This is a genomic window from Streptomyces sp. 8N616 (genome assembly GCF_052246385.1).
Lineage (GTDB): Bacteria > Actinomycetota > Actinomycetes > Streptomycetales > Streptomycetaceae > Streptomyces.
This window is the reverse complement of record NZ_JBQQBY010000007.1, coordinates 113454-169844: the sequence shown is the minus strand read 5'-3', so window position 1 is coordinate 169844 and position 56391 is coordinate 113454. Positions and strand designations below refer to the sequence as shown.

51 protein-coding genes and 1 pseudogene (2 of these 52 running past the window's edge) are annotated in these 56391 nt (G+C 72.7%); 24 read left to right on the top strand and 28 right to left on the bottom strand.

Going from position 1 to position 56391, the window contains the following annotated elements; genetic code table 11:
* The 4 genes in view from ACTWQC_RS08825 to ACTWQC_RS08810 are tightly spaced (at most 18 nt apart) and all read right to left on the bottom strand, a layout consistent with a single transcriptional unit that may run on beyond the window.
* Positions 1-484 carry the 5' portion of an AAA family ATPase gene (locus tag ACTWQC_RS08825; protein ID WP_443315004.1) on the bottom strand. The gene continues 542 nt to the left of window position 1, outside the view, so 484 of the gene's 1026 nt are visible here — the first part of the coding sequence; it begins with the start codon at positions 482-484; its stop codon lies beyond the left edge, outside the window.
* Positions 485-502: 18 nt separating this feature from the next.
* Positions 503-1360, bottom strand: a complete 858-nt coding sequence (locus tag ACTWQC_RS08820) for an FAD binding domain-containing protein (protein ID WP_443315003.1) — start codon at positions 1358-1360, stop codon at positions 503-505.
* Positions 1357-3741 carry a xanthine dehydrogenase family protein molybdopterin-binding subunit gene (locus ACTWQC_RS08815; RefSeq protein ID WP_443315002.1) on the bottom strand — a complete coding sequence of 795 codons (2385 nt, stop codon included), beginning with the start codon at positions 3739-3741 and terminating at the stop codon, positions 1357-1359. The genes ACTWQC_RS08820 and ACTWQC_RS08815 overlap by 4 nt, the downstream gene beginning before the upstream one ends.
* Positions 3738-4271 (bottom strand): (2Fe-2S)-binding protein, encoded by a 534-nt coding sequence (locus tag ACTWQC_RS08810; protein ID WP_443315001.1) that lies wholly within the window; start codon positions 4269-4271, stop codon positions 3738-3740. Before ACTWQC_RS08810 ends, ACTWQC_RS08815 begins: the two co-directional genes overlap by 4 nt.
* 182 nt (positions 4272-4453) lie before the next feature.
* Between ACTWQC_RS08810 and ACTWQC_RS08805 the strand changes: the two genes are divergently transcribed.
* Complete coding sequence (locus tag ACTWQC_RS08805; protein ID WP_443315000.1) at positions 4454-6595, top strand: SpoIIE family protein phosphatase; 2142 nt, start codon at positions 4454-4456, stop codon at positions 6593-6595.
* 115 nt (positions 6596-6710) lie between these two features.
* On the opposite strand, the gene ACTWQC_RS08800 is transcribed toward ACTWQC_RS08805, so the two are convergent.
* Positions 6711-7073 carry a chaplin gene (locus tag ACTWQC_RS08800; RefSeq protein ID WP_443314999.1) on the bottom strand — a complete coding sequence of 121 codons (363 nt, stop codon included), beginning with the start codon at positions 7071-7073 and terminating at the stop codon, positions 6711-6713.
* A gap of 229 nt (positions 7074-7302) precedes the next feature.
* Between ACTWQC_RS08800 and ACTWQC_RS08795 the strand changes: the two genes are divergently transcribed.
* From ACTWQC_RS08795 to ACTWQC_RS08785, 3 genes are all read left to right on the top strand, one after another.
* A complete protein-coding gene (locus tag ACTWQC_RS08795) occupies positions 7303-9021 on the top strand; it encodes an AlkA N-terminal domain-containing protein (protein ID WP_443314998.1) in 1719 nt (572 codons plus the stop codon).
* Positions 9018-9530: a methylated-DNA--[protein]-cysteine S-methyltransferase gene (locus tag ACTWQC_RS08790; RefSeq protein WP_443314997.1), complete on the top strand. Its 513-nt coding sequence runs from the start codon at positions 9018-9020 to the stop codon at positions 9528-9530. Before ACTWQC_RS08795 ends, ACTWQC_RS08790 begins: the two co-directional genes overlap by 4 nt.
* A 261-nt stretch (positions 9531-9791) precedes the next feature.
* Complete coding sequence (locus tag ACTWQC_RS08785) at positions 9792-10211, top strand: TOBE domain-containing protein (protein ID WP_443314996.1); 420 nt, start codon at positions 9792-9794, stop codon at positions 10209-10211.
* Positions 10212-10236: 25 nt separating this feature from the next.
* Here ACTWQC_RS08785 and ACTWQC_RS08780 read toward each other — a convergent pair whose 3' ends face one another.
* Together ACTWQC_RS08780 and ACTWQC_RS08775 are read right to left on the bottom strand one after the other, a co-directional pair.
* Positions 10237-10839 carry a TIGR03086 family metal-binding protein gene (locus tag ACTWQC_RS08780; RefSeq protein WP_443314995.1) on the bottom strand — a complete coding sequence of 201 codons (603 nt, stop codon included), beginning with the start codon at positions 10837-10839 and terminating at the stop codon, positions 10237-10239.
* A 345-nt stretch (positions 10840-11184) separates the two neighbouring features.
* Positions 11185-12942, bottom strand: coding sequence for a SpoIIE family protein phosphatase (locus ACTWQC_RS08775; protein WP_443314994.1), 1758 nt, complete (start codon positions 12940-12942; stop codon positions 11185-11187).
* Positions 12943-13151: 209 nt separating this feature from the next.
* On the opposite strand from ACTWQC_RS08775, the gene ACTWQC_RS08770 reads away from it, so the two are divergent.
* Positions 13152-15260, top strand: a complete 2109-nt coding sequence (locus tag ACTWQC_RS08770; RefSeq protein WP_443314993.1) for a SpoIIE family protein phosphatase — start codon at positions 13152-13154, stop codon at positions 15258-15260.
* On the opposite strand, the gene ACTWQC_RS08765 is transcribed toward ACTWQC_RS08770, so the two are convergent.
* Positions 15232-15666, bottom strand: coding sequence for a cell wall hydrolase (locus ACTWQC_RS08765; RefSeq protein ID WP_443314992.1), 435 nt, complete (start codon positions 15664-15666; stop codon positions 15232-15234). The genes ACTWQC_RS08770 and ACTWQC_RS08765 overlap by 29 nt on opposite strands.
* A 289-nt stretch (positions 15667-15955) precedes the next feature.
* On the opposite strand from ACTWQC_RS08765, the gene ACTWQC_RS08760 reads away from it, so the two are divergent.
* The 4 genes from ACTWQC_RS08760 to ACTWQC_RS08745 all read left to right on the top strand — a co-directional run bounded on the left by ACTWQC_RS08760 (position 15956) and on the right by ACTWQC_RS08745 (position 20542).
* Positions 15956-16351 (top strand): TOBE domain-containing protein, encoded by a 396-nt coding sequence (locus ACTWQC_RS08760; RefSeq protein ID WP_443314991.1) that lies wholly within the window; start codon positions 15956-15958, stop codon positions 16349-16351.
* 105 nt (positions 16352-16456) lie between these two features.
* Positions 16457-17269, top strand: coding sequence for a molybdate ABC transporter substrate-binding protein (modA, locus tag ACTWQC_RS08755; protein ID WP_443314990.1), 813 nt, complete (start codon positions 16457-16459; stop codon positions 17267-17269).
* Between the two features lie 16 nt (positions 17270-17285).
* Positions 17286-19259, top strand: a complete 1974-nt coding sequence (locus ACTWQC_RS08750; RefSeq protein ID WP_443314989.1) for an ABC transporter permease — start codon at positions 17286-17288, stop codon at positions 19257-19259.
* Between the two features lie 182 nt (positions 19260-19441).
* The gene (locus ACTWQC_RS08745) at positions 19442-20542 is read left to right on the top strand and encodes a magnesium and cobalt transport protein CorA (protein WP_443315100.1); all 1101 of its coding nucleotides are present in this window, start codon (positions 19442-19444) and stop codon (positions 20540-20542) included.
* A gap of 9 nt (positions 20543-20551) precedes the next feature.
* Here ACTWQC_RS08745 and ACTWQC_RS08740 read toward each other — a convergent pair whose 3' ends face one another.
* From ACTWQC_RS08740 to ACTWQC_RS08730, 3 genes are all read right to left on the bottom strand, one after another.
* Complete coding sequence (locus tag ACTWQC_RS08740) at positions 20552-21574, bottom strand: serine hydrolase (protein ID WP_443314988.1); 1023 nt, start codon at positions 21572-21574, stop codon at positions 20552-20554.
* A gap of 89 nt (positions 21575-21663) precedes the next feature.
* Positions 21664-22953 (bottom strand): cellulase-like family protein, encoded by a 1290-nt coding sequence (locus tag ACTWQC_RS08735; RefSeq protein ID WP_443314987.1) that lies wholly within the window; start codon positions 22951-22953, stop codon positions 21664-21666.
* A gap of 320 nt (positions 22954-23273) precedes the next feature.
* The gene (locus ACTWQC_RS08730) at positions 23274-23447 is read right to left on the bottom strand and encodes a hypothetical protein (RefSeq protein ID WP_443314986.1); all 174 of its coding nucleotides are present in this window, start codon (positions 23445-23447) and stop codon (positions 23274-23276) included.
* Between the two features lie 168 nt (positions 23448-23615).
* Between ACTWQC_RS08730 and ACTWQC_RS08725 the strand changes: the two genes are divergently transcribed.
* The 4 genes from ACTWQC_RS08725 (at position 23616) to ACTWQC_RS08710 (ending at position 29502) form a co-directional block, all read left to right on the top strand.
* On the top strand, positions 23616-25502 hold the full coding sequence (locus tag ACTWQC_RS08725) for a DUF2264 domain-containing protein (protein ID WP_443314985.1): 1887 nt from the start codon (positions 23616-23618) through the stop codon (positions 25500-25502).
* 217 nt (positions 25503-25719) lie between these two features.
* Complete coding sequence (locus tag ACTWQC_RS08720; protein ID WP_443314984.1) at positions 25720-26505, top strand: phosphodiesterase; 786 nt, start codon at positions 25720-25722, stop codon at positions 26503-26505.
* 104 nt (positions 26506-26609) lie between these two features.
* Positions 26610-27476, top strand: a complete 867-nt coding sequence (locus ACTWQC_RS08715; RefSeq protein ID WP_443314983.1) for an FG-GAP repeat protein — start codon at positions 26610-26612, stop codon at positions 27474-27476.
* 196 nt (positions 27477-27672) lie between these two features.
* Entirely contained in the window at positions 27673-29502 is a 1830-nt protein-coding gene (locus ACTWQC_RS08710) for an AMP-dependent synthetase/ligase (RefSeq protein WP_443314982.1), read from the top strand.
* Positions 29503-29544: 42 nt separating this feature from the next.
* On the opposite strand, the gene ACTWQC_RS08705 is transcribed toward ACTWQC_RS08710, so the two are convergent.
* Positions 29545-30678 (bottom strand): glutathione-independent formaldehyde dehydrogenase, encoded by a 1134-nt coding sequence (locus ACTWQC_RS08705; RefSeq protein WP_443314981.1) that lies wholly within the window; start codon positions 30676-30678, stop codon positions 29545-29547.
* A 233-nt stretch (positions 30679-30911) separates the two neighbouring features.
* On the opposite strand from ACTWQC_RS08705, the gene ACTWQC_RS08700 reads away from it, so the two are divergent.
* On the top strand, positions 30912-31100 hold the full coding sequence (locus tag ACTWQC_RS08700) for a hypothetical protein (protein WP_443314980.1): 189 nt from the start codon (positions 30912-30914) through the stop codon (positions 31098-31100).
* A 59-nt stretch (positions 31101-31159) separates the two neighbouring features.
* Here the strand turns inward: ACTWQC_RS08700 and ACTWQC_RS08695 are convergent, their stop codons facing one another.
* From ACTWQC_RS08695 to ACTWQC_RS08650, 10 genes and pseudogenes are all read right to left on the bottom strand, one after another.
* A complete protein-coding gene (locus ACTWQC_RS08695; protein ID WP_443314979.1) occupies positions 31160-31774 on the bottom strand; it encodes an MBL fold metallo-hydrolase in 615 nt (204 codons plus the stop codon).
* A gap of 43 nt (positions 31775-31817) precedes the next feature.
* Positions 31818-32606 carry an Fpg/Nei family DNA glycosylase gene (locus ACTWQC_RS08690; RefSeq protein ID WP_443314978.1) on the bottom strand — a complete coding sequence of 263 codons (789 nt, stop codon included), beginning with the start codon at positions 32604-32606 and terminating at the stop codon, positions 31818-31820.
* Positions 32607-32697: 91 nt separating this feature from the next.
* On the bottom strand, positions 32698-33390 hold the full coding sequence (locus ACTWQC_RS08685) for a DUF429 domain-containing protein (protein ID WP_443314977.1): 693 nt from the start codon (positions 33388-33390) through the stop codon (positions 32698-32700).
* Positions 33391-33394: 4 nt separating this feature from the next.
* Positions 33395-34225 carry an HAD-IIA family hydrolase gene (locus ACTWQC_RS08680; RefSeq protein ID WP_443314976.1) on the bottom strand — a complete coding sequence of 277 codons (831 nt, stop codon included), beginning with the start codon at positions 34223-34225 and terminating at the stop codon, positions 33395-33397.
* Positions 34226-34328: 103 nt separating this feature from the next.
* Positions 34329-35139: pseudogene (locus ACTWQC_RS08675) on the bottom strand (cytochrome P450); the annotation flags it as partial.
* A gap of 121 nt (positions 35140-35260) precedes the next feature.
* On the bottom strand, positions 35261-35392 hold the full coding sequence (locus tag ACTWQC_RS08670) for a hypothetical protein (RefSeq protein ID WP_443315105.1): 132 nt from the start codon (positions 35390-35392) through the stop codon (positions 35261-35263).
* Positions 35385-35879 (bottom strand): helix-turn-helix domain-containing protein, encoded by a 495-nt coding sequence (locus tag ACTWQC_RS08665; protein WP_443314975.1) that lies wholly within the window; start codon positions 35877-35879, stop codon positions 35385-35387. Before ACTWQC_RS08665 ends, ACTWQC_RS08670 begins: the two co-directional genes overlap by 8 nt.
* Before the next feature lie 183 nt (positions 35880-36062).
* The gene (locus ACTWQC_RS08660) at positions 36063-37088 is read right to left on the bottom strand and encodes a zinc-dependent alcohol dehydrogenase family protein (protein ID WP_443314974.1); all 1026 of its coding nucleotides are present in this window, start codon (positions 37086-37088) and stop codon (positions 36063-36065) included.
* Positions 37085-38023: a hypothetical protein gene (locus ACTWQC_RS08655; RefSeq protein ID WP_443314973.1), complete on the bottom strand. Its 939-nt coding sequence runs from the start codon at positions 38021-38023 to the stop codon at positions 37085-37087. Before ACTWQC_RS08655 ends, ACTWQC_RS08660 begins: the two co-directional genes overlap by 4 nt.
* Before the next feature lie 60 nt (positions 38024-38083).
* Positions 38084-38482, bottom strand: coding sequence for a MerR family transcriptional regulator (locus tag ACTWQC_RS08650; RefSeq protein ID WP_443314972.1), 399 nt, complete (start codon positions 38480-38482; stop codon positions 38084-38086).
* 121 nt (positions 38483-38603) lie between these two features.
* On the opposite strand from ACTWQC_RS08650, the gene ACTWQC_RS08645 reads away from it, so the two are divergent.
* On the top strand, positions 38604-39407 hold the full coding sequence (locus tag ACTWQC_RS08645) for a cobalt-precorrin-6A reductase (protein WP_443314971.1): 804 nt from the start codon (positions 38604-38606) through the stop codon (positions 39405-39407).
* Between the two features lie 31 nt (positions 39408-39438).
* Here the strand turns inward: ACTWQC_RS08645 and cobF are convergent, their stop codons facing one another.
* The gene (gene cobF, locus ACTWQC_RS08640) at positions 39439-40215 is read right to left on the bottom strand and encodes a precorrin-6A synthase (deacetylating) (protein WP_443315099.1); all 777 of its coding nucleotides are present in this window, start codon (positions 40213-40215) and stop codon (positions 39439-39441) included.
* A 123-nt stretch (positions 40216-40338) separates the two neighbouring features.
* On the opposite strand from cobF, the gene ACTWQC_RS08635 reads away from it, so the two are divergent.
* The 3 genes from ACTWQC_RS08635 to meaB are packed head-to-tail and all read left to right on the top strand — an operon-like array spanning position 40339 to position 45429.
* Positions 40339-42216, top strand: coding sequence for a methylmalonyl-CoA mutase family protein (locus tag ACTWQC_RS08635; RefSeq protein ID WP_443314970.1), 1878 nt, complete (start codon positions 40339-40341; stop codon positions 42214-42216).
* Positions 42216-44441: a methylmalonyl-CoA mutase gene (scpA, locus tag ACTWQC_RS08630; RefSeq protein ID WP_443314969.1), complete on the top strand. Its 2226-nt coding sequence runs from the start codon at positions 42216-42218 to the stop codon at positions 44439-44441. Before ACTWQC_RS08635 ends, scpA begins: the two co-directional genes overlap by 1 nt.
* Positions 44442-44445: 4 nt before the next feature.
* Complete coding sequence (gene meaB / locus ACTWQC_RS08625) at positions 44446-45429, top strand: methylmalonyl Co-A mutase-associated GTPase MeaB (RefSeq protein WP_443314968.1); 984 nt, start codon at positions 44446-44448, stop codon at positions 45427-45429.
* Between the two features lie 320 nt (positions 45430-45749).
* Here meaB and ACTWQC_RS08620 read toward each other — a convergent pair whose 3' ends face one another.
* The 5 genes from ACTWQC_RS08620 to ACTWQC_RS08600 all read right to left on the bottom strand — a co-directional run bounded on the left by ACTWQC_RS08620 (position 45750) and on the right by ACTWQC_RS08600 (position 50147).
* Positions 45750-46478, bottom strand: a complete 729-nt coding sequence (locus ACTWQC_RS08620; protein ID WP_443314967.1) for a zf-HC2 domain-containing protein — start codon at positions 46476-46478, stop codon at positions 45750-45752.
* 103 nt (positions 46479-46581) lie between these two features.
* A complete protein-coding gene (locus ACTWQC_RS08615) occupies positions 46582-47151 on the bottom strand; it encodes a hypothetical protein (RefSeq protein ID WP_443314966.1) in 570 nt (189 codons plus the stop codon).
* A gap of 138 nt (positions 47152-47289) precedes the next feature.
* Positions 47290-48423, bottom strand: coding sequence for an amidohydrolase family protein (locus ACTWQC_RS08610; RefSeq protein ID WP_443315098.1), 1134 nt, complete (start codon positions 48421-48423; stop codon positions 47290-47292).
* 105 nt (positions 48424-48528) lie between these two features.
* Positions 48529-49911 carry a glutamine synthetase gene (locus ACTWQC_RS08605; RefSeq protein WP_443314965.1) on the bottom strand — a complete coding sequence of 461 codons (1383 nt, stop codon included), beginning with the start codon at positions 49909-49911 and terminating at the stop codon, positions 48529-48531.
* On the bottom strand, positions 49908-50147 hold the full coding sequence (locus ACTWQC_RS08600; RefSeq protein WP_443314964.1) for a hypothetical protein: 240 nt from the start codon (positions 50145-50147) through the stop codon (positions 49908-49910). Before ACTWQC_RS08600 ends, ACTWQC_RS08605 begins: the two co-directional genes overlap by 4 nt.
* 394 nt (positions 50148-50541) lie before the next feature.
* Here ACTWQC_RS08600 and ACTWQC_RS08595 point away from each other — a divergent pair, with 394 nt between their 5' ends.
* The 6 genes from ACTWQC_RS08595 to ACTWQC_RS08570 form a co-directional block, all read left to right on the top strand.
* Complete coding sequence (locus ACTWQC_RS08595; RefSeq protein WP_443314963.1) at positions 50542-50967, top strand: HIT family protein; 426 nt, start codon at positions 50542-50544, stop codon at positions 50965-50967.
* A 122-nt stretch (positions 50968-51089) separates the two neighbouring features.
* Positions 51090-52442 (top strand): phosphoribosyltransferase family protein, encoded by a 1353-nt coding sequence (locus ACTWQC_RS08590; protein ID WP_443315097.1) that lies wholly within the window; start codon positions 51090-51092, stop codon positions 52440-52442.
* Between the two features lie 17 nt (positions 52443-52459).
* Positions 52460-52729 carry a DUF1876 domain-containing protein gene (locus tag ACTWQC_RS08585; RefSeq protein ID WP_443314962.1) on the top strand — a complete coding sequence of 90 codons (270 nt, stop codon included), beginning with the start codon at positions 52460-52462 and terminating at the stop codon, positions 52727-52729.
* Between the two features lie 76 nt (positions 52730-52805).
* Positions 52806-54545: a DNA polymerase/3'-5' exonuclease PolX gene (polX, locus tag ACTWQC_RS08580; RefSeq protein ID WP_443314961.1), complete on the top strand. Its 1740-nt coding sequence runs from the start codon at positions 52806-52808 to the stop codon at positions 54543-54545.
* A gap of 39 nt (positions 54546-54584) precedes the next feature.
* Entirely contained in the window at positions 54585-55721 is a 1137-nt protein-coding gene (locus ACTWQC_RS08575) for a baeRF2 domain-containing protein (protein WP_443314960.1), read from the top strand.
* A 15-nt stretch (positions 55722-55736) separates the two neighbouring features.
* Positions 55737-56391 carry the beginning of an aconitate hydratase gene (locus ACTWQC_RS08570; RefSeq protein WP_443314959.1) on the top strand. The gene runs 1415 nt beyond the window's last position, so 655 of the gene's 2070 nt are visible here — the first part of the coding sequence; the start codon lies at positions 55737-55739; its stop codon lies off the right edge, out of view.

The window sequence follows — 56391 nt, the reverse complement described above, 5'->3', positions numbered from 1 at the left end:
GGAAGCGCCTGCTGTAGAGCTCGCTCTCCAGCCGGTCCGCCTCCGTGACCCCCGCGGCCTCGGCGGCCCGCAGATGCAGCAGCTGGCGCGGGAAATCCCAGTCGTAGAGCGCCTGGGCGGCGTCGATGCCCTCGTAGCACTGCAGCCGGATCAGCGGCGCACCGAGGACCTGGGCGAGGGCGGAGGCGAGCGAGGTCTTGCCCGCGCCCGCGTCGCCCTCGCAGAAGAGCGGCCGGTGCAGCTTCAGCGCGAGGAAGCAGGCGATGGCGAGCCCGTCGTCCACGAGATAGCCGGTCTCCTCCAGGCGGGCCCGCAGTGCGGAGGGGCTGCCACCGGACGGATCCCCGGGCGCCGGGTGGACATCCCGCGGGTCCGTGGGTACGGCGCCGGTGTCCCGCGCGGGCGGGTCCGTGGATCCCCCGCCGGTGTCCCGCTGCGCGCCACCGCTCCCCGCCGCCGGGCTCCTTCGCGTACTCGCGCTCATCCGCTCCGCCCGCCGTCCTCACTCCACCCCGGCCGCTGCCAACACCGCGCGGCGGGTCAGCACCCGGGCGAGGTGCTCGCGGTACTCGGGCGACCCGGAGAGGTCGGAAGCCGGCCGGGTGCCCTCCGCCGCCGACTCGGCGGCCCGCGCCACGGCGCCCGGTTCGGCTGCGGCCCCGGCCAGCGCCGACTCGCAGGCGCCCGCCCGCACCGGAGCCGGCCCCATGTTGGTCAGGCCGATACGGGCCTCCGCGATGCGGCCGTCGTCGCGCCGTACCGCCGTGGCCACCCCGACGACCGCCCAGGACTGCGCGACCCGGTGGAACTTCTCGTAGTGGAAACCCCAGTTCTCCATCTTCGGCACCCGGACCTCCACCAGCAGCTCGCCGGGCAGCAGCGCGGTCTGCAGGTAGTCGGTGAAGAACTCGCGCGCCGGGATGGTGCGCCGCCCCTGCGGCCCCGCCGCGACCAGCTCGGCGTCGAGGGCGAGGGCCACCGCCGGGAGGTCGCCCGCGGGGTCGGCGTGGGCGAGCGAACCGCCGAGGGTGCCCCGGTGGCGTACGGCGGGGTCGGCGACGGTCTCGGCCGCCGCTGCCAGCAGCCCGGCGTACCGGCGCACCAACGGGTCGCGGATGACGTCGTGGTGGCTGGTCATCGCGCCGATGACCAGCGTCCCGGCCTCCTCGCGCACCCCCCGCAGCTCCGGCACGCGCCCGACGTCGACCAGCAGATCCGGGAAGGCGAGCCGCAGCCGGAGGATCGGGAGCAGGCTCTGGCCGCCGGCCAGCACCTTCGCCTCCTCGCCACCCCCGGCCAGCGCGCTCACCGCCTCGTCGAGGCTCTGCGGCCGTGCGTAGTCGAATGCGGCGGAAATCATTGCTCACCCTCCTCGACTGCTTCCTCCGCCTGCCTGATGGCCTGCCAGATCCGCTCGGGCGTGCACGGCATGCGGACGTCGTGGACGCCCAGCGGCCGCAGCGCGTCCACGACCGCGTTGACGACCGCCGGGGTCGAGGCGATCGTCCCGGCCTCGCCGACGCCCTTGACGCCCAGTGCGTTGGACGTCGCCGGTGTCTCGGTGCGGTCGGTGACGAAGTCGGGCAGGTCGGGGGCCGAGGGCACGAGGTAGTCGGCCATCGTGCCGGAGACCAGGTTGCCGTCCGCGTCGTACACCGCCTCCTCGTACAGCGCCTGGGCGATGCCCTGTGCCACGCCGCCGTGCACCTGGCCCTCGACGATCATCGGGTTGATCACCCGGCCGACGTCGTCGACGCACACATAAGAGCGGATCCGGATATGGCCCGTCTCGGTGTCGACCTCGACCGCGCACAGGTGGGTGCCGTGCGGGAACGAGAAGTTGTCCGGGTCCATCAGGTGCTCGGCGTTGATCGTCGGCTCCATGCCGTCGGGCAGGTCGTGCGAGGAGAACGCCTCGAACGCCACTTCCTGGATCGTCTTCCGCGCCTCGGGCGAGCCCTTCACCGAGAACGCGCCGCCGGAGAACTCCAGGTCGGCCTCACTCGCCTCGAGCAGGTGTGCGGCGACCTTGCGGGCCTTCTCCACCACCTTCAGCGCTGCGTGGTGGACCGCGACCCCGCCGACCACGAGCGAGCGCGAGCCGTAGGTGTCCATGCCCTGCGGCGTGACCTTGGTGTCGCCGTGCACCACGTCGACGTCCTCGAACGGCACGCCCAGCACGTCCGCGGCGATCTGGCTCCAGCTGGTCACATGGCCCTGCCCGTGCGGGCTCGTGCCGGTGACCACCTGGACCTTGCCGGTGGGCAGCATCCGGATGGCGGCCGCCTCCCAACCGCCCGCGGCGTAGCGGAGGTCGCGCAGCACCCGGCTCGGGGCGAGGCCGCACATCTCGGTGTACGTGGAGACGCCGATGCCGAGGCGGACGCTGTCGCCCATGGCGTTGCGCTGCCGCTGCTCGGCCCTGAGGTCGTCGTAGCCGAAGAGCGCGAGAGCCCGGCTGGTGGCCACCTCGTAGTTGCCGGTGTCGTAGGTGAGCCCGCCGGCCGTGGTGTACGGGAACTCCTCGTGCCGGATCCAGTTGTGGCGGCGCAGCTCGACGGGGTCCGCGCCGAGCTCGGCGGCCAGCTCGTCCATCGTCCGCTCGATGGCGAAGGTCGCCTCGGGCCTGCCGGCGCCGCGGTAGGCGTCCACCGGCGTCATCGTGGTGAACACGCCGGTGCAGGTGAAGCTGTAGGCGTCCATCTTGTAGATGCCCGGGTACATGAAGGAGCCGAGGATCGGGGTGCCGGGGGCGATCAGCATCAGGTACGCGCCCATGTCCGCGAGCAGGTCCACCTTCAGGCCCAGCAGCGTGCCGTCCCGGGTGGCCGCGATCTCGACGTCCTGGATCTGGCCGCGGCCGTGATGGGTCGCCAGGTAGCCCTCGGACCGGGACTCGGTCCACTTCACCGGGCGGTCGAGCCGCCTGGCCACCGCGAGGGCGAGGGCCTCCTCGCCGTACACCTGGAGTTTGGAGCCGAAGCCGCCGCCGACGTCGGGGGCGACCACGCGCAGCCGGTGCTCGGGGATGCCGGTGGTCATGGAGAGCGTCACGCGCGCGATGTGCGGGACCTGGGTCGAGGAGTAGAGGGTGAACTCGTCCGAGCCGGTGGGCGGGGTGGCGACCACGGCCCGCGGCTCCATCGCGTTGGGGATGAGCCGCTGCTGGTGGTAGCGGCGGCGGAGTACGACGTCGGCCCGCGCCCTGGCCTCGTCGTAGTCGCCGGTGGCGAGCGGCCAGGTGTAGCAGCGGTTCGTGCCCTTGCCGGAGTGGACCAGCGGGGCGCCCTCGGCCAGCGCGGCCTCCATGTCGAGCACGGGAGGCAGCGGTTCGTAGTCCACCTCGACGGCCTCGAGCGCGTCGGCCGCCGCGTACCGGTCGCGCGCGACGACGACGGCCACCGGATCGCCGGCGTACCGGACTTCGTCGACGGCGAGCGGCGGGTGGTCCGGCATGACGATGTCCTCGGTCAGCGGCCAGACGCAGGGCAGGGAGCCGAGCTCGTCGGCCAGGTCGCGGCCGCTGAAGGCGGCGATCACGCCGGGCCGTTCGAGGGCGGGCGCGACGTTCACGCGGTCGAGCCGGGCGTGCGCCATCGGGCTGCGGAGGAGTGCCAGGTACAGCAGACCGGGGACGGTGATGTTGTCGGTCCACCTGGTCCTGCCGGTGACCAGCCGGGCGTCCTCCTTGCGGACCCGGGAGCGGCCGAGTTCGCCGCCCGCGAGCGGCTGGGTGGTCATACCGGAGCCCCCCGCCCGGCCGCGGTGGGCGCGGCCTCCTCGGCGCCGGGCGCGGGGGCGCCGCGGCGGCGCATCTCGGCGGCCGCGGCGAGCACGGCACGCACGATGTTCTGGTAGCCGGTGCACCGGCAGAGGTTGCCCTCCAGGGCGTGGCGGACCTCGTCCGGGGTGGGGTCCGGGTTCTCCCGGAGCAGGTCCCGGGCGGCCATGATCATGCCCGGAGTGCAGTAGCCGCACTGCAGGGCGTGCTGCTGGTGGAACGCGGTCTGCAGGGGGTGCCACTCGCCGCCCGGGGCGAGGCCCTGGATCGTCGTCACCCGGCTCCCGTCGGCCTGGACGGCCAGCACCGTGCAGCTCTTCACGCTCTCCCCGTCGAGGTCGACCGTGCAGGTCCCGCAGTTCGTGGTGTCGCATCCGACGGGGGTGCCGGTCAGGCCCAAGCGGTCCCGCACGTAGTGGACGAGCAGCAGGCGGGGCTCCACATCGTCCTCGTACGCAGTGCCGTCCACCGTCACCGAGATACGGGTCATGTGCCCTCCCAATGGTCAGGGCGATGGGCGATATGCGCCATTCCGTCAGATATCCGCCACTGTAGGTTGCGGCGTGGGCGTACGCGACCCGCTTGGATGTTGCGGCGTGGGCGTACGCGACCCGCTTGGATGCGCGGAAGCCCGCCGTGCCAACGCCTTGCCCCGGGCGTAAGGTCCGCACTATGGGCCACGCTGCTCGGACCCCGGGTCCGGAATTCGCACGGCGGCTGCTGGACCGGATCCTGGCCGAGGTCGTGCGCGACACGGGCGCGTACGCGGGCGGGGTCTATCTGTTGGTCCCCGGCCGGCAGATGCTGGGCCTGGAGGCCATGACCGGGGTGCCGCGGGAGTTCGCCACACCGTGGGCGCGCGTGGGCCTGGCCGCTCCGCTGCCCGTGACCGACGCAGTGCACGAAGGGCACCTGGTGTGGGTCGGCGCCCAGGGCGAACTGGCCCGCCGCTATCCGCGCGCCGCCCTCGTCCTCCCGTATCACTTCGCGCTGGCCGCCGCCCCCATCGCCACCGAGACGACCGTGTGGGGCGCGCTGCTGCTGCTCTGGCCCGGTTCGCACCCGGAGCAGCTCAACGCGACCGAACTCGACCGGATCGACGGCGCCTGCGCCCGCCTGGCCGGGCTGCTGCAGCAGGCCGCCGAGTCCGGGCAGCGCATCGAACCCGGGCACGAGCCGCGAGTGCTGCCCCAAGTGCGCCCCGAGCCCCCGGGCCGGGCAGAGGCGCTGGCGGCGGTGGAGTTCGTCGACCGCCTTCCCGGAGGCGGATGCGGACTGGATCTGGAGGGGCGGATCACGTTCATCAGCCGCAAGGCGGCCGACCTGCTCGGCGAGGACACCCGGGGGCTGGTCGGGGCGCGGCTGTGGGAGGCGCTGCCCTGGCTGGCCGACCCGGTCTACGAGGACCGCTACCGCGCCGCCGTCTTCAGCCGCCGGCCGACGTCCTTCACCGCCCGGCGCCCGTCCGGCCAGTGGCTGTTCTTCCAGCTGTACCCGGACGCCTCCGGCATCAGCGTGCGCATCACCCCCACCCGTATCAAGGACCGCCCGCAGGGCCGGCTCCCCCCGGAGGCCGGGCCGGACACGGCCCCCACCCGGGTGGGAGCGATCTACCACCTGATGCTGCTGGCCGGTGCGCTGACGGAGGCCGTCGGCGTGCAGGACGTCGCCGACCTCGTGGCCGACCAGATCCTGCCCGCCTTCGGCGCCCAGGGGCTCGCCCTGCTGGTCGCCGAGGGCGGCAGGCTGCGCGTCATCGGCTTCCGCGGCTACGCGCCCGAGACCGTGGAGAGCTTCGACGGCACCCCGCTCTCCGCGCCCACCCCCGGCGTACGCGCCCTCACCGCGGGCGAACCGTCCTTCTTCGCCTCCCGCGACGAGCTGGAGCGGGAGTATCCGGCCCTCGCCCCGATCCACTCCGGCATGTCCGCCTGGGCCTTCCTGCCCCTGATCGCCTCTGGCCGCCCCGTCGGCTGCTGCCTCATGGCCTACGAACAGCCCCACCCCTTCACCCCCGACGAGCGTGCCGCCCTCAGCTCGCTCAGCGGCCTCATAGCCCAGGCCCTGGACCGCGCCCGGCTGTACGACACCAAGCACCGGCTCGCCCGCGGCCTGCAGTCCGCGCTCCTTCCGCCAACGCTGCCCCGCGTCACCGGACTGGACGTCGCCGCCCGCTATCTGCCCTCCACCCGCGGCATGGACATCGGCGGCGACTTCTACGACCTCATCCGCCTCGACAGCGACACCGCGGCCGCCGTCATCGGCGACGTCCAGGGCCACAGCGTCACCGCCGCCGCCCTCATGGGGCAGGTCCGCACAGCCGTCCACGCCCACGCCGTCGCGGGCGCGAGCCCCGACGTCGTTCTGGCCCGTACGAACCGCCTGTTCATCGATCTGGACCCGGGCCTGTTCACCAGCTGTCTCTACGTCCACCTCGACCTGCGGCGGCAGCGGGCCTGCATGGCCTCCGCCGGCCACCCGCAACCCCTGCTGCGCCACCCCGACGGCCGGACCGAGGTCCTCGCCCCGCCTCCCGGGCTGCTGCTGGGCATCGACCGCGACAGCCGGTACCCGACCCTCGAGATCGGCCTGCCGCCCGGCTCGCTCCTCGCGCTCTACACCGACGGCCTCATCGAAGCTCCGGGCACCGACGAGGAACGCACCGTCGCCGGTCTCGCCGACACCCTCAGCCACGCCGGGGGCCTGGGTCTGGACGATCTCGCCGACCGCCTCATCCAGCGCGCGCAGCCCTCCGGCGACCGCACCGACGACACCGCGCTGCTGCTGCTCCGTCCCGTCTCCGAGCGGGGCTGAGTCCGCCACAACGCGCGGTGGCCTCCCGCTCGTGCGGGAGGCCACCGGTGGCTTTCGGGCCCTCAGGGCAGGCCGCCGGGGGATGATGCGCTGTCATCCGCCGGCCGCCGGGCGGTCAGTAGCCGTACTTCTTGCCGTTCTTGCCGTTCTTGCCGTCGTCCTTCAAGCCGTGGCCGTGGCCGTTGTCCTTGTGCCTCTTGCGGTCGTACTTGTCCTTGTCGAACTTGCCCTCGGCGTTGACGCAGGTGTTGCCGATGGTCGGGCTCAAGAAGCTGGCGCCGCCCGGCCAGCTGACGTTGTTACCGCAGAAGTTGATCGGGACGTGGATCGGAATCTGGACGACGTTGCCGGCGATGACCCCGCCCGAGTTGACGGCCGCACCCTTGGCGTCCGTGCCGGCGACTGCGGTGCCGGCAGCGCCGGTAACCATCGCGCTCGCGACCGCAGTGACCGCTGCGGCCCTGACGATACGTGACATTGACTTTCTCCTTCTGCAAAAGGAACCTCCGCCGCCTTTCGACGGCGATAGCAATCGGTCATAACGCCCTATATGTCGGCGGGTTACGCGGTGATGAGCCGAAGGGATCACGGCGCACTCCGAACGGGCGGGAGGGGCCGCCGACGGCGGCGTACGTGCCGCGGCCGGGAATTTCGTGTCCGATTTCCGCCAGCCACTGCGCACGGAATAGCACACACTGGGATGTGTGATGAGCGAGGACAGCAAATTCGAGGCGGTGCGCAGCCGGGACGCCAGATTCGACGGGGAATTCTTCTTCGCCGTCTCCACGACGGGTATCTACTGCCGGCCCAGCTGTTCCGCGATGACGCCCAAGCGCAGGAATGTCACGTTCTTTCCCACCGCGGCCGCAGCCCAGGGCTCGGGCTTCCGCGCCTGCCGGCGCTGCCGCCCGGACGCGGTGCCCGGCTCCGCCGAGTGGAACGCCCGCGCCGATGTCGTCGGCCGGGCCATGCGGCTGATCGGCGACGGTGTCGTGGACCGGGAAGGCGTCGCGGGCCTGGCCGCCAGGCTGGGCTACAGCGCCCGCCAGGTACAGCGGCAGCTGAACGCCGAGCTCGGGGCGGGCCCGATAGCCCTGGCCCGGGCCCAGCGCGCGCACACGGCGCGCGTACTGCTGCAGACCACGGGGCTGCAGGCGGCCGAGATCGCCTTCGCCGCCGGCTTCGCGAGCGTGCGGCAGTTCAATGACACGATCCGGGAGATCTACGCCCTCACGCCCAGCGAGCTGCGTGCCGCGGGCGGCGGGCCTACGTCGCGCTCCGGCTCGGTGGCGGCCCACGAGCCCCGGACGCTGCGGGAGATCCGGACTGCGCGGGAGAGGCGGTCTCCGCGGGAGACCGGAGCCGCCACGGAGCCCCGAGCTGCTACGGAGACCGGAGCCGCCAGGGTGCCCCTCAGGCTCGCGTACCGCGGTCCTTACGGGTCCGCCGAAGTCTTCGACTACCTGGCACGGCGTGCCATCACCGGCATTGAGGAGATCACGGGCGAACCCGGCGACCGCACCTACCGCCGCACGCTGCGGCTGCCGCACGGCACGGGTGTCGTCGAGGTCCGGGAGCGGCCGGGCGGCGGCACCCGGCGGACGAAGTCCGGGGGAGGAGGCTGGCTGGAGTGCCGGCTGCGCCTGAGCGAGCTGCGCGATCTGACCACGGCGACCCAGCGGGTACGGCGCCTGTTCGACCTGGACGCCGACCCGTACGCGGTGGCCGAGCGCCTCGCCGACGCCCCGGCGCTCGCCGCCCTCGTCGCCCGCCGCCCGGGACTTCGGGCCCCGGGCGCAGCCGACGGGCACGAGCTGGCCGTCCGCGCCGTACTCGGGCAGCAGGTCTCGGTGGCGGCCGGGCGGCGCCTGGGCGGCGCGCTGGTGGCGGCGTACGGCGCGCCGCTGCCGTCGCCGGACGGCGGCCTCACCCACCTGTTTCCGCAAGTGACCGAGCTCGCCGAGGCGGCACTCGAGGACATCGGGATGCCGGAGTCCCGCCGGGCCGCCCTGCGCACCCTCAGCCGGGCGCTCGCCGACGGCACCGTCTGCCTCGATCCGGGCGCCGACCGCGACGAGGCCGAGCGAGCCCTGCTCGACCTGCGCGGCATCGGGCCCTGGACCGCCGGTTACGTCCGCATGCGCGCCCTTGGCGACCCCGACGTGCTGCTGACCGGGGACGCCGCCATCCGCGCCGGCCTGCGGCGCGTGGGCGCCACGGCGGAGGACGCCGAGCGGTGGCGGCCCTGGCGCACGTACGCCATGCACCACCTGTGGAACCCGGCCGTCGCCGACGAGCCCTCCGCGCCAGCGGGAATGCGACGTCCGAATCCCGCCGGAAACGGCGCAGCCGACAGCGCAGACTCGTCGGTGAAAGCGGTGAAACCGGTGAACGGCAGGAAACAGCAAGGAAGGACGGACCGATGACGGTCTACACGACGATCGACAGCCCGCTGGGCGAACTGCTCGTGGTGGGCGAGGAGTCGGCGACCGAGAACGGCGGCATTGCGCTCGTCTCGCTGTCCGTGCCCGGCCAGAGGGGCGGTGCGGTCGTCCAGGACGGCTGGCGCCGGGCCCCTGACGCCTTCGCCGAGATCGCCCGGCAGCTCCGCGCCTACTTCGACGGCCGGCTGACCCGCTTCGATATCGAGCACACCACCCGTGGCACCGACTTCCAGCAGCGGGTGTGGAAGGCGCTGGACACCATCCCGTACGGCACCACGACGACGTACGGCATGCTGGCCGGCCTGATCGGTGTGCCGCGTGCGGCGGTCCGCGCGGTGGGGACGGCCATCGGCGCGAACCCGCTTCTCCTCGTACGCCCTTGCCACCGCGTGATCGGCGCCGACGGTTCGCTGACCGGCTACGCGGGAGGCCTCGAGCGCAAGCGGCTGCTGCTGCGGCACGAGAGCGAACACCCGGTGGAAGCGGCGTGACCACGACGGCCGCCTCCCGCACCGCGCAGTCCCAGAGTCGCGAGCTCCAGGGACGCACTCAAGAAGGTAGGGCCGCATGACGTGACGACGCGGCTCGTGGCGCCAACACGTACGGCACGCACGGCAGGTACAGGACGCACGGCAGGTACAGGACGCACCGTCCTACGGGTCCGGACCTGCGGGCTTGCGGAGTGTCACGGCGGTTCCCGCGGCGCGGCGGGTGGCATCCTGGCCGCTCACCGACCGCGAGGCAGAACTCCCATGAGCCTGAGCATCCGCAACCAGTTCCGAGGCACCGTCACTTCCGTCACCGCGGGCGAGGTGATGGCCGCGGTCAAGGTCCGCCTCGACAGCGGGCAGGAGATCACCGCCGCCGTCACGCGGGACGCGGTCGAGGAGCTGGGCATCGCCGCGGGCTCCGCCGTCCGGGCCCTCGTCAAGTCCACCGAGGTGTCGCTGGCGACCGAACCGGTGGCGGGTATCAGCATCCGCAACCAGATCGCGGGCACCGTCGAGGGGATCGCGGCCGGCGGGGCCATGGCGGTCGTCAGAGTGCGCGTGGAAGGCGGTGTGCTGACCGCCGCGATCACCAAGGACGCCGCCGACGACCTGTCGCTCGCGCCCGGGGCCCCCGTGGCGGCGCTGATCAAGTCGACCGAGGTCGCCCTCGCCTCCGCCTGACGACGCAGCGGTTCTCACGCCACGCCTACGGTTTCGACGACGCTCGCGGTGACCAGGACGGCTGCCGTCCGCTGAGGGCGACCGCGCGGTCGAGGAGCGGCGCGTCCTCCGGGACCTCGACGACGGGCCCGAACATGCCCTTGCGGTCCTCGGGATCCGTGGACCGGCCCAGAAACGCGATCGAGGCCCGCAGGCTCGCCTCGTCGCCGGTGTAGGCCTGGCCGGTGGCGCGGGCGAGATCCCAGCCGTGGAGGAGCACCTCGTTGAGGGCGACCCGGCCGGCTTCGGAGGCCGGGAAGGTGATGCCGCCCGCCTGGGTCATCCCCTCCCAGGCCGCAGGGTCCCGCCAGGCCTCGGCGAGTTCTCCCAGCTGCTTCGCGAGGCGGCCGCGCCAGTCGCCGGCCAGCGGTGGCGGCGCCGTGGTGCTCGGGTCGGCCTGCGTCGACGGCCCGAGCGTCTTCGTCGCGGCGTCCCGGAAAGCGGCCGTGAGGCCGAGCAGATGCCCCAGCAGATCCCGTACGGAGTAGGACTCGCACGGCGTGGGTGCGGAGAGCTGGTCGTCGGTGATGTCCTCCAGGAGCAGCGCCACCTGCCGGGTCGGCGGCTCGAGGTCAAGCATGGCGGTCATGTGCTGCCCCCTTCTGGCCGCGCGTTCCTGCTGCGGCGATCACGATGCGTCCGCGGTCCGCGGCGCGTGCTGTTGCGGTGCCCATAACCCTTAGGACGGGGCCGGAGGGCAGAACTCATCGCTGCCGCTGCAGGCGCTCGCGCGAGGCTTCGGTCCCGGTTTCGGCGGCGCCGCGGTCGTCCCAGGAGGCGCCGCCGACCGACCTCGCGGGATTTCCACGACGACGCCCAACTCCACGGCTCCTCCTCGCGAGGCGTACGGGCCGTGTGCGGTGCCCCTCCTCCTTAGGCTAAGGCTGATGCCCGCCCCGGACAGCCGCAGGAAGAACCGCCGGACGCACCTTGGCTAGGGACCCTCCGTCCTGGTGCTCCGCGGGGTGCGGATCCGCGCGGCGAGGACCGCCACGTCGTCGTCCGCGGCCTCGGCGACCTGGTGCCGCAGCACCTCGTCCAGCAGCTCTTCGAGGTCGCCCGTCACCGAAGGCCGCAGGTCGGCGAGGCGGGCCAGGGATACGTCGATGTCCTCGTCGCGCCGCTCCACCAGGCCGTCGGTATAGAGCAGCAGCACCTGTCCCTCGCGGAGCTCGCGGGTGGCCTGCTCGTAGCCCCCCAGGCCGGTGCCCAGCGGCGGCCCGTTCGGCAGGTCCAGCAGCTCGGCGGTGCCGCCCGCGGAGAAGAGGGCGGGCGGCAGGTGCCCGGCGCTGGCGAACGAGCAGATGCCGCGGGCCGGGTCGGCCAGCGCGAGGAGGCACGAGGCAGGGCGGGCCGACTCGCTGTCGGAGACCGTCGCGTCGAGCTGCCGCAGGATCCGGTGCGGCGGCAGGCCCGTCGCCGCCACGTAGCGCAGCGTCGACCGGTAGTAGCTCATGTCGACGGCAGCTTCGACACCATGGCCCATCACGTCCCCCATGACCAGCAGGGTCCTGCCGAACGACAGCCGGACCGTCTCGTACCAGTCGCCGCCGACCAGGGCGCTGCTGCCGGAGGGGAGGTAGCGGGAGGCCAGCTCGATGTTGGGGTGTGGGCTGCCCGGCTCGGCGAGCAGGGCGCGCTGCAGCTCCAGAGCGATGCCCTGCGAGCGGGCGTAGCGGCGGGCGTTGCCGATGCTGATGGCGGCACGGCCTGCCAGGTCCTGGCTGATCACCACCTCCTCGTCGGTGAACCCGGGGGAGTCCCCGGCCCGCGCCAGGGACACGGTGCCGAAGGGGTGGTCCAGGGCGGCGAGCGGTACGACGAGGGTGGAGTGGATGCCCGCGGCCCGGTACACCGCCAGGCGCCCCGCGTCCGGCGCCGAGCGGCGCAGCTCCTCGTCGGTCTGCAGGTTCTCCAGCACGGGACCCGCGGTCGCCAGGCAGCGGGCGACCGCCGAGCCCGGCTGGTGGGCCACGTACTCGCCGGCCCTCCCGAAGTGGCGCAGGGCATCGCGCAGCGCGGGTACGGAGGCCAGGGCGGGCCGCCGCATGCGCAGCCCACCGGTCGGTTTCAGCGGCTTGCTCTCCGGCACCTCGCTGGGCAGTACCTCGACGGTGGCCATGTCGGCGAGCAGTGGAACGAGGAAGTCCGCCAGCTGTGTGCAGGTCATATCCATGTCCAGGGTGGTCCCGATCCGCGTGGCGGCGGCGTCGAGCAGGGCCAGCCGCGCGCGGGCCTGCTCCAGGTCGCGCTGCTGCCGCTGAGCCGTCGTGACCTCGAGCACCATGACGACGACCCCGGACACCCGCCCTGCGATCTCGAGCCGGTGGTAGGCGCCGTGCCACCAGCGGCGTTCGTACGGGGGCTCGGCCCGGGTGCGGCCGCTGGTGATCGCCTCGCGGGGCTCCCCGTCCTGGAGCACCTGGCGGAGCACGTCCGTACGGCTCTCGATGCCGGGCGCCACCTCGGTCAGGGTCCGGCCGATGAGGCCCGCGGCCGGGATGTCCGCCATGCCCGCGAAGGCGGGGTTGACGTAGAGGAAGCGCAGGCTCGTGTCCAGGATGGCGACCCCGGCGGGCGTATCGGCCAGCACGTGCCGCAGTACCTGTTCGGCGCTGTCCGCCGAGATGGCGGCCGCCGCCTTGTCGAGGAAGGTGTCGGCGCCGTCGCGGCTGGAAGCCTGGGGGCACACCCGGGTACCTCCTCGTCCGCGCATCGGAACCGCGTGGTCCCATCGTCGGTCGGCGGCGAAGGATCTGCATCCCTTGCCCCCGCCTCCCGGCAGACTTTCTTGCGGGACGCCATAAATCCTGGGGTAAATGACTCGTATATCCATTATTTGGGCATCAAGGGCAATCGAGTACCTTTTAGTAGGTCGCCCACGAGCCGTCCGGAGACCTCATGGCACGCCATCACACCCTTCAACCGCCGCCGAAGCTGTATCCGGCGATGCGATTCGAGGTGCTCGAGGCGGACCTCGGGGCGGATCTCCCCCGGGTCCTGGCTCTCAACGGCATGGGCGGCTTCCTGTGGGACCTGGACGCCGACACGTTCTTCCTCGACCCGGGCGGGCTCGCCGTCTACGACCTCGACCCCGACGAGTACGACGGCCGGACGGAAACCCTGGCCCAGCGGATCATGCCCGAGGACATCGCCGCGCTCCGGGACACCGTCGACGACGCTCTCGCGTCGAAAGACGGCTACGGCGCCTACTTCCGCGTCCGCTGCTCCGACGGCACCATCCGCTGGAGCCACACCCAGGGCCGTATCCAGCGCGACGGAGCCGGCCGCGCCCGCCGCGTCGTCGGCATCGTCCGGGACGCGAGCCCCGAGCTCGAGCACCTCACGCAGCAGGCCACCCTCAAAGCGGACCGGAAGCGCCAGACGGACGTCGTCCAGGTGACCACCAGCGTGCTGTCCCAGGCACTGACCATCCAGGACGTGACGGCCGCCCTGACCAGCAAAGAGATCATGGGCGCCATCGGAGCGGGCAGCGTCGTCCTCAGCCTCGTCGAGAAGGACCGGCTGCGGATCGTCGCCGCCGCGGGGATGCCGCCCGAGTTCTCCCGCGACCTGCGGTACGTTCGCCTCGACGAGTCGCTGCCGGTCGCCGAAGCGGTCCGTACCCAGACTCCTCGCTTCACCATGAAGGAAGAGGCCCTGTCACACCCCCGGCTGCGGCCGCACGTCGAGGGCAGCGACCTGACCGCCGCCGCCATCCTGCCCCTCATCGCCCAGGCCCAGCCGATCGGCGCGCTGGCCATCATCTACCGGGACAAGGACGAGTTCACTCCCGAGGAGCGCAACCTCCTGATCGCCCTGGGCGGCACCGTCGCCCAGTCCGTACAGCGCGCCGTGCTCTACGACGAGGAGCACGCCATGGCCGTCGGCCTCCAGCAGGCCATGCTCCCGGCCAGCATCCCGGGCGTGCCCGGCACACAGATAGCCGTGCGCTACCGGCCGGCCCGCACGGGCCATCAGATAGGAGGCGACTGGTACGACGTCGTGCCGCTCCCCACCGGCCGGGTCGGCCTGGTCGTCGGCGACGTCCAGGGACACGACATCCACGCCTCGGCGGTCATGGGGCAGCTGCGCATCGCCCTGCGCGCCTACGCCGCCGAGGGCCACCCGCCCTCCACCCTCATGGCCCGGGCCTCCAGCTTCCTCCACGACCTCGACACCGACCGCTTCGCCACCTGCATCTACGCCGACCTCGACCCGGCGACAGGGCATGCCGAGCTGGTACGCGCAGGGCACCACGGCCCGTTGGTCAAGCACGCCGACGGCCGGTGCTCACGCCCGTACATCCACGGCGGGCTGCCGCTCGGCCTGCCGCAGTACAGCAGCCACGCGCCGTACCCGACGACCCGCCTCCAGCTCGGCGCGGAGGAAACCCTGCTGCTGTGCACCGACGGGCTGGTCGAGTTCCACGGCATGGACATCGACGAGGGCGTGCAGCAGATCGAGACGATCCTGCGCGGCGGCCCCGCCGACATGGACGAGCTGGCGGAGCACATCGTCGCCACCATCGAGGCGCGGCAGGGTCAGGAGGACGACGTCGCCCTGCTGCTGGTGGGCCTGACCGGCGACCGGCAGCCCGAGGAGCGGCGGCACTGGAGCTGTCTGGTCACGCACTCGGACCCGCAGGCCCCCGCCCTGGCCCGCCAGATGCTCCGGAACACCCTGATCCACTGGGGGCTCGGCGACCAGTGCGACGCCGCCGTGACGGCGGCCAACGAGCTGATTGCCAACGCGGTCATGCACACGGACGGGGACGCCATGCTGACGGCGCGGCTGCTGCGGCAGAACGGGGACCGGACGGGCGCCCAGCTCAAGATCGAGGTCCAGGACAACTCGAGCAGGCTGCCGCAGCTCAAAATGCCCTCGGACACGTCGTCGGGCAGCCGCGGGCTGCTGATCGTGGAACAGCTTGCGCAGGAGTGGGGGGCGGAGCCGCTGGGGTCGGGCAAGCGGATCTGGTTCAAGCTGCCGGTCCGGGGCCCGGGATGACCGGCCGCTTCACGCCCAGTAACCGCGCGTAGCGCGGCCGCGCGGCGAACTCGCCGTATCCCCACACCGCCGGGCGGCCGGCCTCCGCACACAGATGCAGCACCCGGCCGGGCGCCAGGTGCACGCCCACGTGCGCGCCGTACCCCTCCGGCAGCCCCGGTACGGCTCCGCGGTCGAACAGCACCAGATCCAGCGGCTGCTGGACCGCGACCCGCCGGGTCGCGGTCGTATCCGCCCACAACTCCGCGGAACGCAGCGGCGGCACGCCGATCCCGAACCACGCGAGCACGGCATACGCGTACCGCTGACAGTTGGCCCCGCCCTCGACCCCTTCACCTCCGGGCGCCCCGGGGTAACGCCCCGCCACGTACCGGGTGTTGCGCAGATGCGCGGGCAGGCCGTCCAACGGACCGTGAACCCCCTTCGAGCATCCCCTCGGAACCGGAGCCGCTGTGACGATGTTAAGGCTGCACGAACAATCCGGCGGAGCCGTGCGGGCGCGAACCCGGGTGATGCGAGTGTGCCGGCCGTGCGCTCATCCAGATCTCTCCAGTCCCTCCTCGCCTCCGCCGTGGCCGCTGTTCCGATAGGCCCTGTCCGGCGCTTCGGAGGATCCGGCCAGGAGCCTGGCAGCTGCTGGCCGGATGCGACCGAAGCCTTGCAGATCACAACCTCTGATCCTTAGAGTGCCGCACATGCGGTCCTACACCATCGGTCAGGCGGCCCGGCTGCTGGGCGTCAGCCCGGACACGGCGCGCCGCTGGGCCGACGCCGGGAAAGTGCGGACGCACCGCGACGAGTCGGGGCGCCGTCTGATCGACGGCCGGGACCTGGCGGCCTTCTCGGTCACCCTCGGCGAGAGCGCCGCGGCCGACGAGGAGGCCTCCTACACCTCGGCCCGCAACGCCTTCCCCGGCATCGTGACAGCCGTCAAGCTCGGCGACGTCGCCGCCCAGGTGGAGATCCAGGCCGGGCCCCACCGCCTCGTGTCGCTGCTCACCCGCGAGGCCGTGGAGGAACTGGGCCTGGAGGTGGGCGTCGAGGCCGTGGCCCGGGTCAAGTCGACCAACGTCCACATCGACCGCGCCTGACCCCGTAGCACCGCAGCCCGGGCCGTTCCCCCGTGCGCCACAGCCAACCGCCGCGAGCCGCCCTCCCGCTCATTCGCTCGCAACAGCATGAAGGAGAACGACTCCATGGCCCTCTTCGCCCACTGTCGGCGCGCAGCCACCCGTACCGCCGCGGTCGCCCTCACCGCCGCGCTTCTCATCCCGCTCGCCGCCGCCTGCGGCAGCGAATCCGGTGCGGGCGAGGGGTCGGGTTCCGGATCGGCGCCGGGGAAGCGGGCCACGATCACGGTGCTGGCCGCGGCCTCCCTCACCGACGTCTTCAAGGAGGCGGGCGAGGCCTACGAGGACGAGCGCCCCGGCACCCACGTGACCTTCTCCTTCGCGGGCTCCCAGGAACTCGCCGCCCAGGTACGGCAGGGCGCTCCGGCCGACGCCCTCGTGACCGCCGACACCACGACGATGGACGGGCTGCGGAACGACACCGGCGACCCGGCCGTCATCGCCAGGAACCGGCTCGTCATCGCCACAGCCAAGGGCAATCCGAAGAAGATCGACGGCCTGAAGGACCTGGCGGACAAGAAGGTGAAGGTCATCCTCGCGGCGCCCGAGGTGCCCGTCGGCCGGTACAGCAAGAAGATCCTGGACGCCCAGAAGGTCACCGTGCGGCCGGTCTCGCAGGAGGCGAGCGTGCGCGGGGTGCTCAGCAAGGTCGAGCTCGGTGAGGCCGACGCCGGAATCGTCTACGTCACCGACGCGACCTCCGCCGAGGGCAAGGTCGGGAGCGTCGAGATCCCCGACGACCAGAACGCCATCGCCCGGTACCCGGCGGCCACCCTCAAGGGGTCCGAGAACGCGGACGCGGCCGCCGACTTCGTCCACTGGCTCGGATCCGCGCAGGGCCAGAAGATCCTGCGCGACGCCGGTTTCCTCAAGCCGTGAGCGCAGCGTGTCCGGCATGAAAGCTCCGCCACAGCCCCAGCGCGGTCCCCATCGCGTACCGCTGCCACTCGCCGTACCGGCCGCGGCCGCGGTGGCGCTGCTGCTCCTGCCGCTCGTCGGTGTGCTGGCCCGCACCCCGTGGGCGGACCTCGGCTCGCACCTCACAGGGCCGGGCGTCACCCAGGCGTTCAGGCTGTCGCTGGTGGTCTCCTTCTGGTCGCTCGGCCTGTCGCTCCTTCTGGGCGTGCCGCTCGCCTGGCTGCTGGCCCGCGTCGAGTTCCCGGGCAAGGCGCTCGTACGCTCCCTCGCCCTGCTGCCGATGGTGCTGCCGCCGACCGTGGGCGGTGTGGCGCTGCTGCTCGCCTTCGGCCGGCGGGGGCTGCTCGGTGGGTGGCTGGAGGACTGGTCCGGGCTCACACTGCCGTTCACGACGCCCGGCGCGGTCGTCGCGGCGACCTTCGTCGCGATGCCGTTCCTGGTGATCAGCCTGGAGGGGACGCTCGCCGGGCTGCACCTCCGGTACGAGGAGACCGCAGCGTCGCTCGGGGCGCCGCCGGTACGGGTCTTCCTCACGGTCACCCTGCCCATGGTGGCCCCCGGTCTGGTCGCCGGGGCGGCGCTCACCTGGGCGCGGGCGCTGGGCGAGTTCGGCGCGACGATCACGTTCGCGGGCAATCTGCCCGGCGTCACGCAGACCCTGCCGCTCCAGGTCTACCTGCTCCTCCAGGAGCAGCCGCAGGCCGCGACCTCGGTGTCCCTGCTCCTCCTCGCCATCGCGATGCTCGTGCTGCTCGCCCTGCGGGGCCGGTGGGCGGGGGCCGCCCGGCCGTCCCGCGGGGCGGCCCGGCTCCCCTCGCCCGGCCCTGCGCCGGAGGAGCGCACGGACCGGCCGACCGCCCCCGCCGCAGGGCGCGGGTCCGCGCAGGCGCCCGCCAGTCCCGAGCGTGCGGAATGGCCGCTGCACGCCCAGGTCGTGGGCTATCCCCGGCTCACCCTGGACGCCGCTCCCGGCGAGACGATCGCCGTGGTCGGCCCCAACGGGGCAGGGAAGACAACCCTGTTGCGCGCCCTCCTCGGTCTCACCCCGCGCGCCCGTACCACCGCGCTCCGTATGGGGGACGGCGCGGACGCCGCCGGGCTGCCCCCGCACGGCAGGGGCGTGGCCTGGGTCCCCCAGGACGGCGCGCTGTTCCCGCACGTGAGCGCGCTGAGCAACACCGCGTACGGGCTGCGTGCCCACCGCGTACCCCGACGGGAGGCGCGCCGGGCGGCCCAGGAGTGGCTGGACCGCCTCGGTGTCGGCCACCTCGCCCACCGCAGGCCGGGCCAGCTCTCCGGCGGCCAGGCCCAGCGGGTGGCGCTGGCCCGCGCGCTGGCCACCCGCCCCCGGCTGCTGCTGCTCGACGAGCCGCTCGCCGCGCTCGACCAGACGACCCGTGCCCACGTCCGGCACACCCTCCGTGAACACCTCGCCGGCTTCGGCGGCGTCTGCCTCATCGTCACCCACGACCCGGTCGAGGCCGTCTCCCTCGCCGACCGGGTCCTCGTACTCGACGGCGGGCAGGTGCTCCAGGACGCGTCTCCCGCCGAGGTGACGCGCTCACCCCGCTCCCCCTGGGTGGCCCGCATGCTCGGGCGCAACGCCTGGCCGGGCAAGGCGGTCTGCGACGGGCTGGCCCTGCCCGGAGGCGGCCGCGTCGTCGCCGCGGACCCGCTGCCCGAAGGCACCGAGGCCCTTGCTGTGATCGGTCCTGAAGCCGTCTCGCTGCACGGCGAGCGGCCAACCGGCAGCCCGCGCAACGTGTGGCGCGGCGAGGTCCGCGAGATCACCGCGCTCGGAAGCCGGTTGCGGGTCGTCGTCGCCGCCGTCGATGTGCCCGACGTCGTCGCCGAGATCACTCCGGCCGCGGCGGCGGAACTGGGCCTGGCCGAGCACAGCGCCATATGGCTCAGCATCAAGGCCACGGAGGTGCGGCTCGTTGAGATCTAGGCGCGTCCGGCGGGCCAGGGCGCGCGCCTGCGGCGGCCTCCTCCGCTGCTCCGCCCCCTCCCGAAACTGGGGGCTTCGCCCTCAGGCCCTGAGGCCCCCGGACCCCCGGGGCCCGGGGGTCCGGCCCCGGTCTGTCCTGCAACACTGGCCGCTTGCAGCGAGAAGGAGCGCCCGTCGTGTCGATGATCAGCAATCTGCGCAAGGCCGTCCGCCTGCCGCACCGCCGCCGTGTCGTGGACCTCAGCCACCCGGCCCGTTCGCCGCTCGGCAGCGCGGTCGTCAACTGTGTGGTCTATCTCGACGGAGTGCGGCAGATCGGCCACTGCCCGGCAGCGGAGGCGATCGAGCAGGTGCGCAGTTGCGGCAACGGCTTCGTGTGGATCGGGCTGCACGAGCCGAGCCAGCAGGAATTCGCCGGTGTCGCCGAGCTGTTCGGGCTCCATCCGCTCGCGGTCGAGGACGCGGTCGACGCGCACCAGCGTCCGAAGCTGGAGCGGTACGACGACACGCTGTTCACCGTCTTCAAGACCGTCCGCTACGTCGAACACGCCGAGTTGACGTCGACCAGCGAGGTGGTGGACACCGGCGAGATCATGGTCTTCACCGGACCCGACTTCGTGGTCACCGTCCGGCACGGCCGCCACGGCTCGCTCGGCCCGCTGCGCGAAGATCTCGAGACGGTGCCCGAGCAGCTGGCCAAGGGTCCCTCGGCCGTACTGCACGCCATCGCCGACCATGTGGTCGACGACTACCTCGCGGTCGCCGACGCGCTCCAGAACGACATCGACGACGTGGAGACCGACGTCTTCGCGAGCCGCAGGGGCGGGGCCGACACCGGCAGGATCTATCAGCTGAAGCGGGAACTGCTGGAGCTCAAGCGGGCCGTGGCGCCGCTGGACCGCCCGCTGCAGACGCTGTCCGCCCTGCCCGTGCCGGGACAGTCCCTGCCGGGAGTGGACCCGGACATCCGGGCATACTTCCGCGACGTCGCCGACCACCTGGCCCGGGTCACCGAGCAGATAACCGCCTTCGACGACCTGCTCAACTCGATCCTTCAGGCCAACCTCGCCCAGGTGACGGTGGCCCAGAACGAGGACATGCGCAGGATCAGCGCCTGGGTGGCGATCATCGCCGTTCCGACCATGGTCTGCGGGGTCTACGGCATGAACTTCGACCACATGCCGGAGCTGCGCTGGACGTACGGCTACCCGCTCGTCCTCGGCGTCATCGTGACCGCCTGCGTCGTCATCCACCGCGGCTTCCGCAGGAACGGGTGGCTGTGACGCGGGCGCTCAGGCCCCACCGTCGGTGAACGCGTCGACCGCCGCGCGTGCCGCGTCCTCCACCGTCCCGATGCCCGCGGCCTGCGTCCGGCTGCCGTTCGACAGCACGGCGACGAGGAAGGACCGCCCGCCGGATGCGACGCGGCCGATGCTGTTGATGTCCCACAGCCCCGTCGCGCTCCGCGGCAGCCAGCCGTTCTTCAGCGCCGTGTCCGCCCCGTCGCCGGCGGCCGCGGCCGAGACGCCCCAGTCCTGTCCGGGGACTATCGACCCCATCAGCCCCTGGACGTACGCCCGGGAGGCCGCGCCGAGCGGGGAGTCCTCGCCGAAGACCGCCTCGAGCAGCTTCAGCTGGTCGGCCGCGGTGGTCTGGGTCAGGCCCCAGTGGTCGCCGTAGCCGCCCCGGGTTTCTGCCAGTCCCAGGCGCTCGTTCGCGGCGCCGAGCCCGTCCGCCCTGCCGATGGCGGCCCACAGGGCGGTCGCGGAGGCGTTGTCGCTGGACTCGATCATGGCGGTGGCGTACGACTTCTCCTGCGCGGTCAGCTGCCGTCCCGCGTCCTGCGCCCGCAGCAGCAGGGCCGCGAGGATGTCGACCTTGACGATGCTGGCCGTGTCGAAGGAGCCGCCGTCGCCGTATACGGCCTGCTCGCCGCTCGCAGTGTCCAGCACCGCGACCGACAGGTCGCCGTTGGTGGCGGCGACGACGGGCGCGAGGGCTGCCGTGAGGTCTACGGGCTTGGGGACTTTGTGCGTTTTATACCTTTCCGCCGTATCTATGGTTTCCCGAGCCGGACGTGCCGTCTCCTCGGGCGCCGCGCGCTCCGCCGGGCCTCCGGCGGAGGCGGTGGCCGAGGCGGAAGGGCGGGCGGAGGCGGCCGCTGCCGCTTCGGTACCCCCGTCGGGCCGGGCGTGCGTGGAGCCGTACGCGGCCGCCGCCACCCCGCCGCCCATGAGGAGCGCTGCAGCGACGGCCGTGCCTATCGCGCGGTACGGCATCCGCGGACCGAGCCGTTCCGGAATGTCCTCGTCCATGGCCGGGGACGCTATGGACTCCGCCTACCTCCCCACGTGAGATCTGTATGAAGACTGCGTGAGAAGTGCCGGGGCCCCGGGTCGCCCCGTCAGCCGGTGGGCTTCCCGTCGCGGAAGGCCGACGTGCAGTCCAGCTGGAGGGCGGTGTCCGCCCACATGGGGTGGTGCGGCGCTGCGTTCGAGCAGACGACCGTGCCCCAGGCGCCGACGCGTACGGCCTCGGCAACCGCCAGACGGCAGAACGCGGCGCCCACCGGGCCTTCCTCGAACGTTCCGTGCAGGGGCGTGTAGCCGATCCAGCCCTCGCCGAACACGAGCGGGACACCGGCGTCCGCCGCCCAGTCGGCCGCCGCATCCATCCACAGCGTCAGCGTCGACGTCATGGCGCGGCGGTGCACCGCGTAGTGGTCGTACAGCCAGCGGTCCCATTTCTCCGGATCGCACCAGTCGTGCGCGTACACCTCGCGCTGCTGGACCGTGGTGGCCGCGCTCCGCCACACCTGCGCCGGGTCCGGGGCCCAGTCGGCGAGGTCGGGCGCGTCCGGGCGGAGCAGCTCGCGGCGGAGTTCCTCCTGCGGGAAGGGGCGGGAGGCGTCGCGCAGCGCGAAGGTGCGGATGAGCTCGTCGAGCACGCCGTAGACGTACGGGTGGAAGACCGCCACGTCGGCGGTGCGCGGGACGCCCCGCAGCGAACCGACCGGGACTTTGGCGTAGTTGACCGTGACCGGCTGATCCGGGTGGCGCTCCTTGAACCTGGCGAGCCCGCGCTCCAGGCGGGGCCGCAGGGCGACGACCCGGTCGGCCTCCGGCGGCAGGCCCTCGGTGAGGCGGCTGCCCTGGACCTCGTTGTGCAGCTCGGTGAAGGCGATCCGGTCGTCGAGGCCGTGGGCGGCGAGGAAGTCGACGAGGTCGGCCAGCGCGTCGGCCAGCGCCTCGGCGCGCCGCTCGGGGGCGATGGCGTAGAGGGTTTCGTACCAGGCGGGTCCGGCCGCGAAGGACGGGCTCTGCTGGTACTCCCAGCTGGAGAGGATGACGTAGCAGGCGTGGCGGCGGGCGGCCTCGAAGAGCGCGAGCAGCTGCCCCCGGCCGTCGATGGTCGTCGCGGCGCGCACGTCGTACCAGCGGGTGCGCTGCCCGTACGCCCCGTTCCCCCCGCCCAGCGGCCCGAGGGCCAGCCGCGCCGTGTCGAGGCCCGAGCCGAAGAGCAGATACGGCATGGCGCAGATCCGCACGGTGTTGTAGCCGCGCGCGACGGCTTCGGCGAAGGCGCGGTCGAGGTCCTCGAAAGGCTCACCGGGCCCGGTGCGGGTGTACCAGGTGAAGTCCCAGAGCGAGATCGTGAGCCGGTCGGGCAGATGGGCCGGTACGGGGGTCGGCACGGATGGCCTCCTTTGGGGGAGGGGTGGCGGCGGAGCGGTCGGCCGCTTCCAAGTATTCGTACATAACGCGCCGTTGGTCAGATGGCTGCGCGGAGCAAACGGCTGTCAACGCTCATGGGCTGCCACCGGCTCCACCCGGCTGCCCCGGCTACAGGGCACCCCAGGTGCGCGACCGCGCCACGAGGTGGTCGTGGACCAGCGCCACGGACGGGTTCGCGAGGCCGCCGGTGCGGGTGGCGAGGTAGGGGGTGTTGAGCGGTTCCACCTGGGGTTCGTGGAGCAGTTCCACCGAGCCTGCCGCGAGCGCGGGCTCGGCGAGGTCACGGAAGCGATGAACGCCTGGGGGCGGCGGCCGGCGCTGCGTCGGCCGCCCTCCGGGCGCTCGAGGCCCCTCGGATTTCGTTCAGCACGACGAACAGATCGGTCGCGCCGCCGTTGTCCAGCGCGGTGATGCGGCGGCGCAGCGTGAAGGCCGCTCCCGGCTGGACGGCCACCTGACGCCGGCTACGCCGTCCGAGGCGGTGGCGATGAGGTGCACCGGAGCGGCCCGGAGCCGGCCTGCCGCGCAGAGGCCTTCTTCCCGGCCGGGCGAGGGGTTGTTAGCGTGCGGCAGTCCGGATCTCCGAAAGCGCGTTACCGCTTCCCCGTCGGAGCCGCCGCTCATGCCAGCCGCTCGCCCGTACCCCTGGCCGCTCCCGCCCGAGGACCATGCGTCGAGCCCGTACACCGGGTGGACCCGGGCGCACTGGGAAGCGGTGGCGGACGGGCTGCTCGCGGCCGTACGCCCGTATGCCTCGCCCGGACGCGGGCTCATCCTGCTGCCCGGGAAGCACAGTTCGTCCGGCGAGCGGTCCGACGGGCTCGAAGGCTACGCCCGGACCTTCCTGCTCGCCGCTCTCCGCGTCGCCGGAGCGGGCGGCGATGATCCGCACGGGCTGCTGGAGCATTACGCGGACGGCCTCGCCGCCGGGACGCGCACGCCCGGCAGGGACGACGCCGAGTCCTGGCCGCGGCAAGCGGAGTGCGGCCAGGCGTGGGTGGAGGCCGCCTCGGTCGCGCTGGGGCTGCGCCTGACCAAGCGGTGGCTGTGGGACCGGCTGGGCGACGGCGTACGGGAGCGGACGGCCGACTGGCTGTCCGCCGCGCTCGGCGAGCCGCCGGTCAACAACAACTGGTGGCTCTTCCCGCTCACCGTCGGCGGCTTCCTCACCGAGGCGGGTGTACGGGCCGAGGCCGCGCGCGCGGCCATCCGGCGGGGGCTGGGGCGGATCGAGCAGTGGTATGCGGGCGATGGCTGGTACACCGACGGGCCCGAGCGCTCCTTCGACCACTACAACGGCTGGGCCCTGCACCTCTATCCCATGCTGCACGCCCATCTCTCCGGCGACCAGGCGCTGTTGTCCCGCCACGGCGACCGGCTGCGCAGCTTCCTCGACGGGTACGCCCGGCTCTTCGGCGCGGACGGCGCGCCCCTTCACCAAGGCCGCTCGCTGACCTACCGCTTCGCCGCCGCCGCCGCGCTCTGGGCCGGTGCGCTGACCGGGCACAGCCCGCTCTCCACCGGCACCACCCGGCGGATCGCGAGCGGCAGCCTCCGTTACTTCCTCGACCGGGGCGCGGCGGCGGACGGCGGGTTGCTGTCGCGGGGCTGGCACGGCCCGTACGAGCCGATCGTGCAGCGGTATTCGGGCACGGCCTCGCCGTACTGGGCGAGCAAGGCCTTCGTCGGCCTGCTGCTGCCGCCGGACCACCCCGAGTGGACGGCGCCGGAGCGGCCCGCCCCGGCCGAGACCACGGACGCCGTCACCGCGCTGCCCGGGCCTGGCTGGCTGGTGCAGTCCACGGCCGCCGACGGGCTCGTACGGGTCCACAACCACGGCAGCCACGGTCAGGTCCTGCCGCCGGACCATGACGATCCGCTCTATGCCCGCCTCGCCTACTCCACCCGTACCGGTCCGACCGACCCCGGGGCCGCCCGGCCCGACAACCACTTCGGGCTGCTGGCCGAAGACGCCGGCGGCGCAGAGCGATGGACGCGGCGCGGCCCCATCACCCCCCTCGGCTCCGGGCCGGGCTGGGCCGCCTCCGCCCACCGTCCGCTCACGGGCGACAAGGAGCTGCCGGGTGTCACTGTCACGGCCGTGACGCTCGCACGCGGCGCGACGGAGGTACGCATCCACCGGGTCTCCGGCGCGGCACCCGGCACCGCCGTACGGCAGTCCGGCTGGGCGGCGGACGCGGACGTCATCTCCGAACTGCGGCCCGTCCACGGCTTCGGTGCCGCAGCCGCACACGTCGCCGCCGGGAGCACCGCCTACGCCGGGCAGACCCGGATGCCCGTGCTGACCGGCTCGGTCGAGGACGGGGGCGGCCCGCTGTTCATCTGCCTGGCCCGGCTGACGGGCGAGCCGGACCCGGAACCCCTCGCCGCCGACGTACGGGTGACCGGCGACGAGGTCCGCATCGCCTGGCCCGGCGGCCCGCGCCAGCGCGTCGTCATCCGTGAGGACGGCGTCTCGGTCACGGAAGAGCCACCGGGGAGCGGCTGACGGGATCGCTTCGGGGCGGGGCCTGGCAGCGGCTCATCCGGCCGGCCGGGAGCCGGCGCGCCGCTCCAGTACGCAGGGATGGCTGAGCATGTTGCCCAACAAGCCCTCCGCGTCGGGATCTCCGGGGCCCCCGGTCCGTACGCATCGCCCATACGCGTCGCCGGACCGTCCAGCCCCGTGGTTGATCGCAAGCCTCCTCATGGCGGACGGTGTTGCCATGGTTGCCTCGGTAGCTCACCTCAGCGATCCGCACCTCACCACCGGCCCGCTTGCGGGGGAGCCCGCCTCCGGCCTGAATCGCGCGCTGGGTCGGGTGATGGCCCTGGATCCCCGGCCGGACTGCGTGGTGATCTCCGGCGATCTGGTGGAGCGGGGCGGCCCGGACGAGTACGAGGCGCTGCATGACGTTCTCGACCGCTTCCCGTTGCCCCTGCATCTGGTGACCGGCAATCACGACGACCCTGCAGCTCTCCTCGATGTCTTCGGCGCCAGCGGTTACTTGGGTGGCACCAGGAGCACACGCTACGTAGTCCAACATCCCGAGCTGACCGTGGTGGTGCTGGACTCGAAGGTGCAGGGCACCCCCTCCGGTCGGCTTGGCAGCGACCAACTCGACTGGCTGGACGGGGCCTTGGGTCGGCGACCCGGGGTGCCCGCATTCGTGTGCGTGCATCACCCACCCGTTGCCGTCGGCATTCCGTTCCTGGACGAAATGCGACTTCTCGACGGCGAGGCCCTGGGCAAGGTGATCGGCCGCCACCCGCACGTGGTCCGGGTGCTCGCCGGGCACGTGCACAGGCCCATCACAGCACCCTTCGGCGGCACCGTGTTGGCGATTGCGCCCAGCACCTACCGTCAGAGCGAGTTGTGCATGCGCGTCGACCGCATGATCGGCTATGTGCACGAACCGACCAGCTTTCTTCTCCACCTGCTGACCGACGCAGGATGCGTCACGCACACGGTCGCCGTCAGCCATGCCGCCGCACTGACCGGCGGGTTCTAGGACCACCTCCCGCGCTCCCACCGTACATCGCCTGGGGCGGGCCGGGCGGTCCCAGGCGCGGTGCGCCGGCCACCCGCGTCCAGCTGGCCACGTCCGACGACAGCGTGCAGACGCAGGCGCCCACCGCGGGTGACTTCGACGGTGACGGTCACCACGACCTGGCCGTCGTCCGCAGCGACTACCACTCCCTCCTCGTGCTCTACGGGCCGTTCAGCCGTGGCGGAGAGGCCACCAGGACTGCGCAGTACGAGAGCCCACTTGCCTACGACGGCGAAATCGACCGGCTGGTCGCCGACTCGATCGACGGTGACCGCGCCACTGATCTGGTGGTGCACGCGATGAGTGACGGTGAGCAGTCCTCTTGCGTACTGCTCACCGCGGGGCCCGACGGCCTCAGCCGTACCGGCCGCGCGCTCCGCGAGGGCAACGCGATCGCCTTCGGCGACTTCAACGGCGACGGCACGCGGGACGTCGCCGTCGGCGACAACGGAAGCCGCAACAACGAGCCGGGCTACGAGACCGAAGAGCCGGACGTCAGCCAGACAGTGACCGTCTTCGCCAAGGGCACGGACGCATCGACGTCGCGCCCCATCAAGATCCCCAACATGTGGCGCGAGCTGGCCGCCGCCGACACCAACGGCGACGGCACCGACGAACTGGCCGTCTCGCTCCGCTCCGGCGGCGCCGAACTTCTCACCATCGGGTCCGGCAACAGTCACACCGTGACCCGCGCCGCCCCATCCCGTGTCGACGGCAGGAAGGTGCCCGGGAACGAGCGCGCCGCCAAGCTGTATGGCGCCGTAGACGCGGACCACGACGGGAAGGACGAGGTCGTACTCGCCTGGGGGCGCGGCGTCGGCTTCGCCCTGTACGGCGAGGACGCCGATCGCTGGTGGATCACCGAGGGCGCCCACGACCAAGTCGCCTTCACCAGCAAGCCCTTCGCGGGGGGTGCGCAGCGCGACTCGTAGCGGACGGATGCGCGGCGGGCTGATACGAGGCCGGGCTGATACGCGGCGGAGGGCTGCGTTCCGCGCGCACGCGGAGGTCACGCGGCTAGCACGAATCCGCAACGCTCCGCAAGCGCTCGGTGCAGCGCTTTCATCGTGTCAGTGCAGGCGCTAGCGTTCATGATCTCCGCTCCCTCTCCCCTCACTTGGAGCATGCGTGCGCGAGTTCACCACGCCCGCCTTGGCCACCGCACCCCCGGTCGGTGGCCTGGCCGATGCCGTCTTCGAGAATGCCTCGGAGGACCCGGGCAGGGCGGCACTCGGGCGCAAGGTGGACGGGGAGTGGCACGACGTGTCGGCCGCCGAGTTCCGGGATCAGGTGGTGGCCCTGGCCAAGGGGTTGCTCGCGAAGGGCGTCCGGTTCGGCGACCGCGTGGCCATCATGTCCCGCACGCGGTACGAGTGGACGCTGTTCGACTTCGCGCTATGGACCATTGGCGCCCAGCCCGTCCCCGTCTACCCGACCTCGTCGGCCGAGCAGGTCGCCTGGATCCTGCGCGACACGGCCGCCGTCGCTGTCGTCGTCGAGCACGAGGATCACGCGATGACCCTCGGTTCGGTCATCGGCCGCCTTCCCGCGCTGGAGCGCGTATGGCAGTTGGACACCGGGGTCGTCGAGAAGCTGGCCGGGGAAGGGGAGCGGATCCCCGACGGCGTGGTGCACCGGCAGCGGCTCGCGGTCACCCCCGGCTCCGTCGCCACCGTGATCTACACCTCCGGTACGACGGGCCGCCCCCGCGGCTGCGTGCTCACCCACTCCAACTTCATGGCCGAGTGCGACAACCTCATCGCGCGCTGGAATCCGCTCTTCGAGCCCTCCGGCAAGTACCAGCCCTCGACGCTCCTCTTCCTCCCGCTCGCGCACGTCTTCGGCCGCATGGTGGAGGTCGCCGCGGTCCGGGCCAGAGGGCGTCTCGGGCACCAGCCGGAGATGACGGCCGACGCGTTGATGCCCGACTTCGCCGCCTTCCGGCCGACCTTCGTCCTCGCCGTCCCCTACGTCTTCGAGAAGGTCTTCAACGCCGCTCGGGACAAGGCCGAGCAGGCGGGGAACCTCGGCGTGTTCGACAAGGCCGTGGATGTGGCGGTGCGGTTCGCGGAGGCTCGGGAGCGGCGGTCGTTCGGCGAGGGTCCCGGGCCCACCGCCGCCCTGCGCGTACAGCACCGGTTCTTCGACGCGCTCGTCTACAGCAAGGTCCGCGAGGCGCTGGGCGGGAGGGTGCGCAACGCGGTCAGCGGCGGCTCGACCATGGGCCGTCGGCTGGGGCTGTTCTTCGACGGCGCCGGGGTGACGATCTACGAGGGCTACGGGCTCACCGAGTCCACCGCCGCCGCCACCGCCAACCCGCCGGGGCGGGTCCGCTTCGGCACCGTGGGCACGCCCGTCCCGGGAACCACCGTGCGGCTCAAGGACGACGGCGAGATCCTGCTGCGCGGCGGAACGGTCTTCTCCGGGTATCTGGACGACCCGGAGGGCACGGCAGAGGTGCTGCGGGAGGACGGCTGGCTGGCCACCGGGGATCTGGGCGCCTTCGACGTGGACGGCTATCTCACCATCACCGGCCGCAAGAAGGAGATCATCGTCACCGCCAGCGCCAAGAACCTGTCACCGGCGCCCCTGGAGGAGCGGGTGCGGGAACACCCGCTGATCGAGCACTGCCTCGTGGTCGGAAACGACCGGCCGTGCGTCGCGGCGCTGGTGACCCTGGACTTCGAGGCGGTGAAGCACTGGCTGGCGCTGCGGCGCAAGCCGCCGCTCGAGGAGTGGGATCCGGCGGTGGACCTGGATCTGGAGGCGGAGATCCGCAGGGCGGTGCAGGCCGCCAACACCCTGGTCTCGAAGGCGGAGTCGATCCGTGCGTTCCGGGTGCTGCCCACCCCGTTCACCGAGGAGCGGGGCATGCTCACGCCCTCGCGCAAGCTCCGCCGCCACCGGATCGAGGAGGCCCACCGCGCGGAGATCGACGCCATGTACGACGGGCGGTGAGAGGCCTGAAGACCTCTCACCGCCGAACGGGAAGCGCCGCGCTTACGGGTGCAGCACGACCTTCGTGTAGCCCTCGATCCGCTTGTCGAACTTGTCGTACGCCGACGGTGCCTGGTCCAGAGGCAGCTCGTGGCTGACGACGAAGCTCGGCTTGGCCCGGTCCTCGATGATCAGGTCGCGCAGGTACCGGTTGTAGCGCTTGACGTTGCACTGTCCGGTCCCCAGGCGCAGGCCCTTCTCGAAGAGCTTGCCGATCCAGACCTGGAGCATGCCGCGCTTGGCCTGCTCGTCGGGGCCTCCGGGGTCGGCCGGGACGTAGAGCCCGGGGATGCCGAGCCATCCGGTCGGCCGCACGGTGTCGATGAGCGAGTTCAGGACGATCGCGGGCTCCTCGCGCTCCTCCGTGCGCGCCATCGCCTGGTACCCGACGGCGTCCACGCCCTTGTCGGTGCCGACGCCCTCGGTCTGGTCCTTGATCTGCTCCGCCGGGTTGCCCTCGGTGAAGTTGATCGGGACCGCACCGATCTCGCGCGCCTTCTCCAGCCGCTCGGGGACGCGGTCCACCGAGAAGACCTTCTTCGCGCCGCGCAGCAGGGCGGAGTAGGCCGCCATGAGGCCGACGGGGCCACCGCCGTACACCACGACGCTCTCGCCCGGGCGCACCTGGGCGAGTTCGCAGCCGTGGTAGCCGGTGGGGAAGATGTCGGCGAGCAGCATGAAGTCGGTCTCTTTTTCCTTGCCGGCCGGGAGTTTCAGGCAGTTGAAGTCGGCGTAGGGCACCCGCAGGTATTCGGCCTGGCCGCCTGTATAGGGCCCCATGGCGACATAGCCGTAAGCGCCGCCCGCGAAACCGGGGTTGACGGTCTGACAGAATCCCGTGTAGCCCTCCACGCAGTTGGTGCAGAATCCGCACGCGACGTTGAAGGGCATGACGACCCGGTCGCCCTCTTTGAGGGATGTGACGCCCTGGCCGCATTCCTCGATGATGCCCATGTTCTCGTGGCCGAATACGATGCCGGGCTCCGCCGCCGTACGGCCCTCGTACATGTGCAGGTCAGAGCCGCAGATCGCGGTGGAGGTGACCCGTACGAGCACGTCGTTCGGGTGCTGGAGCTTGGGCTTCTCGACCTCTTCGACCGCCACGGTGAACGGTCCTTTGTAGACGACAGCCTTCATGGCCACCACCTCTCCGCTCGGGTGATGCAGAATTGTGGTTGCCCCGCAGGTGAACGGCACCGTCGGGCGGATTTCGCCCGCGCAGGGCCGGGAAACACACGGCGGCCTGGCGCCGCTCGTCCACGTGACCTATCTCTCATGATTCCCCCGGGGGGAGTATCCGACAACCCGGGTACAGTCGACAGGACTATTAAGCCGGTAGTGCACTCGGAAATGGCGAAGGAGGTCGGGAAATGGCACAGCGCCTCGGGACCCTGCTCGTCCCCGTCATCGGCCTCTCCGGCACCACGTACCCGCCCGGCACGACGGTGACCATCCGCGGTCGCGGGGCGACGGTCGATGCCTTCGTATCCGGCGACTGGCTTCCCCTTATGTGGTGGGAGTTCTCCGACGGCCTCCGTGAGGACGTCGCCGACCGCTGAACCCCGGTGCACCCCGCCCCGGAGCGCCGCGGCGTGACCGCATGTGAGCGGGCGGACACCTAGCGCGGCGGCTGCCGCAGCATGTAGGTGCGCCCCTCCGTACCCCACTCCCCGACACCGGGGCGCAGCCCCGCGTCCATCGCCCTGATCGACGGGCGTCCGATGTGTGCGAAGACCAGGTGCCGTACGCCGTGGTGCACGGCCGCCTCCGCGGTCTCCCGGACGCTCGCGTGGCCGCCCACGCCCCCGCGGAAGCGGATGGGGCGGTCCCAGCCCGCGGCGTCGGCGAACATCAGGTCGGCACCGGCCGCCCAGGCCGGGAACTCCCAGAACTCCGGCGCCCACACCGCCAGCGCGTCACCGGCAAGGATCCGGTAGCCGCAGGTCGGGTGGCTGGTGTGCGCGACCGGGCACGGCTCGATCCGCAGATCGCCGCGCTCGCTCTCGTACGCGGCCATGGCCGGCTCCGTACCGTGCCGCTCGGCGAGATGGCGCAGCTGGGTGCGCAGCTCGCTGTGCTCGTCGGTGACCAGCCAGGCGTCCAGCCGGCTCCCGGGGACGGCTCCGGGGCCGCCGTCGAGGGCGACGCGGTCCCGGCCGTGCTCGAGGAGCAGGCCGGCGGGGGCGAAGCGCGGCGAGTTCATCGCGCCGACGCCGAGGAGAGTGAGCCGCACCGGACTCGTCCGCACAGGACCCGCTGGCATGGCGCTTCGCCGCTCACGTGCTGTCCGGCTGGCAGCGGGGGCACCACAGGGTGCCGCGCCCGCCGATACGGCTCCGGCGCAGCGGACCGTCACAGCGCGGGCACACCGGGTCCGGGTCGTCGCGGCGGCCGGTGAGCCAGGAATTCCGCGGGGGCACACATCCCGCGCGCACCGCCGAGCGCAGGGTGCGGCGCATCTCCGTATAGAGCCGCCCGCGCTCGTCGGCCGTGAGATCACCGGCCCTGCGCGCCGGATGGATACGGGCGCGCCACAGGATCTCGTCGGCCAGCAGATTGCCGAGTCCGGCCAGCAGAGACTGGTCGGTCAGGGCCGCCTTGATACGGCCGCGCCGCCCGGCCAGCAGCTCCTCGAACTCGGATCGGCCGATTTCCATCGCGTCGGGACCCTGGTCGTCGAGGATCCGGGCGACAGCGGCTCCGGTGCCGTCGTCGAGCCAGAGGCCCTGGAGTTTGCGCTGGTCGCGGTAGCGCAGCTGGTCGCGGCCCAGGGTGAAGACGACGCGGTCGTGCGGATCGGGCGGATCGCTCTCGCGGCAGCAGACCAGCTCCCCGGTCATGCCGAAGTGCAGCAGCACGGTCGGGCCGTCGGTGCGGGCGAGCAGCCACTTTCCGTGCCGCTCCGGCTCAGTGAACCGGTGGCCCTCCAGGTCGCGGCGCAGCCGCCGCGCGCTCACCCCGTGCAGGACGCCCGCGTCGTTCACCTCGACCCGCTCGATCCGCTTGCCTTCAGCGCAGGAGGCCAGGACCTCCCGGAACCCCTCGACATCGGGCAGTTCGGGCATGACACTTACCGCCGATCCGTACCTGACGTGCCTGGCGTACCTGCCGTACGTGGCGCACATCGCGTACGTCCAGGCTCGCACCGCCGCTGGATCACCACCAGATGGCGATGGGCAGGCCGCTCGCCGTGCGCTCCGGCGGGTCGGGCAGCAGCTCGGCCGCGCCCCGGGCGATCCGGTCGGCGCTCCACGCGGCGGCCGCGGCGTCGAGCAGGTCATCGGGCGGGACCCGGCCCACGGCGCCCAGGTCCTCGGGGAGGACGATGCCGCGGGCCCGCAGCAGGCCGCGGCGGACCTGCTGTCCGTTCCAGCTCTTCTTGCTCCAGGTCACGGGGGCGCCGTCCGCCATGGCCGTGAAAGAGATCTCCGGGTGCACCTCGTGCAGCCGCTGATCGCCCGCGTCCCGGCGGAGGTTCGCCTCGCGGAGCTTCTTCACCAGTCCCCAGGTCTGGCGGCTCAGCCCGGACCCGGTGATCATCTGGCAGCGGTGGTTGGCGGCGGCGTAGTCGTCCTCCTCCCACACCTGGCGGGGTGGCACCGCGAAGACCCGGGCCCGCTGCGGCCCGAGGCGGGCGGCGGCGAGCCGGTCGGCCTGCCGCCACCGGGAGTCCAGCAGCCCGAGGGGGATGTCGATGCCCACGACCGCCGCTTCCCGCGCCTGCTCCAGCAGCCCGTCCAGGTCCGCCGCCGCGTGCGCGGCGGCGAACCGGCCGTCGTGCAGCAGCACGCCCACCCAGCCGGTCGGGCACGCGTCCACCCCCATGACCTTGGTACGCGCGCGGCTCACGGCGTCACGTCAGCCGCTCGGCGAGGCCGGGCAGCCCGGGCAGGTCGGCGAAGGAGTCGATGACGTGATCGGGCGTGCCGTCGGCGGCTTCGACCGCCTCGGGCACATACTTGCCCGTCTTCACCAGCACGCCGGTGATCCCGGCCCGCTGCGCCGCCAGGACGTCGGCCTCGATGTCGTCGCCGACCATCAGCGCCGCGGAGGCGTCGGCGCCGAGACGGGACAGCGCGGCCGCGAAGAACGGGGCCGCGGGCTTGCCCACCACCTCCGCCTCCGTGCGCGCCGCGCGCTCGAGCCCCAAGAGGAAGGCTCCCGCGTCGAGCTGCAGGCCCGCATCGGTCCGCCAGTACAGGTTGCGGTGCATCGCGACGAGCCGGGCTCCGCGCTGCAGATGGCCGAACACGCGGTTCAGCTGCGCGTATCCGAACTCGGGCCCGGCGCCGCCCACGACGACCACGTCCGGCGTCCCCTCGCCCCGGTTCTCGCCCTCGTCCTCGTCCTCGACCTGGTCCTCGACGAGGGTGACGCCCGGCAGATCCTCCCGGATGTCACCGCTGTTGAGCAGCAGACACCGCGCGCCCGGATAGTGCTCGGCGAGATGGACGGCGGTGACGGCGGGCGCCGTGAGGATGTCGTCGACGCCGACCGGGAACCCTGCCCCGCTCAGCTCCTGCGCGATCGAAGCCCGCGTACGCGACGTGGTGTTGGTGACGAGCGCCAGCGGAATCCCCGCCGCCCGCAGCCGTTCCATCGCCCCGACAGCGCCGGGCAGCGGCTTCCAGGACACGGTGAGCACACCGTCGATGTCGATCAGCAGCGCCTCTACGGCCGTCATGCGACGACCGTAGCGTGACGCAAGGCGGCCCGCCCGGTGCGACGGGGGATGCACACCGGGCGGGCACGAGGACCTTTCTACCTCATGGGGGTGGGGTCGTGCATCAAATGCCTGTTCGCTTTTCCGGAACCCAGAAGACCGGGAGCGAGATCAGGCCACGCGCCCGGATCGACGGCCGCCAACGCAGCTCGCCGCGCGGAACGGCGAGGGAGAGCCGGGGAAAGCGGCTCGGCAGCGCGGCGAGAGCGGTCTCGGTCTCCATCCGGGCCAGGGGCGCGCCGGGGCAGTAGTGGATGCCGTGGCCCAGGGCGAGGTGCCCGCACTGGCCACGGTGCGGGTCCTCGCGGTCCGGGTCCGCGAAGTGGTCCGGGTCCCGGTGGGCGGAGGCGATGGCGAGCAGAACGGTCTCCCCGGCCGGGACGGTGACGCCGCCGATGTCGAGGTCCTCGAGCGGGAAGCGGCGGATGGCGAGCGGCGCGGGTCCGTCGTAGGGGCGAACTCCTCGATGACGGCACCGAGTCCGTCTGGATTTCGACGCAACTCGTGCAGCAGGTCCGGGTGGTCGAGGAGGGCCGGCACCGAGTTGGCGATGAGATGAACCGCGTTCTCGTAGCCCGCGAAGAGGATCAGGAAGGCGAGCGAGGTCAGTTCGTCCTCGGTGAGCCGGTCGTCGCCACCGTCGTCCCGTACGGCGATCAGGTCGGACAGCAGGTCGTCACCGGGCTCGGCACGCGTGGTGGCGATGAGGCCGGTGGAGAAGCTCAGCAGGTTCCCGACTGCCTCCTCGGCCAGGTGCGGCCGCTCCGGGTCGGGAGCGATCAGCGAGTCGGTCCAGGCCCGGAAGTCGTGCCGGTCCCGTCCGGGACGCCGAGGAGGTCGCAGATCACCGTGATGGGCATGGGCGGCGCGCAGGCTGGTACGGGGCGCTCCCAGGGGTCGCAGGGGCGGCGCCGGAGGTGTCGTCTGCCCGGCGCCGCCCTTGTCGCAGGCGGCCCAGACCCCCGTCCAGGGCCACCTCGCTCGCGGGTGCCGCTGTCACCGGCGCTGCGCCTGCTGCCCTTCCCGCAGCTGTTCGAGCGCGTGGTCGACCGGCGGCAGGTGGCAGCACAGGACGCCGATCGCGGCAAGACTCGGTCCGCACATGGCCGGATGCAGCACCTCAGTCACCTCCACCGGATGTCTCGCCCCCGGAATCCGGCGGACCGTCAGGGAGATTCATCTGCCGGCGGAACTGGCAGATGATCTCGCTGAGGCTGTCCTGCACCTCCGGCGGGAGGCCGACGGAGCGCAGCGCGATGGCGCGCACCCGCTGATCGCGCATGGCGACCAGGAACTGGACCTCCTCCTCGACCCGTTCGGCCTGCGACTCCGACAGGTCACCCAGCAGATAGCCGACCGGCACCCCGAAGAACTTGGCCAGCGCGCGCAGGACATCGGGGCTCGGATTGGCCCGCTTGGCGTTGCGCAGCATCGACAGGTACTGCTCGGTGAGGGTGACGCCGCCGTATGCGTCGGTCCCGCTGCTGATCTCCTCGGCCACGTGCGCGTTCGTGTACGGGGCGCCCGGAGGGTGCATGTTGGCGAACAGGTAGTTCAGCCGCTGCGCGAGCGGAGTACCGGCCGCCTTTGGTGATGTGCCCTCCCCGACCGACATCTCCACCCTCCCCCAAGGCCCCTTGCCTCACGGCCAGTTAAGTCGAACTGACTCGCGTAGAGCATCCTGCCATGGGCGGAACGCACTGCACCAGAGTCGTCCCGGATGCTGGCGAGTGCCCCGACTTAACCGGCAGTTGGCGAGGCCCCGACGTAACCGGCAGTTGACGGGTGGCGGAGGGTGTCACCGCCCGGAGCCCTCCGGGATCAGCACGGCAACTCCGGTGATCCGGCCCGCGGCCAGATCGGCCAGCGCCTCGTCGGCCCGGTCCATCGGATAGCGGGCGAGCTGCACCGTGGGCCGCAGCCGCGCCACCTCGGCCAGGTAGGCGCGGCCGTCCTCGCGGGTGTTCGCGGTGACGCTGCGCACCGTCCGCTCCTGGTACAGATGCCGCTCGTAGTCCAGCGCCGGGATGCCGGTCAGGTGGACTCCGGCCACGGACAGGGTCCCGCCCCGGTCCAGCGCCTCCAGCGCGACCGGCACGAGGTCGCCGACCGGCGCGAAGAGGATCGCGGCGTCCATCGGCTCGGGAGGCGCGCCGGACCCGGCGGAGGCCGCGCCCAGCTCCAGCGCCAGCCGCTGCGCGGCCGGGGAGCGGGTGATGACGTGCACGGCCGAGCCGCGGGCGACGGCGAGCTGGGCGGTCAGGTGCGCGGAGGCCCCGAAGCCGTAGACGCCGAGCCGCCCGCCGGGCGGCAGCTCCGCGCGCTGCAGCGCCCGGTAGCCGATGATCCCGGCGCACAGCAGCGGGGCGGCCTCCTCGTCGCTCCAGCCGTCGGGCAGCCGGTAGGCGTAGCGGGCGTCGGCGAGCATGAAGCCCGCGTAGCCGCCGTCGAGGTCCCAGCCGGTGTAGCGGGAGCGCGGGCACAGGTTCTCCCGCCCCGTACGGCAGTAGCGGCACTCGCCGCAGGTGCCCGCGAGCCAGGCGGCCCCCACCCGGTCGCCCTCGGAGAAGTCCCGGACCGCGGAGCCCGTGCCCCTGACGCGGCCGACGACCTGGTGGCCGGGGGTGCAGTTCGGCCTGCGGGGCGGCAGGTCGCCCTCCGCCAGGTGCAGGTCCGTACGGCAGACACCGCAGACCGCCACCTCCACCAGCAGCTCGTACGGACCGGGCGCGGGGACGTGGCGCTCGTGGCGTCGCAGCGGTCCCGAATCGATGGGCCCCGGCTGCTCGACCACCCAGGCCGACGTCCTCGCGCCCTCCGTCACCTCGGCCAGTCCCCTTCCAGCAGGTCCGTGACCGGGAAGGCCGCCGCGTGAGCCGTCGGCCGCGACAGGTGGAACTCGGCGTGGTAGTAGCCGGCGGCCTCCTTGCCGCTGGGCGACAGGCCCGCGGCCTCGACCGCCTCGATGGCGTGCCGCTGCTCGTCCGGGTCGCTGAACCGGCGCTGCGGGAAGGTCCGCCCGTTCGCTTTCTGGGTGACGAGGCCCGCCTCGGCCAGGACGTCGGCGATGGGCCCGTAGTTGACCGTGCGGAGCACGAAAGCGGCCACCCACACCGGTCCGCCGATGTGGGGGAGGAGCCGCTCGAAGGTGCGGGTGGTGATGTAGCCGACGCCGCCCGTGACCGTGATCAGCCGGACCGGTTCCAGGGCCCTGACCAGGTCGCGGCTGGGCTCGTCGCTCTCGAGGTCCTCGCCGAACCCCTCGTCGAGCAGGCCCGCGGCCCGTGCGTACGCCACCGCGTTGCGCGCCGAGTCCAGGCCGGTCATGTGGACGGCGTGCGGCAGGCGGCGCGCGGCGTAGAAGGATCGGTCCTCCTGGGCGAGCCTCGCCGTGCTCAGGGTGGCCCTGCGCTCCGCCGTGTACCGCTCGTACAGGTCGCCCAGGGTCAGGTCGTGGTTGAGGAGGGCGGCGTTGATGCCGTACGAGCAGCAGAGGTCCAGCACCGTCACCGGTCCGTCGCGCCCGGTGACCGGCGTGTGGGCGGCCAGTACGCGCCGGAAGACGCGCTGCCCGTGGTGCGGGATCTGGTACTCGAGCGGCCGCAGGGTGCGGAAGTAGCCGCGCGGGTCGGGCAGGTCGTAGATGTCGTTGAACGACGTCTTGCCCGGGCTCTGGGAGGTCGGGCCCAGGCCCTGGGAGGAAAACCCGGGACGTCCCGGAGCAGTGGTCTCGTACGCCCTGTTCTGGATTCCGGTCATCGCGACCTCGCCATCACTCGTGCGTCTGAATCACCTGTTCCGTCACATATACCCCGTTTGTTACATCTGCTCCACCAGTCGGCGGAAAGCGGGGCAGTCGGTGAAGTCGTCCTCCGGGCACTCCAACGCGTGCTCGACCAGCGCTTTCGACGCCTCGATCTGCCGGATGCGCTCCTCCAGCTCGCGTTGGTGGCGGCGCAGGAGTTCCCGCCGGTCGGCCGGGCTGCTCGCCTCCAGGACGGCCCGCAGCTGCTCCAGGCTGAAGCCGGCGGCCTTTCCCCGGACGATCATCGCCACCCGGGCGATGTGCCCCCGGGTGTACCGGCGGCGGCCGTGCACCCGGCTAGCCGGGGCCAGCAGGCCAGTCGCCTCCCAGTGCCGCAGAACGTGCGGACGGAGCCCGAACCGATCGGCGAGCTCGCCGATGGTCATCGACTCCTCGGGATCGTTGGACTTCATGTTTGCATTAACTGTGCGGAGTGCGGCCTGAGTCAAGGAACGCCTGAAAGGGCCGCCTGCGAGGCTTGAGAAGGCCTGAGAAGGAACGCCGGAGCCGGAGACGGCCGGAGACGGGAAGCCCATGCATGTGCTGATCCTCGGCGGCACCACGGAGGCCCGCCGGCTCGCCGCCCAGCTGGCCGCCCGGCATCCCGCGCCGCGCGTCACCAGCTCGCTCGCCGGACGGGTGGCCGCGCCGCGGATGCCCGCGGGGGAGGTGCGGGTCGGCGGGTTCGGCGGCCCGGAGGCCCTCGCCCGGTGGATCGAGGAGCACGCGGTGGGCGCCGTGGTCGACGCGACGCATCCCTTCGCCGAGGGCATCAGCGCCGGCGCCGCGCGGGCCGCCGCGGCGACGGGCGTGCCGCTGGTGGCCCTGCGCAGGCCCGGCTGGGAGGCCGGCCCCGGGGACCGCTGGCACCCAGCGGACTCGCTCGAAGGGGCCGCCGCCCTGCTGCCCGGGATCGCGGGCCCCGGCGGCCGGGTCTTCCTCACCACAGGACGCCAGAAGCTGGCTGCCTTCGCGGACCCGCGCCTGGACCAACTCCACTTCCTCGTACGGTCGGTGGAGCCGCCGGAGCCACCGCTGCCGCGCCACGCGCACATCCTGCTGGACCGCGGCCCGTACTCCGTCGAGGGCGAGACCGCGCTGCTGCGCGAACACCGCATCGACGTCCTCGTCACCAAGGACAGCGGCGGTACCGCCACAGCGGCGAAACTGACCGCTGCCCGTGCGCTGGAACTGCCGGTGGTAGTGGTCCGCCGCCCGACCCCACCGCCGGGGGTAGGGGTCGTGCCCGACGTCGCGGACGCGCTGGCGTGGCTCGCCGCCCTGCCCCTGCCGCCCCGGCGCTTCGCGCCGGAATTTCCCGCCCGACCGCCCTTCTGAGGGCGGGTGGGGGGCCGGGGGCGGCCGTCGGTCACCCCTGTTTCGGCTTGCGCCTGAGCAGATACGTGTCCATGATCCAGCCCTTGCGGTCCCTGGCCTCCGCCCGCACCGCCGAGATCTCGTCCGCGACCTCCGGCAGCCTGCCGGAGACCAGGATCTCGTCCGGCGTCCCCACGTAAGCGCCCCAGTAGATGTGCAGGTCCTCGTCCCGGAAGCGGAGATACGTCCGGTGCGCGTCCAGCATCACCACGACATCGTCCGCGTCCTCCGGGAAGCCCTCCTCCGACAGCCTCCGCCCCGTGGTGATCCGCACCGGGCGGCCCACCTGGTTCAGCCCGGTGCGGTGCCGGGCCGCCAGCGCCGAGACGCTGCTCACGCCGGGGACCACCTCGAAGTCGAAGGACACCTCGCCGCGCGCGAGGATGTCCTCCAGGATCCCGATGGTGCTGTCGTACAGCGCCGGATCGCCCCACACCAGGAACGCCCCGCACTCGCCTTCCGACAGCTCGTCGCGGATCAGCCGCTCGCAGACGTCGGCCCTGCGACGGCGCCAGTCCCCGACGGCGGGCGCGTAGCCGGGAGTCGGGGCCGTGCGGTCCCGGTTCGGGTCCCGCGCGTCCACCAGCCGGTACGGCCGCTGCCCGGCGTGCAGGGCCAGGATGTGGCGGCGCAACGCGACCAGATCGGCCTTCTCCTGACCCTTGTCCAGGATGAAGAAGACGTCGGCCGATGTGATCGCCTTCACGGCCTGCAGGGTCAAGTGGTCGGGGTCGCCCGCTCCGATGCCGATGACGAGGATCTTTCTCACGGCGCCGAGTCTGCCGTACGGGTGGCCGAGGTCCGCAGTTTGGGTGGTCAAGGCATCGAACGAGGTCAAGGTCACATCCGAGCGCACTGCTGCTCAGGGGGCAACCTCGCCTAGCCTTCCCCCATGACGGTCCTGCCTGACGACGGGCTGTCCCTGGCCGCCGAGTTCCCGGAAGCGACCCGCAAGCAGTGGCAGAGCCTGGTAGCAGGCGTGCTGCGCAAGTCGGGTGCGAACGACGTCTCGGACACCGCGGCCGAGGACGCCCTCTCCACCGAGCTCGAGGACGGGCTCACCGCCCGCCCGCTGTACACCGCCGAGGACGGCGCCGCGGACCCCGGGTACCCGGGCTTCCCCCCGTTCGTCAGGGGCAGCAGAGCGGAGGGCACCGCGGTCTCCGGATGGGACGTCCGCCAGCGCCACACCGACCCCGACCCCAAGGCGTCCAACGAGGCCCTGCTCGCCGACCTCGAGAACGGCGCCACCTCCGTGTGGCTCGCCGTCGGAGAGGCCGGAGTGCCGGTCGCCGCGCTCCCGCAGGCGCTCGACGGCGTCTACCTGGACCTGGCCTCCGTCGTCCTCGATCCCGGCGCCGACTTCGAGTCCGCCGCGCGCGAGCTCTTCCGCCTCTACGACGAGGTCGGCGTCGCGCCGCAGACCGCCCTCGCCCAGCTCGGCGCCGACCCGCTCGGGCTGGCCGCCCGCACGGGCCGGGCCGACGACGTCGCCCGGCAGTCGGCGGCCGCCGCCGCGCTCGCCGCGCGCTGCGACCACAACTACCCCGGCGTACGGGCCCTGGTGGCGGACGCCCTGCCGTACCACGAGGCCGGCGGCTCCGCCGCCGAGGAGCTGGGCTGTTCGCTCGCCACCGGCGTCGCCTACCTGCGCGACCTCACGGAGGCCGGGCTCTCCGTCGATGCGGCCTGCGCGCAGCTGGAGTTCCGCTACGCCGCCACCGCCGACCAGTTCCTGACGATCGCGAAGCTGCGGGCCGCGCGGCGGCTCTGGGCCCGGGTCGCGGAGGTCTGCGGCGCGAGCCCCGCCGCCGCGGCGCAGCGCCAGCACGCCGTGACCTCCCCGGTGATGATGTCCCGTCGGGACCCGTGGGTGAACATGCTCCGCACGACGGTGGCCTGCCTCGGGGCCGGGGTCGGGGGAGCGGACGCGGTGACCGTGCTGCCCTTCGACAGCGCCCTCGGTCTGCCCGACGGCTTCGCCCGCCGCATCGCCCGCAACACCTCCTCGATCCTGCTGGAGGAGTCCCACCTGGCGCGGGTCATCGACCCGGCGGGCGGCTCCTGGTACGTGGAGCGGCTGACCGACGAGCTGGCCCGTGCCGCCTGGTCGTGGTTCCAGGAGATCGAGCGCGCCGGCGGACAGGCTCGCGGCTTGCGCTCCGGGCTCGTCGCGGACCGGCTGGCCGCCACCTGGGAGCGCCGCGCCGGGGACCTGGCCCACCGCCGCGAACCCGTCACCGGTGTCAGCGAGTTCCCGCACCTGGCCGAGCAGCCGGTGCAGCGCGGGCCCGCCCCCGCCGCGCCGTCCGGCGGCCTGCCGGTGGTGCGCCGCGACGAGGCGTACGAGGCGCTGCGGTCCCGCTCCGACGCGCACCTGGCCGCAACCGGCACCCGGCCGCGGGTGTTCCTGGCCACCCTCGGCCCGGCAGCCGCCCACACCGCTCGCGCGACCTTCGCCGCCAACCTCTTCCAGGCGGGCGGCATCGAGCCGGTGCCCGCGGAGGACGGCCGCACGCTCGCCGAGTCCTACGCGTCCAGCGGGGCGAGCGCCGCCTGCCTGTGCTCGAGCGACACGGTGTACGCCGAGCAGGCCGAGGCCGCGGCGGCCGAACTCAAGGCCGCGGGCGCCACCCGTATCTACCTGGCGGGAAGGCCGGGGGAGAGCCGGGGCGCCTACGAGCGGGCCGGAGTCGACGAGTTCCTTTTCGCAGGCGCCGACGCGGTCGCGGCCTTGTCCGCGGCCCTCGACGACATGGGAGTGGCGTGATGCACGGCAGTGCGGGCAAGCCCGCGACGATCCCCGACTTCTCGGGAGTTGAGCTGGGACCGGACGGAGGCTCGGCCGTCACCGGCGACCAGTGGCGGGCCGCGCTGAAGGAGTCCACCGGCAAGCGCGACGGCGACCTGGTGTGGGAGACCCCGGAGGGCATCGGCGTCAAGCCGCTCTACACCGCCGAGGACCTGGCCGGGCTCGACTTCCTGGAGACCTTCCCGGGCATCGCGCCGTACCTGCGCGGCCCCTACCCGACCATGTACGTCAACCAGCCCTGGACGGTCCGCCAGTACGCCGGATTCTCCACGGCCGAGGAGTCCAACGCCTTCTACCGCCGCAACCTCGCGGCCGGCCAGAAGGGCCTCTCCGTCGCCTTCGACCTCCCCACGCACCGCGGCTACGACAGCGACCACCCGCGGGTCACCGGCGACGTCGGCATGGCGGGCGTGGCGATCGACTCGATCTACGACATGCGGCAGCTCTTCGACGGCATCCCGCTGGACCGGATGAGCGTGTCGATGACGATGAACGGCGCGGTGCTGCCCGTGCTCGCGCTCTACATCGTCGCCGCGGAGGAGCAGGGCGTACCGCCCGAGAAGCTGGCGGGGACCATTCAGAACGACATCCTCAAGGAGTTCATGGTCCGCAACACCTACATCTATCCGCCGCAGCCCTCGATGCGGATCATCTCCGACATCTTCGCCTTCACCTCGCAGAAGATGCCGCGCTACAACTCCATCTCCATCTCCGGCTACCACATCCAGGAGGCCGGGGCGACGGCCGACCTGGAGCTGGCCTACACCCTGGCCGACGGCGTCGAGTACCTGCGCGCGGGCCGTGACGCGGGCCTGGACGTGGACGCCTTCGCGCCGCGGCTGTCGTTCTTCTGGGCGATCGGCATGAACTTCTTCATGGAGGTGGCGAAGCTGCGGGCGGCCCGGCTGCTGTGGGCCAAGCTCGTCAAGCGCTTCGAGCCGAAGAACGCCAAGTCGCTGTCGCTGCGCACCCATTCGCAGACCTCCGGCTGGTCGCTGACCGCGCAGGACGTCTTCAACAACGTGACCCGCACCTGCGTGGAGGCCATGGCCGCCACCCAGGGGCACACCCAGTCGCTGCACACCAACGCCCTCGACGAGGCGCTGGCCCTGCCCACCGACTTCTCCGCCCGCATTGCCCGCAACACCCAGCTGCTGCTGCAGCAGGAGTCCGGGACCTGCCGGGTCATCGATCCGTGGGGCGGCAGCGCGTACGTCGAGAGGCTCACCCACGACCTCGCCCGCCGCGCCTGGCAGCACATCGAGGAGGTCGAAGCCGCGGGCGGCATGGCCAAGGCCATCGACGCGGGTATCCCCAAGCTCCGGGTGGAGGAGGCCGCGGCGCGCACCCAGGCCCGTATCGACTCCGGGCGCCAGCCGGTCATCGGGGTCAACAAGTACCGGGCCGGGGGCGACGAGGAGATCGAGGTCCTCAAGGTCGACAACTCGGCCGTACGGGCCCAGCAGATCGACAAGCTCCGGCGGCTGCGCGCGGAGCGCGACGAGGCCGCGTGCCAGGACGCGCTGCACGCCCTCACCCGGGCCGCGGAGGCCGGGGCCGGAGCGGGTCTGGAGGGGAATCTGCTGGCCCTGGCCGTGAACGCGGCCCGCGCCAAGGCGACGGTCGGGGAGATCTCGGACGCCCTGGAGAAGGTGTACGGGCGGCACTCGGGCCAGATCCGTACGATCTCGGGTGTGTACAGGGAGGAAGCCGGGCCGTCGTCCGGAGTGGAGCGCACCCGGGGGCTGGTCGACGCCTTCGAGCGCGAGGAGGGCCGCCGGCCGCGCATCCTGGTCGCGAAGATGGGCCAGGACGGCCACGACCGCGGCCAGAAGGTGATCGCCACCGCCTTCGCGGACCTGGGCTTCGACGTGGACGTCGGCCCGCTGTTCCAGACCCCGGCCGAGGTCGCCCGCCAGGCCGTGGAGGCCGACGTGCACATCGTCGGGGTGTCCTCGCTCGCGGCCGGGCACCTGACGCTGGTGCCCGCGCTGCGCGACGAACTCGCCGCCCAGGGCCGGGAGGACATCACGATCGTGGTCGGCGGGGTCATCCCGCCCCAGGACGTCGAGCCGCTGCGGGAGATGGGCGCGGCCGCGGTGTTCCTGCCCGGCACGGTCATCCCGGACGCCGCCCACGACCTGCTGAAGACCCTCGCCGGGGTCCTCGGCCACGAGCTGTGAGCCCATGGCGCGGACGGTCGACATCGACGCGTACGCCAAGGGCGTTCTCGACGGATCCCGGGCCCACATCGCCCGGGCCATCACCCTCGTGGAGTCCACCCGGGCCGACCACCGGGAGCTCGCCCAGCAGCTGCTGATCGAGCTGCTGCCGCATACGGGCGCGGCGCGGCGGGTCGGGATCAGCGGGGTGCCCGGGGTCGGCAAGTCGACGTTCATCGACGCCCTCGGATCGATGCTGACGGGGAGTGGCCACCGGGTCGCGGTCCTCGCCGTCGACCCCTCGTCGACGCGTACGGGCGGCTCCATCCTCGGCGACAAGACCCGGATGGAGCGCCTCGCGGCCGACCCCGCGGCCTTCGTCCGGCCGTCGCCGAGCGCCGGGACGCTGGGCGGGGTGGCGCGGGCCACGCGAGAGTCGATGGTGGTGATGGAGGCCGCGGGCTACGACGTGGTGCTGGTGGAGACGGTGGGCGTCGGCCAGTCCGAGACGGCCGTCGCGGGCATGGTCGACACCTTTCTGCTGCTGTCGCTCGCGCGGACGGGCGACCAGCTGCAGGGCATCAAGAAGGGTGTGCTGGAGCTGGCCGATGTCGTGGCCATCAACAAGGCCGACGGGCCACATGAGCGGGACGCAAGGTCGGCGGCGCGCGAACTGGCAGGCGCGCTGCGGTTGTTGCAGCCGGTGGACGCGGAGTGGAATCCGCCGGTGCTGACCTGCAGTGCCCGGGAGGGCACTGGCCTGGACACGGTGTGGGAGAGGCTGGAGCAGCACCGGAAGGTGCTGGACGCGACGGGGCGGCTGGCGGCGAAGCGGCGCGACCAGCAGGTCGGCTGGACGTGGTCGATGGTCCGCGAGCAGTTGCTGGCGCGGCTGCGGGACCATCCCGAGGTCCTGCGCCTCGCGCCCGGTCTGGAACAGCAGGTCCGCGACGGCACCCTGACCGCAACGCTGGCGGCCGAACGCCTGCTGGCGGCGTTCGGCCGGTAGTCCGTGACTTCCCCGTCCGGAGGCCGGGTCCACGTCCCCGCCCGCGGACCGCGCCGTCCCGTCGTCGGGGCGGCAAGAACTTCCCGCCGCGAGGGGGAGTAAGCCCCACGGCGAGACCGGCGGTGCCGAACTCAACCGCACCATGGGGTTCCCGTGCCCCGGCTGGCACCTGGCGCACTACGTCCGCCCGCCCGACAGGGGGACGCGCGGGCGGCTTGTGTGTGTTTTCGGTCTACGGAAGGTGGGTTCCGGAACATCAGTGACCGCTGTGGCCGAGTGGGCCATGCGATGGCAGGGACAAGCGCGCGCCCGCACCCTGCTCACGGCGCCCCCGGCTGGGCCTTGACCGCGACCAGGCGCGTCCCGTCGAGCGTCCGCACCTCGAACCGTTCGATGTCCGCCCGGTCCATGGCAGCCGCGCCCTGGGCCCACAGGAATTCGTTCTGGCTCGCCGTGCCGGGGACGCCGTAGCCGCTCGGCGGGACGGACCATGTCGCGACGGTCTGCTCGTCACCGTTCCGGCCGACGGCGAGCAGCCGGCAGGTCAACGGGCCCCGTACGTTCTTGACTTCGAGCCCGACGTCCGTGCCCCAGTCCCGCTTCTCCATGCCGACCATGGCGGCCACCCCGCTGCCCGGGTCCGTGTGCCTGACCTTCTCGTCGAGCGCCAGCACCTGCTCCTTCGCGCTGGTGGGCGCCCCGGGCGCCGCCCCCGACCGGCCGAGGCCGGCCACGACCGAGCTGCCGAGGACGAGCGCGGCGGCGGCCGCGAGAAGGTACGTCCGGCGCTTACGGCCCGCCCGCCGGACCGCGGTGACTTCGCGCGTCATCCGGTCGAACAGCCCCGGGCTCGGCTCCGGCACCCAGGTCTCGCCCGGCGGCCACGTCGCCGCGAGCCCGGCCAGCAGCGATTCGAGGCGCGCGAACTCGCGCAGCTGCGCGACGCAGGCGGCGCACTCGTCCAAGTGCGCCTCGAAGTGCCAGGCGTCGGCCGGCTCCATGACGCCGAGCGCGTAGGCGCCTGTGGCGAGATGCTGCTGCGTTGTCATCCATCGCTCCTTGTTCCCTATCAGGTACGGAGGGGAACGGCGATCGGCTCAACGCCGAGCGGGGCGAACGGAGGAGGTTTCGCCGGAATCGTCACCGGAATCGTCAGAAGAGGTGGATGGCCAGGTGGCCGAGGGGAAGCCCCAGCTGCCAGGCGGGGGTCCAGATCTTCGGCGCGTCCTCCTCGGCCTCGTCGAGCCCGGCGTCGCTCCACGGGCCGGGCGCGTCGAGGTCGGCGGCGAGCAGCTCGGTCTCGTCCAGCCACTGCCAGGCGGCCTTGGCCAGCGCCAGGTCGGGGCTCCGGCCGCCGGTGCCGCCGGAACCGCCCGGACCGTCGGAGCTGCCCGGACCGGCGGAACCGCCCGACCCGCGGTCCTCCTCCTCGAGGCGCTCCAGGCGCTCGCGGACCCACTCCTCCCACGGCTGGTCGTGGGCCGTCAGTGAACGCCAGTGCTCCAGCTGCGAGATGACGCGGATGCCGCCCAGCTCGCCCTCGGTGTCGGAGAGGAAGATCGTCAGGGCCAGGGCGTCCCGGCCGGCCCGGAACTCGAAGGTCGTCGGGGGCATGAGATCGCCGGTCCGCAGCAGCTCGTCGGCGATGTACTCGGCGTACATCCATGCCATGGGTACTGCCAACTCACCACCGCTGGTGCCGTTCGAGCGATCGGGGCGCATCCCGCAACACCTTCTTCCGGTTCTTCCGGGCTCTAGCTCACATGCGGTCGAGGGGGTCCCCCGAGCGCTGATTCTTCACCCTCACACACGCGCGGCGTGCGAGGTTTGCTCAATGCCCATGAGGGGTAATGCCGTCCGTCACATTTCCAGCCGGTACACGCGGCGGGCGTTGTCCGCGCAGATCATGGCCGCCACCCGCGCCGCGTCCCCGTGTGACCAGGCGCCCGCTGCGGTCCAGCCGGCCAGCAGCCCGGTCAGCGCCTCGCGGAAGAGCCGCGCGCCCACCACGTACAACTCGGGCAGGCCGTAGGCGTCGGTGGAGAACAGCAGCTTGCCGAAGGGGACCAGCTCGAGCACCTCGGCGAGGACGGCCCCGGCCCGCGCTCCGGCGTGGCTCAGCGCCAGGCCCACATCGGCGTACACATGCGGGTAGGCGCTCGCCAGGTACGCGGCGCTCCGGTGGTACGGGTAGCCGTGCAGCAGGATCAGCGGGCAGCCGGTGGGGCGTACGGCGCGGACGAAGTCGGTCAGCAGCAGCGGATCGGCGCGGTGCAGGGTCACGTCCGGGTCGCCGAAGCCGGTGTGGAGCTGGAGCGGCAGCCCGGTCCCGGCGGCCGACCACAGGAGGTGGCGCAGCAGGACGGGGTCGGTCAGCCGCCCGCCCGGCGCGCGTCCTGCGAGCCAGCGCCGGGCCGCCTCGCGCACCTCGCCGGGGCCCGGCGGGCCCGGCGCGAAGTCCAGCCCGTACCGGTACGCGATCACCGACTTGAAGCCCGCCGCCGTCCGCGCGGCACCGCGCACCGCCTCCGCCAGGCCGTCGAGGAAGGACTCGGCGGTACGGGTGGCGTCGGCGGCGTCCTCGGCCAGCAGCTCCAGGCGTACGATCTCGCGCGCCGTGGCGCCGCCCAGCGCGGCAAGTTCCTGAGCGGGCGTCAGATCACCCGGGCCGGGACCGGGACCTGGACCCGGACCGCCGCGCGGTCCCGTGTCCACCAGATAGACGGCGATCCCGGTGGCCCGCAGCAGCCGCCGGGTGACCACGGCCGGGCCCAGCTCGCGCCGCCGGGCGAGATAGTGCGCGGGCGGGCAGTGCGGTTCGAGGCCGAGCAGCGGCGGGCACCAGCGGCGCATCGCGAAGCCCAGCTGGGTGTCGAAGGAGGTCGTGCCGGGTGCCGCGGGAGCGTCGGACTCCGTGAGGAAGGACTCGAAGGCGGCGGCGTCCAGGGCGGAGCGGGCCACGCCGTGGCAGTGGTGATCCACCAGGGGCGGCAGCCGCGGTGCCGCTGCCCCCGCGGACTCACGGCCCGCCCCCGCCGGGCGCGCCGCCCCCGCCGAGTGCGCCCCCGCCCCAGCGGTCTCACCCGCCCCGTCCAACGCTCAGTACCTCCACCGGGTGGCGGCCGCGATGTCCTGCGGACCGGCCCCCTCGAACAGGGCCGCCTCCGCGCGCCGCACCGCTGCGACGGCCTCGAAGAGCGGATCGCCCAGCGCCTCGCGCAGCACCGCGGAACCTTCGAAGTGCCGCAGCGCCTCCGGCAGCGAGGTGGGCAGCCGGGCCTCCCTGCCCTCGTGCGCCGGGTCGCCCGCCACGGGCGGCGGCAGCGAGAGCCCCGCGTCCAGACCTGCCAGCCCCGCGGCGATCACCGCGCCCGTGACCAGATACGGGTTGCCGGCCGCGTCGAAGCACTTGATCTCCGCGTTCGCGCCCCCGGGGTCGTCCGGGGCGCCGGTGATGAAGCGGATCGCGGCCTCGCGGTTCTCCAGGCCCCAGCACTGGAACACCCCGGCCCAGCGGGAGGGTTCGAGCCGCAGATAGCTCGCGGGGGAGGGCGCGCCGACGGCGAGCAGCGCGGGCAGCTCGCGGAGCACCCCGGCGAGGAACGCCTCGGCGACCGGCGTCATCCCGTACGGACCCTCGCCGCCCCGGCACAGGTTCCGGCCCTCCTGCCACAGACTCAGGTGCAGATGGCCGCCGTTGCCGACCATGCCGGGCTCCACGGCCGGGGCGAACGAGGAGGCGAGCCCGTGCCGTACGGACACCGCGCGGACCGTCTCCCGTACCAGCACGGCGAGATCGGCCGCGCCGACCGGGTCCGCGGGCACGACGGACACCTCGAACTGCCCCGGCGCGTACTCGGGATGGATCTGCATCACGTCGATGCGCTGCGCGACGAGAGCGTCCAGGACGCCGCCGACGTACTCGGAGAGCTCGACGATGCGGGTCATGCCGTAGGCCGGGCCGCCGGTCGGGTAGCGCAGCTCCGCTCCCGCCCCTGCGACCGCGGTCTCGCCGCGCGCGATGACCCACTCCGTCTCGAAGCCCATGCGCAGCTCAAGACCGCGCGCCGAGGCCAGGCCTGCCATGCGCCGTGCGAAGAGCCGCTGGCACCCCGGGTGCGGGACGCCCTGCTGGTCGTACCGGTCGACCGGGGCCCAGGCCCAACCGGGCTGCCCGGCCAGCGGGGTCAGCCGGTCGAGGTCGGGGAAGAGCCGCAGGTCGCCGCCGGGGCCGCCGATGTGGCGGCTGGTCGTCGCCGAGTCGTCGACGAGATAGACGTCGAAGACCGGGGACATGCCGATGCCCCAGCGGGCCGCCTGCGCGAGCCGCGCGGTGGGCAGGGCCTTGGCACGGGTGATGCCCGCGTTGTCCACCCAGGTGAGAGCGATACGGCGGACCCCCTCCGCGGACAGCTCCCCGGCCTCCTGCCGGGCCCGTTCCCGGGCGCGCTCCCGGTCGGCGGCTCCCGGGGGGCCGCTCACGCCTCGCCCGGGTGCCAGGCCGGCCACTCGCCGGGCCGGTCGGCCCAGTAGACCTGCTCGGGGTCGCCCAGGTCGAGACCGGGGAAGACCTGCCGCACCCGCGGTTCGAACTCCTCGCGCTCCAGGGGCTCCCAGCCGAGACCCTGCAGATGGACCAGGCGGTACCGGCTGTCGGTCTCGAACGGGGCCACGACGACCGGGAAGTCCGGCTCGGGCGTGTTCGGGGCGTTCTCCATGCCTCCAGGGTGCTCCGCGGCCGTCCTTCCGGCTAGCCAGGCCCTGTCCGGGCGATCACGAACGGCCCCTTCGCCGCCCGGTACGGCTCCCGCAGAGCTTCGCCTGGGAGGTGCCTCCAGCTGCGTTGCCGGAGTCGTCCGCCACGCCGTGCCAGCGGCATATCGACAGCAGCGCCCAGTACGAGGACGATCTTCCCCAGACTCCGTCCGGGGGGACCCCCACCGCCTTGCGATGCTCCCCCTGGGGGCACCTCCCGGGCCGCCAGGCCCAGGGGGACTACCGCTGGGTGGGGGTACCCCCAGCACCGGACGACGCCTGGTCCGCCCGTAATCGCCCGGACAGGGCCTGGCGGCGCCGTGGACCGGTGGATAGTTGACTGGAGGGATGACAGGGGTGACTGGAGCAGAGAACTGCCGGTTCTGCGCGATCGTCGCCGGCGAGGTGGCGAGCCACCGGGTCTTCGAGGACGGGACGGTGGTGGCGTTCCTCGACGCGCGGCCGCTGTTCCCCGGCCATGTGCTGGTGGTGCCCCGGCGGCACTTCGAGACGCTCGCCGATCTCCCGGCGTCCGACGTGGGGCCGTTCTTCAGCCGGGTGCAGCAGATCGCGGGAGCCGTGGAGCGGGCCATGGCTGCCGCCGGGTCCTTCGTGGCAGCGAACAACCGGGTCAGCCAGTCCGTACCGCACTTCCACGTGCACGTCGTACCGCGCAACCGCAAGGACGGGCTGCGCGGCTTCTTCTGGCCGCGCACCCGCTACGCCGACGAGGCGCAGGCGGAGGAGGTCGCGGCCCGGGTGCGGGCGGCGCTGGACGCCTGATCCGGCCCGCGGCCCGATGGCATCGGCAGCCGTTTGCATGTTCGGTCGTTTTGGGATGGAGTCGGAGTGTCAGGGATGTAGCCAGTCCTGCGGGGTTCCGCGTCTCCCCGGACTGGGGGTGGATCATGTTCGCCGACCGTGCTGAGGCGGGCCGCCTGCTGGCCGCGCAGCTGGAGCACCTCAGGAACGAGAATCCCGTCGTCCTCGGACTGCCGCGCGGCGGAGTCCCCGTGGCGTATCAGGTCGCTCGGGCCCTCGGCGCCCCGCTGGACGTCATCCTGGTCCGCAAGCTCGGCGTCCCCTCCCACCGTGAGCTCGGCTTCGGCGCCATCGGCGAGGGCGGGGTGCGGCTCGTGCACGAGCACATCGTCGCGATGAGCAGAGCCGACGACGCGGCGCTCGCGGCGGTCGAGCGCACCGAGGAGGCGGAACTCCGGCGGCAGGCCGAGCGGTTCCGCCGCGGCCGCGAGCGGGTCCCGGTCGAAGACCGTACGGCCATCGTGGTGGACGACGGCATCGCGACCGGCGCGACCGCGTCCGTGGCCTGCCGGGTGGCGCGGGCCCAGGGGGCGGCCAAGGTCGTGCTCGCCGTACCCGTGGCGCCGCCCGACGCCGCGGCCGCCCTGCGCGTCGAGGTGGACGAACTGGTGTGCCTGTCCACGCCCGCGGCGTTCTTCGCGGTGGGGGAGTGGTACGAGGACTTCTCGCAGACGCCGGACTCGGAAGTCGTCGACCTGCTGGCCCAGAACACCGTCCCGGCACGGCCCCACGACCCGGTGGAGCCCGCGTACCCCTCCGACCCTGCCGATCCCCCGGAGACCGAGATCCGGAGGGAAGTGGAGATTCCCGTGCCGTCGGACCGGGTCCGGCTGCCGGGCGACCTCCGCGTCCCCGCGGGCGCGCCGGGCATCGTCGCCTTCGCGCACGGCAGCGGCAGCAGCCGGCACAGCCCGCGCAACCGCGCCGTCGCGACGGCGCTGAACGAGGCGGGCCTCGGAACCCTCCTCTTCGACCTGCTCACCCCCGACGAGGAGCTCGACCGGGCCAACGTCTTCGACGTCGAGACGCTGGCCCGCAGGCTGGCGGAAGCGACCCGCGTGCTGCGCCGCGAGCAGCGCGTCCCGGTGGGCTACTTCGGGGCGAGCACAGGCGCGGCCGCGGCGCTCTGGGCCGCAGCGGAAGGCAGCGCCGAGGGCAACGGCATCGCCGCCGTGGTCTCCCGGGGCGGCAGGCCCGACCTCGCCGGGCCGAAGCTCGGTGACGTACGGGCCCCCACGCTGCTCATCGTCGGCGGCCGGGACGAGACCGTGGTCGACCTCAACCGCCAGGCGCAGTCCCGGATGATGTGTGAGAACCGGCTCGCGGTCATCCCGGGAGCCACCCATCTCTTCGAGGAACCCGGGGCGCTGGACGCCGTCTCCGACCTCGCACGGGACTGGTTCCTCGACCATTTCAAGGCGCATTCTGGAAGGTGACGCTGGAGGTGAAAGCCATGGAAACCACGGTCGGATGGCACGTCGACATGGAGTTCCGCGAGGTCGACACGAAGACCGAGGCTGCCGCCCTTCTGAGACTCCAGGACGGTACGGAACTGCGGGCGCACGGGCGGGCCAACAAGCACCCCGACGACCCGGAACAGCCACGGGTCGGCGAGGAGATCGCGGCCGCGAGGGCGCTGAACGACCTGGCGCGCCAGCTGCTGGCGAAAGCGGGCGTGGAGATCGAGGAGGTCACGCACCTCCGGGCGCACCTGGCCATGTGAGGTGCCGTGCGGGACCCGGGGTCCGGGCCCGCGCCGCGGGAGAGCCCGCGGCGCGGGCCCGAACTAAAATGGCGGTGTGGTCCGGCGCAACGAAGAGGTCGAGGCGCTGCTTCAGGAGTATGCGGACCTCGTCCTGATCACCGGCGGAGACGCGTTCAAGGCCCGCGCCTACGAGAAGGCCGCACGCGCCATAGGCGGCTACCACGCCGACGTCTCGAAGCTCGACGCCGAAGGACTCCGCGAGATCCCCAACGTCGGAAAGTCCATCGCGGACAAGGTGATCGAGTACCTGCACACCGGCACGATGCCCGCCGTCGAGGAAGTCAGGTCCCGTATCCCCGCGGGCGTACGCCAGCTCATGGCCATCCCCACCCTCGGCCCCAAGAAGGCCATGACCCTCTACGAGGACCTGCACATCTCCTCGGTGCCCGAGCTCCTCGACGCCATCCACGAGGAGCGGCTGCGCGACCTCAAGGGCTTCGGCCCGCGGACCGAGGAGAACATCCTGCACGGCATCGGGCTGATGCAGGCCGCGGGCGACCGGGTGCCGATCAACGCCGCGATGGAGGTCGCCGAGGAGATCGTGGCCGAGCTGTCGGAGATCGCCGGCTGCGAGAGCTGTACGTACGCCGGTTCTCTCCGCCGGATGCGCGAGACCATCGGGGACGTGGACATCCTCGTCGCGGCGGGCCGCTCCGAGCCGTTCATGGACGCCTTCACCCGGCTGCGGGACACCGCCGAGGTCATCGCCCACGGCGCGAAGAAGACCTCCGTCCGCACCACCAAGGGCCTCCAGGTCGACCTGCGGGTCGTGCCGCCCGACTCCTGGGGAGCGGGCCTGCAGTACTTCACCGGCTCCAAGGCGCACAACATCCGCACCCGCGAGATGGCGGTGCACAACAAGCTCAAACTCTCCGAGTACGGCCTCTTCCACGCCAAGAGCGGAAAGAAGATCGTCTCCGAGACCGAGGAGGAGGTCTACGCCCGGCTCGGCCTGCCCTGGATCCCGCCGACGCTGCGCGAGGACCGCGGCGAGGTCGCCGCGGGACTGCGCGGCGAGCTGCCGGACCTGGTGACCGAGGCGGACATCCGGGGCGACCTGCACACCCACACCAGCCTTACCGACGGCCTCGCGACGCTGGACGAGATGGTCGAGGCGGCCGCGCGGCGGGGCCTGCGGTACTACGCGATCACCGACCACGCCCCCAACCTCTACATGCAGCGGATGACCGACGAGAAAGTGTTGGCCCAGCGGACACGGGTACGCGAACTCGACGGCAGGCATCGGAAGATGCGCCTGCTGCACGGCACTGAGCTCAACATCGACCCGGAGGGAAACGTTGACTGGCCGCAGGAGTTCCTCCAGGACTTCGACCTCTGCGTGGCGTCCGTCCACTCGCACTTCAACCAAGGACGGGACGCCCTCACCCGGCGGTTCCTCACCGCCTGCGAGAACCCCGCAGTCAACATCATCGGCCACCCCACCACCCGGATCATCGGCAAGCGCCCCGGCCTCGACGTGGACCTCGACGCGGTCTTCGCCGCCTGTGCCCGCACCGGGACGGCACTGGAGATCAACGCCCACCCCGACCGCCTCGACCTGTCGGACGAGCACATCCTGCGCGCCAAGCGGCACGGCGTGAAGTTCGCCGTGAACACCGACGCCCACTCGCCGCTGCACCTGGAGTACCTGCGTTACGGGGTGGGCACGGCGCAGCGGGGCTGGCTCACCGCGGAGGATGTGATCAACACCTGGCCGCTGGAACGGTTGCGGCGTTTTCTCCGCAAGGGCGGCACTGCGGGTGCATCGTCCTAGTCTGGTAGTACTCATTTGTCCCCGAGCCTGGGGGAGATCATGGAACTCGGTTTTCTCAAGCCGCTCTTCGACCGTCCGGGCCCATGGGCCTCGGTGTACATCGACACCACGCGCGCGACCGAGGACGCGCCGGCACAGCAGAGGCTCCGTGAGCGTGCCATCGCCGGCCAGCTCATCGACGCCGGCGCCGACGCCTATACCACCAGGGCGGTGATGAAGAGGCTCGCCGACGAGCCCGTGGCCGGGTCGCCCCCGGGCCGGGCGCTCTTCGCAGCGGGCGCCGAGGTCGTCCTCGACATCCCGCTCGCCCGTTCCCCGATCGTCGGCGAGGCCGCCTGGTCGACTCTGCCGCACATCGCACCGCTGCCGGGTCTCCTCGACGACCTGCCGCCGTGCCTGATCGCGTACATCGACCGCACCGGCGCGGATCTGGAGCTCCGCGACGCCTACCGGCGCGAGCCCGTGGGCCGTGCGGAGGGCAGGGAGTGGCGCAACCACCGCAGCCTCCCCGAGGACCGGTACGAGTGGCACTACCGGAACAAGACCGAGAACATCTGGAACGAGAACGCCGAGTTCATCGCCACCGAGATCGCCCGGCGCTGGCCGGAGAGCGGCGCGGAGGTGCTCGTCCTGGTCGGCGACCCGCGCGAGCGCAGGGCCGTGCACAACGAGCTGCCCGAGCAGGTCCAGGCGGTCGCCGTCGAGGTCGAGCGCGGCAACAGGTCCTCCGCCGACGGCCAGCTCGACCGGCGGATCGCCGAGGTCCGCGAGAAGCAGGCGCGCACACGTCTGGAAGGCGCCCTGGAGCGCTTCCGCATCGGCCGCGGGCGTCCGGGCGAGCACCGGGCCGGGCCCGTCGACACCGGCCCCGGAGAGGCCGCGGAGGGAGTCCCCGCCGTGGTGAACGCCGCCCGCTCCCACCAGGTGGCCACGCTGCTGCTGGGCCAGGCCGCTTCGGACGCGGGCCGCGACGTGTGGATCGGCCCCGAGCCCGACCAGATCGCCGTGCAGCGCTCCGAAACCCAGGCGATGGGCGTCGCCAAGCCCGAGCGGGCGCGCGCGGACGACGCGCTGATGCGATCGGCCGCGGTGGCCGACGCCGAGCTGCTGCTGGTCCCGGAGGGGATGCCGGGGCCCGCGGGCGGGCTCGGTGCCGTCCTGCGCTGGACCTTCTGACCGCGGAGGCGGTGTATGGCGCGCGCGGACACCGATACCGGCGCCAGGCCCGGTACGGGGCACAGCGCGGAGGCGGACGGCCTCCGCGCTGCCGGCTCCGTGGCGCACCGGCTCATCGCCGCCCACCTCGTGGCCGGCCGGATGGAGCCGGGCGAGGAGATCGGGCTGCGCGTCGACCAGACCCTCACCCAGGACGCCACCGGCACCCTGGTCATGCAGGAGCTGGAGGCGCTGGGCCTGGACCGGGTGCGGACCGAGGTGAGCGTCCAGTACGTCGACCACAACATCCTGCAGGCCGACGAGCGCAACGCCGAGGACCACATCTTCCTCAGGTCCGGCGCCCGGCGCTTCGGGCTCTGGTACTCCAAGCCCGGCAACGGCGTCTCGCACCCCACCCACATGCAGCGCTTCGGCATCCCCGGCAAGACCCTCGCCGGCTCCGACTCCCACACCTGCGCCGCGGGCTCGCTCGGCATGCTCGCCGTAGGCGTCGGCGGCCTCGAAGTGGCGCTCGCCATGGCCGGACACCCCCTCCACCTGCGGATGCCGCACATCTGGGGGGTTCGGCTCACGGGCGAGCTGCCCCCTTACGTCAGCGCCAAGGACGTCATCCTGGAGATGCTGCGGCGGCACGGCGTGAAGGGCGCCCTCGACCGGATCCTGGAGTACC

Coding starts and splice junctions, on each gene's coding strand:
- ACTWQC_RS08820 (WP_443315003.1), bottom strand. CDS start 1,360: ATGATTTCCGCCGCATTCGACTACGCACGGCCGCAGAGCCTCGACGAG.
- ACTWQC_RS08815 (WP_443315002.1), bottom strand. CDS start 3,741: ATGACCACCCAGCCGCTCGCGGGCGGCGAACTCGGCCGCTCCCGGGTC.
- ACTWQC_RS08810 (WP_443315001.1), bottom strand. CDS start 4,271: ATGACCCGTATCTCGGTGACGGTGGACGGCACTGCGTACGAGGACGAT.
- ACTWQC_RS08805 (WP_443315000.1), top strand. CDS start 4,454: ATGGGCCACGCTGCTCGGACCCCGGGTCCGGAATTCGCACGGCGGCTG.
- ACTWQC_RS08800 (WP_443314999.1), bottom strand. CDS start 7,073: ATGTCACGTATCGTCAGGGCCGCAGCGGTCACTGCGGTCGCGAGCGCG.
- ACTWQC_RS08795 (WP_443314998.1), top strand. CDS start 7,303: ATGAGCGAGGACAGCAAATTCGAGGCGGTGCGCAGCCGGGACGCCAGA.
- ACTWQC_RS08790 (WP_443314997.1), top strand. CDS start 9,018: ATGACGGTCTACACGACGATCGACAGCCCGCTGGGCGAACTGCTCGTG.
- ACTWQC_RS08785 (WP_443314996.1), top strand. CDS start 9,792: ATGAGCCTGAGCATCCGCAACCAGTTCCGAGGCACCGTCACTTCCGTC.
- ACTWQC_RS08780 (WP_443314995.1), bottom strand. CDS start 10,839: ATGACCGCCATGCTTGACCTCGAGCCGCCGACCCGGCAGGTGGCGCTG.
- ACTWQC_RS08770 (WP_443314993.1), top strand. CDS start 13,152: ATGGCACGCCATCACACCCTTCAACCGCCGCCGAAGCTGTATCCGGCG.
- ACTWQC_RS08760 (WP_443314991.1), top strand. CDS start 15,956: ATGCGGTCCTACACCATCGGTCAGGCGGCCCGGCTGCTGGGCGTCAGC.
- modA (WP_443314990.1), top strand. CDS start 16,457: ATGGCCCTCTTCGCCCACTGTCGGCGCGCAGCCACCCGTACCGCCGCG.
- ACTWQC_RS08750 (WP_443314989.1), top strand. CDS start 17,286: ATGAAAGCTCCGCCACAGCCCCAGCGCGGTCCCCATCGCGTACCGCTG.
- ACTWQC_RS08745 (WP_443315100.1), top strand. CDS start 19,442: ATGATCAGCAATCTGCGCAAGGCCGTCCGCCTGCCGCACCGCCGCCGT.
- ACTWQC_RS08740 (WP_443314988.1), bottom strand. CDS start 21,574: ATGGACGAGGACATTCCGGAACGGCTCGGTCCGCGGATGCCGTACCGC.
- ACTWQC_RS08725 (WP_443314985.1), top strand. CDS start 23,616: ATGCCAGCCGCTCGCCCGTACCCCTGGCCGCTCCCGCCCGAGGACCAT.
- ACTWQC_RS08720 (WP_443314984.1), top strand. CDS start 25,720: ATGGTTGCCTCGGTAGCTCACCTCAGCGATCCGCACCTCACCACCGGC.
- ACTWQC_RS08705 (WP_443314981.1), bottom strand. CDS start 30,678: ATGAAGGCTGTCGTCTACAAAGGACCGTTCACCGTGGCGGTCGAAGAG.
- ACTWQC_RS08700 (WP_443314980.1), top strand. CDS start 30,912: ATGGCACAGCGCCTCGGGACCCTGCTCGTCCCCGTCATCGGCCTCTCC.
- ACTWQC_RS08690 (WP_443314978.1), bottom strand. CDS start 32,606: ATGCCCGAACTGCCCGATGTCGAGGGGTTCCGGGAGGTCCTGGCCTCC.
- ACTWQC_RS08680 (WP_443314976.1), bottom strand. CDS start 34,225: ATGACGGCCGTAGAGGCGCTGCTGATCGACATCGACGGTGTGCTCACC.
- ACTWQC_RS08665 (WP_443314975.1), bottom strand. CDS start 35,879: ATGTCGGTCGGGGAGGGCACATCACCAAAGGCGGCCGGTACTCCGCTC.
- ACTWQC_RS08655 (WP_443314973.1), bottom strand. CDS start 38,023: ATGACCGGAATCCAGAACAGGGCGTACGAGACCACTGCTCCGGGACGT.
- ACTWQC_RS08650 (WP_443314972.1), bottom strand. CDS start 38,482: ATGAAGTCCAACGATCCCGAGGAGTCGATGACCATCGGCGAGCTCGCC.
- ACTWQC_RS08645 (WP_443314971.1), top strand. CDS start 38,604: ATGCATGTGCTGATCCTCGGCGGCACCACGGAGGCCCGCCGGCTCGCC.
- ACTWQC_RS08635 (WP_443314970.1), top strand. CDS start 40,339: ATGACGGTCCTGCCTGACGACGGGCTGTCCCTGGCCGCCGAGTTCCCG.
- scpA (WP_443314969.1), top strand. CDS start 42,216: ATGCACGGCAGTGCGGGCAAGCCCGCGACGATCCCCGACTTCTCGGGA.
- meaB (WP_443314968.1), top strand. CDS start 44,446: ATGGCGCGGACGGTCGACATCGACGCGTACGCCAAGGGCGTTCTCGAC.
- ACTWQC_RS08620 (WP_443314967.1), bottom strand. CDS start 46,478: ATGACAACGCAGCAGCATCTCGCCACAGGCGCCTACGCGCTCGGCGTC.
- ACTWQC_RS08615 (WP_443314966.1), bottom strand. CDS start 47,151: ATGCGCCCCGATCGCTCGAACGGCACCAGCGGTGGTGAGTTGGCAGTA.
- ACTWQC_RS08600 (WP_443314964.1), bottom strand. CDS start 50,147: ATGGAGAACGCCCCGAACACGCCCGAGCCGGACTTCCCGGTCGTCGTG.
- ACTWQC_RS08585 (WP_443314962.1), top strand. CDS start 52,460: ATGGAAACCACGGTCGGATGGCACGTCGACATGGAGTTCCGCGAGGTC.
- ACTWQC_RS08575 (WP_443314960.1), top strand. CDS start 54,585: ATGGAACTCGGTTTTCTCAAGCCGCTCTTCGACCGTCCGGGCCCATGG.